This window comes from Variovorax sp. 22077 (assembly GCF_052044195.1).
GTDB lineage: Bacteria > Pseudomonadota > Gammaproteobacteria > Burkholderiales > Burkholderiaceae_C > Variovorax > Variovorax atrisoli.
The window spans coordinates 1-52,436 of sequence record NZ_JBQEQC010000036.1 but is presented as its reverse complement, the minus strand read 5'-3'; the positions used below and the strand labels follow the sequence as shown (position 1 = coordinate 52,436).

Annotated in this window: 51 protein-coding genes; 20 read left to right on the top strand and 31 right to left on the bottom strand. The window is 68.5% G+C overall.

What is annotated here, in order from left to right; all coding sequences use genetic code 11:
• On the top strand, window positions 1–180 hold a 180-nt coding region (locus ACTJLF_RS32675), incomplete at its 5' end, for a hypothetical protein (protein WP_440884722.1).
• A gap of 109 nt (window positions 181–289) precedes the next feature.
• On the opposite strand, the gene ACTJLF_RS32670 is transcribed toward ACTJLF_RS32675, so the two are convergent.
• The 4 genes from ACTJLF_RS32670 to ACTJLF_RS32655 all read right to left on the bottom strand — a co-directional run bounded on the left by ACTJLF_RS32670 (window position 290) and on the right by ACTJLF_RS32655 (window position 5,876).
• A complete protein-coding gene (locus ACTJLF_RS32670) occupies window positions 290–745 on the bottom strand; it encodes a DUF2846 domain-containing protein (RefSeq protein ID WP_240649979.1) in 456 nt (151 codons plus the stop codon).
• 171 nt (window positions 746–916) lie between these two features.
• Window positions 917–1,651, bottom strand: coding sequence for an amino acid ABC transporter ATP-binding protein (locus tag ACTJLF_RS32665; RefSeq protein ID WP_354324636.1), 735 nt, complete (start codon window positions 1,649–1,651; stop codon window positions 917–919).
• 23 nt (window positions 1,652–1,674) lie between these two features.
• A complete protein-coding gene (locus ACTJLF_RS32660) occupies window positions 1,675–2,922 on the bottom strand; it encodes a M20/M25/M40 family metallo-hydrolase (protein ID WP_440884721.1) in 1,248 nt (415 codons plus the stop codon).
• Window positions 2,923–2,927: 5 nt separating this feature from the next.
• Window positions 2,928–5,876 carry an FAD-dependent oxidoreductase gene (locus tag ACTJLF_RS32655; RefSeq protein WP_440884720.1) on the bottom strand — a complete coding sequence of 983 codons (2,949 nt, stop codon included), beginning with the start codon at window positions 5,874–5,876 and terminating at the stop codon, window positions 2,928–2,930.
• Between the two features lie 108 nt (window positions 5,877–5,984).
• Between ACTJLF_RS32655 and ACTJLF_RS32650 the strand changes: the two genes are divergently transcribed.
• The 5 genes from ACTJLF_RS32650 to ACTJLF_RS32630 all read left to right on the top strand — a co-directional run bounded on the left by ACTJLF_RS32650 (window position 5,985) and on the right by ACTJLF_RS32630 (window position 10,816).
• The gene (locus ACTJLF_RS32650) at window positions 5,985–6,881 is read left to right on the top strand and encodes a dihydrodipicolinate synthase family protein (RefSeq protein ID WP_019653660.1); all 897 of its coding nucleotides are present in this window, start codon (window positions 5,985–5,987) and stop codon (window positions 6,879–6,881) included.
• 76 nt (window positions 6,882–6,957) lie between these two features.
• The gene (locus ACTJLF_RS32645) at window positions 6,958–7,791 is read left to right on the top strand and encodes an ABC transporter substrate-binding protein (protein WP_019653659.1); all 834 of its coding nucleotides are present in this window, start codon (window positions 6,958–6,960) and stop codon (window positions 7,789–7,791) included.
• Between the two features lie 52 nt (window positions 7,792–7,843).
• Complete coding sequence (locus ACTJLF_RS32640) at window positions 7,844–8,566, top strand: amino acid ABC transporter permease (protein ID WP_440884719.1); 723 nt, start codon at window positions 7,844–7,846, stop codon at window positions 8,564–8,566.
• Window positions 8,567–8,602: 36 nt separating this feature from the next.
• Window positions 8,603–10,057, top strand: a complete 1,455-nt coding sequence (gene hydA / locus ACTJLF_RS32635) for a dihydropyrimidinase (protein WP_354414836.1) — start codon at window positions 8,603–8,605, stop codon at window positions 10,055–10,057.
• A gap of 72 nt (window positions 10,058–10,129) precedes the next feature.
• On the top strand, window positions 10,130–10,816 hold the full coding sequence (locus tag ACTJLF_RS32630; RefSeq protein ID WP_019653656.1) for a GntR family transcriptional regulator: 687 nt from the start codon (window positions 10,130–10,132) through the stop codon (window positions 10,814–10,816).
• 4 nt (window positions 10,817–10,820) lie between these two features.
• Here the strand turns inward: ACTJLF_RS32630 and ACTJLF_RS32625 are convergent, their stop codons facing one another.
• On the bottom strand, window positions 10,821–11,714 hold the full coding sequence (locus tag ACTJLF_RS32625; RefSeq protein WP_019653655.1) for a DMT family transporter: 894 nt from the start codon (window positions 11,712–11,714) through the stop codon (window positions 10,821–10,823).
• A gap of 190 nt (window positions 11,715–11,904) precedes the next feature.
• A complete protein-coding gene (locus ACTJLF_RS32620) occupies window positions 11,905–12,210 on the bottom strand; it encodes a hypothetical protein (RefSeq protein WP_184606008.1) in 306 nt (101 codons plus the stop codon).
• Between the two features lie 304 nt (window positions 12,211–12,514).
• Here ACTJLF_RS32620 and ACTJLF_RS32615 point away from each other — a divergent pair, with 304 nt between their 5' ends.
• From ACTJLF_RS32615 to ACTJLF_RS32605, 3 genes are all read left to right on the top strand, one after another.
• Window positions 12,515–13,036 (top strand): hypothetical protein, encoded by a 522-nt coding sequence (locus ACTJLF_RS32615; RefSeq protein WP_019653653.1) that lies wholly within the window; start codon window positions 12,515–12,517, stop codon window positions 13,034–13,036.
• Window positions 13,037–13,154: 118 nt separating this feature from the next.
• Window positions 13,155–13,649: a hypothetical protein gene (locus ACTJLF_RS32610; protein ID WP_184606007.1), complete on the top strand. Its 495-nt coding sequence runs from the start codon at window positions 13,155–13,157 to the stop codon at window positions 13,647–13,649.
• Window positions 13,650–13,783: 134 nt separating this feature from the next.
• Window positions 13,784–15,034, top strand: coding sequence for a metallophosphoesterase (locus tag ACTJLF_RS32605; RefSeq protein WP_440884718.1), 1,251 nt, complete (start codon window positions 13,784–13,786; stop codon window positions 15,032–15,034).
• 6 nt (window positions 15,035–15,040) lie between these two features.
• Here the strand turns inward: ACTJLF_RS32605 and ACTJLF_RS32600 are convergent, their stop codons facing one another.
• Window positions 15,041–15,619 carry a polyhydroxyalkanoate granule-associated phasin gene (locus tag ACTJLF_RS32600; protein ID WP_354324625.1) on the bottom strand — a complete coding sequence of 193 codons (579 nt, stop codon included), beginning with the start codon at window positions 15,617–15,619 and terminating at the stop codon, window positions 15,041–15,043.
• A gap of 135 nt (window positions 15,620–15,754) precedes the next feature.
• Here ACTJLF_RS32600 and ACTJLF_RS32595 point away from each other — a divergent pair, with 135 nt between their 5' ends.
• A complete protein-coding gene (locus tag ACTJLF_RS32595) occupies window positions 15,755–16,333 on the top strand; it encodes an acyloxyacyl hydrolase (RefSeq protein WP_184606005.1) in 579 nt (192 codons plus the stop codon).
• A 6-nt stretch (window positions 16,334–16,339) separates the two neighbouring features.
• On the opposite strand, the gene ACTJLF_RS32590 is transcribed toward ACTJLF_RS32595, so the two are convergent.
• The 3 genes from ACTJLF_RS32590 to ACTJLF_RS32580 are packed head-to-tail and all read right to left on the bottom strand — an operon-like array spanning window position 16,340 to window position 19,442.
• A complete protein-coding gene (locus ACTJLF_RS32590; RefSeq protein ID WP_132801639.1) occupies window positions 16,340–17,293 on the bottom strand; it encodes a lysylphosphatidylglycerol synthase domain-containing protein in 954 nt (317 codons plus the stop codon).
• A gap of 23 nt (window positions 17,294–17,316) precedes the next feature.
• On the bottom strand, window positions 17,317–18,600 hold the full coding sequence (gene clsB / locus ACTJLF_RS32585; RefSeq protein ID WP_019653647.1) for a cardiolipin synthase ClsB: 1,284 nt from the start codon (window positions 18,598–18,600) through the stop codon (window positions 17,317–17,319).
• An 11-nt stretch (window positions 18,601–18,611) separates the two neighbouring features.
• Window positions 18,612–19,442: an endonuclease/exonuclease/phosphatase family protein gene (locus tag ACTJLF_RS32580; RefSeq protein WP_416490826.1), complete on the bottom strand. Its 831-nt coding sequence runs from the start codon at window positions 19,440–19,442 to the stop codon at window positions 18,612–18,614.
• Between the two features lie 258 nt (window positions 19,443–19,700).
• Here ACTJLF_RS32580 and ACTJLF_RS32575 point away from each other — a divergent pair, with 258 nt between their 5' ends.
• Entirely contained in the window at window positions 19,701–20,135 is a 435-nt protein-coding gene (locus ACTJLF_RS32575; protein ID WP_019653645.1) for a hypothetical protein, read from the top strand.
• A 101-nt stretch (window positions 20,136–20,236) separates the two neighbouring features.
• On the opposite strand, the gene ACTJLF_RS32570 is transcribed toward ACTJLF_RS32575, so the two are convergent.
• The 8 genes from ACTJLF_RS32570 to ACTJLF_RS32535 all read right to left on the bottom strand — a co-directional run bounded on the left by ACTJLF_RS32570 (window position 20,237) and on the right by ACTJLF_RS32535 (window position 28,723).
• Window positions 20,237–20,803: a Spy/CpxP family protein refolding chaperone gene (locus tag ACTJLF_RS32570; RefSeq protein WP_126183580.1), complete on the bottom strand. Its 567-nt coding sequence runs from the start codon at window positions 20,801–20,803 to the stop codon at window positions 20,237–20,239.
• A gap of 165 nt (window positions 20,804–20,968) precedes the next feature.
• Window positions 20,969–22,042, bottom strand: coding sequence for a flavodoxin family protein (locus tag ACTJLF_RS32565; RefSeq protein WP_440884717.1), 1,074 nt, complete (start codon window positions 22,040–22,042; stop codon window positions 20,969–20,971).
• Window positions 22,043–22,138: 96 nt separating this feature from the next.
• A complete protein-coding gene (locus tag ACTJLF_RS32560; RefSeq protein ID WP_019653642.1) occupies window positions 22,139–23,035 on the bottom strand; it encodes a pirin family protein in 897 nt (298 codons plus the stop codon).
• A 75-nt stretch (window positions 23,036–23,110) separates the two neighbouring features.
• Entirely contained in the window at window positions 23,111–23,881 is a 771-nt protein-coding gene (locus ACTJLF_RS32555) for a GNAT family N-acetyltransferase (protein ID WP_440884716.1), read from the bottom strand.
• Entirely contained in the window at window positions 23,878–25,146 is a 1,269-nt protein-coding gene (locus tag ACTJLF_RS32550; RefSeq protein WP_440884715.1) for a biosynthetic peptidoglycan transglycosylase, read from the bottom strand. Before ACTJLF_RS32550 ends, ACTJLF_RS32555 begins: the two co-directional genes overlap by 4 nt.
• Before the next feature lie 11 nt (window positions 25,147–25,157).
• Entirely contained in the window at window positions 25,158–25,730 is a 573-nt protein-coding gene (locus tag ACTJLF_RS32545; RefSeq protein WP_354414850.1) for a hypothetical protein, read from the bottom strand.
• Window positions 25,711–26,640 carry an exosortase Q gene (gene xrtQ, locus ACTJLF_RS32540; RefSeq protein WP_440884714.1) on the bottom strand — a complete coding sequence of 310 codons (930 nt, stop codon included), beginning with the start codon at window positions 26,638–26,640 and terminating at the stop codon, window positions 25,711–25,713. Before xrtQ ends, ACTJLF_RS32545 begins: the two co-directional genes overlap by 20 nt.
• Window positions 26,641–26,662: 22 nt before the next feature.
• Window positions 26,663–28,723: a VIT and vWA domain-containing protein gene (locus tag ACTJLF_RS32535; protein WP_440884713.1), complete on the bottom strand. Its 2,061-nt coding sequence runs from the start codon at window positions 28,721–28,723 to the stop codon at window positions 26,663–26,665.
• Between the two features lie 205 nt (window positions 28,724–28,928).
• Here ACTJLF_RS32535 and creD point away from each other — a divergent pair, with 205 nt between their 5' ends.
• The 5 genes from creD (at window position 28,929) to ACTJLF_RS32510 (ending at window position 35,771) form a co-directional block, all read left to right on the top strand.
• On the top strand, window positions 28,929–30,428 hold the full coding sequence (gene creD / locus ACTJLF_RS32530; protein WP_440884712.1) for a cell envelope integrity protein CreD: 1,500 nt from the start codon (window positions 28,929–28,931) through the stop codon (window positions 30,426–30,428).
• Window positions 30,425–31,717, top strand: a complete 1,293-nt coding sequence (locus ACTJLF_RS32525) for a glycoside hydrolase family 3 N-terminal domain-containing protein (RefSeq protein WP_440884711.1) — start codon at window positions 30,425–30,427, stop codon at window positions 31,715–31,717. Before creD ends, ACTJLF_RS32525 begins: the two co-directional genes overlap by 4 nt.
• Before the next feature lie 17 nt (window positions 31,718–31,734).
• Window positions 31,735–34,140, top strand: a complete 2,406-nt coding sequence (locus ACTJLF_RS32520) for a penicillin-binding protein 1A (RefSeq protein ID WP_440884710.1) — start codon at window positions 31,735–31,737, stop codon at window positions 34,138–34,140.
• Between the two features lie 97 nt (window positions 34,141–34,237).
• Window positions 34,238–34,843, top strand: a complete 606-nt coding sequence (locus ACTJLF_RS32515) for a hypothetical protein (protein WP_440884709.1) — start codon at window positions 34,238–34,240, stop codon at window positions 34,841–34,843.
• Entirely contained in the window at window positions 34,812–35,771 is a 960-nt protein-coding gene (locus ACTJLF_RS32510; RefSeq protein ID WP_440884708.1) for an acyl-CoA desaturase, read from the top strand. Before ACTJLF_RS32515 ends, ACTJLF_RS32510 begins: the two co-directional genes overlap by 32 nt.
• Here the strand turns inward: ACTJLF_RS32510 and creC are convergent.
• The gene (gene creC / locus ACTJLF_RS32505) at window positions 35,765–37,204 is read right to left on the bottom strand and encodes a two-component system sensor histidine kinase CreC (protein ID WP_019653631.1); all 1,440 of its coding nucleotides are present in this window, start codon (window positions 37,202–37,204) and stop codon (window positions 35,765–35,767) included. The genes ACTJLF_RS32510 and creC overlap by 7 nt on opposite strands.
• A gap of 112 nt (window positions 37,205–37,316) precedes the next feature.
• The gene (gene creB, locus ACTJLF_RS32500) at window positions 37,317–38,108 is read right to left on the bottom strand and encodes a two-component system response regulator CreB (protein ID WP_440884707.1); all 792 of its coding nucleotides are present in this window, start codon (window positions 38,106–38,108) and stop codon (window positions 37,317–37,319) included.
• A 566-nt stretch (window positions 38,109–38,674) separates the two neighbouring features.
• Here creB and ACTJLF_RS32495 point away from each other — a divergent pair.
• On the top strand, window positions 38,675–39,622 hold the full coding sequence (locus ACTJLF_RS32495; RefSeq protein WP_440884706.1) for a YcjF family protein: 948 nt from the start codon (window positions 38,675–38,677) through the stop codon (window positions 39,620–39,622).
• A 300-nt stretch (window positions 39,623–39,922) separates the two neighbouring features.
• Here ACTJLF_RS32495 and cueR read toward each other — a convergent pair whose 3' ends face one another.
• Window positions 39,923–40,324: a Cu(I)-responsive transcriptional regulator gene (gene cueR, locus ACTJLF_RS32490; protein WP_019653628.1), complete on the bottom strand. Its 402-nt coding sequence runs from the start codon at window positions 40,322–40,324 to the stop codon at window positions 39,923–39,925.
• Entirely contained in the window at window positions 40,321–40,515 is a 195-nt protein-coding gene (locus tag ACTJLF_RS32485) for a heavy-metal-associated domain-containing protein (protein ID WP_019653627.1), read from the bottom strand. Before ACTJLF_RS32485 ends, cueR begins: the two co-directional genes overlap by 4 nt.
• Before the next feature lie 174 nt (window positions 40,516–40,689).
• Here ACTJLF_RS32485 and ACTJLF_RS32480 point away from each other — a divergent pair, with 174 nt between their 5' ends.
• Complete coding sequence (locus tag ACTJLF_RS32480) at window positions 40,690–42,942, top strand: heavy metal translocating P-type ATPase (RefSeq protein ID WP_145759456.1); 2,253 nt, start codon at window positions 40,690–40,692, stop codon at window positions 42,940–42,942.
• 24 nt (window positions 42,943–42,966) lie between these two features.
• Here ACTJLF_RS32480 and ACTJLF_RS32475 read toward each other — a convergent pair whose 3' ends face one another.
• Genes ACTJLF_RS32475 through ACTJLF_RS32455 form a run of 5 tightly spaced genes read right to left on the bottom strand, consistent with a single transcriptional unit; the run spans window position 42,967 to window position 47,144 of the window.
• On the bottom strand, window positions 42,967–43,485 hold the full coding sequence (locus tag ACTJLF_RS32475; protein WP_309936436.1) for a GNAT family N-acetyltransferase: 519 nt from the start codon (window positions 43,483–43,485) through the stop codon (window positions 42,967–42,969).
• Between the two features lie 23 nt (window positions 43,486–43,508).
• A complete protein-coding gene (locus ACTJLF_RS32470) occupies window positions 43,509–44,639 on the bottom strand; it encodes a sterol desaturase family protein (protein WP_145759455.1) in 1,131 nt (376 codons plus the stop codon).
• Window positions 44,640–44,672: 33 nt separating this feature from the next.
• Window positions 44,673–45,956 (bottom strand): beta-ketoacyl-[acyl-carrier-protein] synthase family protein, encoded by a 1,284-nt coding sequence (locus ACTJLF_RS32465; RefSeq protein WP_145759454.1) that lies wholly within the window; start codon window positions 45,954–45,956, stop codon window positions 44,673–44,675.
• On the bottom strand, window positions 45,953–46,249 hold the full coding sequence (locus ACTJLF_RS32460) for an acyl carrier protein (protein ID WP_019653622.1): 297 nt from the start codon (window positions 46,247–46,249) through the stop codon (window positions 45,953–45,955). The genes ACTJLF_RS32465 and ACTJLF_RS32460 overlap by 4 nt, the downstream gene beginning before the upstream one ends.
• 34 nt (window positions 46,250–46,283) lie before the next feature.
• Window positions 46,284–47,144, bottom strand: a complete 861-nt coding sequence (locus tag ACTJLF_RS32455) for an alpha/beta hydrolase (protein ID WP_145759453.1) — start codon at window positions 47,142–47,144, stop codon at window positions 46,284–46,286.
• A gap of 137 nt (window positions 47,145–47,281) precedes the next feature.
• Here ACTJLF_RS32455 and ACTJLF_RS32450 point away from each other — a divergent pair, with 137 nt between their 5' ends.
• Window positions 47,282–47,971: a response regulator transcription factor gene (locus ACTJLF_RS32450; protein ID WP_019653620.1), complete on the top strand. Its 690-nt coding sequence runs from the start codon at window positions 47,282–47,284 to the stop codon at window positions 47,969–47,971.
• Window positions 47,968–49,395, top strand: coding sequence for a sensor histidine kinase (locus ACTJLF_RS32445; RefSeq protein ID WP_240649976.1), 1,428 nt, complete (start codon window positions 47,968–47,970; stop codon window positions 49,393–49,395). Before ACTJLF_RS32450 ends, ACTJLF_RS32445 begins: the two co-directional genes overlap by 4 nt.
• A gap of 10 nt (window positions 49,396–49,405) precedes the next feature.
• On the opposite strand, the gene gloA2 is transcribed toward ACTJLF_RS32445, so the two are convergent.
• The 4 genes from gloA2 to ACTJLF_RS32425 all read right to left on the bottom strand — a co-directional run bounded on the left by gloA2 (window position 49,406) and on the right by ACTJLF_RS32425 (window position 52,290).
• Window positions 49,406–50,167, bottom strand: a complete 762-nt coding sequence (gene gloA2, locus ACTJLF_RS32440; protein WP_309936435.1) for an SMU1112c/YaeR family gloxylase I-like metalloprotein — start codon at window positions 50,165–50,167, stop codon at window positions 49,406–49,408.
• The gene (locus ACTJLF_RS32435; RefSeq protein WP_145759452.1) at window positions 50,164–50,631 is read right to left on the bottom strand and encodes a GNAT family N-acetyltransferase; all 468 of its coding nucleotides are present in this window, start codon (window positions 50,629–50,631) and stop codon (window positions 50,164–50,166) included. The genes gloA2 and ACTJLF_RS32435 overlap by 4 nt, the downstream gene beginning before the upstream one ends.
• Window positions 50,628–51,113 (bottom strand): RidA family protein, encoded by a 486-nt coding sequence (locus tag ACTJLF_RS32430; RefSeq protein WP_145759451.1) that lies wholly within the window; start codon window positions 51,111–51,113, stop codon window positions 50,628–50,630. The genes ACTJLF_RS32435 and ACTJLF_RS32430 overlap by 4 nt, the downstream gene beginning before the upstream one ends.
• Window positions 51,114–51,186: 73 nt before the next feature.
• Window positions 51,187–52,290, bottom strand: a complete 1,104-nt coding sequence (locus ACTJLF_RS32425) for an alkene reductase (RefSeq protein ID WP_126183561.1) — start codon at window positions 52,288–52,290, stop codon at window positions 51,187–51,189.
• Window positions 52,291–52,436 lie beyond the last annotated feature (146 nt).

Below are 52,436 nucleotides of genomic sequence, written 5' to 3'. Positions count from 1 at the left end.
AGGGTGGGTCAATACTCGATGGAAATCGCGGGTCAGGATTGCATGGAAATCAACACGCCCCTGACAATCGCTCGTGAGCTGCACGAATTTTCACTTTTCGTGACGAGACTGCGGGATTTTTTCAATAATGGTGGCGCGTTCCGAGAACGCTGCGACACGGAAACTGAAAAACGCGTTTGAAATCAACGCCGCTTTTTCACTTTTCGCGTCTTCCGGCATCCGTCGCACAAGCGCGCTGCCGGCAGCGCGCATCGACTTAGTTCTCGCCTGATAACGAGCTTCGGACGGACTACTTGCTGCAGGTTCCCGGCGTAGCAAGCCCCAGCGCCGTCACTGCCTTCTTGCCCTCGGCCTCGGGCATCACTTCAAGATTGGCGCCGCCCACGAACGCGCCCATCTTGATGTACTGGCGCACGAAGTAGTTCTTCCCCGTTTCGAACATCAGCTTGAGCGTATTTGGCGAGAACTCGGATTCCGTCGCGATCTCGTGCTCCTTGCCGCCCGCAACCTCCGTGCGGAAGAACACGTCCGGCGCCGATTCGCCGAGACACTTCCCATCGACCCAGATGTCCTTCTTGAGCGCCTTTCCGACAAAGCTGTCTCGATAGACATAGAGACCGGAATTGCCCGGCGACGGTGGCGAGAACTTCTTGGCCTGCGCCGAGGCCTCGGCACTTTCCATCTTCACGGACGCGCAACCCGTGAACAAAACAGACATCAAGGCAATAACTGCGATTTTTCTCAAGATCCCTCCGATTGAGTAGTTGAACTTTCTGCACGCCGAAAGCCGCGCGAAGGCGCAGCGGCGTACGAAATGTAACAGTCGAAGGGCTGACTGAAACAAGAAGTGTCAGGCGGACGACACGCAGCGCTCACCTTGAGCCCTTGGGTCAGCCTTCCATTCCAGCGCCCAGCCTCAGTGCTGCAGGATCTTCGAAAGAAACTGCCGCGCCCGATCCGACCGCCCCGCAGGATTGCCGAAGAACTCCTCCTTCGCGCAGTCTTCGACGATGCGGCCGCGGTCCATGAAGATCACGCGGTTCGCGACCTTGCGGGCGAAGCCCATCTCGTGGGTGACGCACATCATGGTCATGCCTTCGCGGGCGAGTTCGACCATCACGTCGAGCACCTCGTTGACCATCTCGGGGTCGAGCGCGGAGGTGGGCTCGTCGAACAGCATGGCGACCGGGTTCATCGCCAACGCGCGGGCGATGGCCACGCGCTGCTGCTGGCCTCCGGAGAGCTGGCTCGGAAACTTGTGCGCGTGGGCGCGCATGCCCACGCGCTGCAGCAGAGCCATCGACGCGGTGCGGGCTTCCGAAGCCGGGCGCTTGAGCACCTTGACCTGCGCGATCGACAGGTTGTCCTCGATCGAGAGGTGCGGAAACAGCTCGAAGTGCTGGAACACCATGCCCACGCGGGCGCGAAGCTTGTTGAGATCGGTCTTCGGCTCACCCACCGACACGCCGTCGACGGTGATGCGGCCGCGCTGGAAGGGCTCGAGCGCGTTGACGCACTTGATGAGCGTGGACTTGCCCGAGCCCGAGGGCCCGCAGACCACCACGACCTCGCCCTTGCGGACCTGGGTGGTGCAGTCGGTCAGCACCTGGAAGGTGCCGTAGCTCTTGTCGACGTGGCTGATTTCGATCATGTCGTGTCCCGGTGAGATGAGGTTCAGCGCGACAGCAGCCGGTGCAGCGTGTTGGCGACCACGCGCGTGGCCTTGCGCAACTCGTCCAGCGGCACGCGCTCGTCGGCGCGGTGGCCGTTGGCTTCGAGCAGCGACTCGGGGCCGGCGCCGTACATGACGGTGGGAATGCCGGCCTCGCTGTAGAGGCGCGCGTCGGTGTACAGCGGCACGCCGATCGGTGTGACCGGCTTGCCCATGACTTCGCTGGCCTCGCGGCACACGAGCGCCGCGAACTCGTCTGCGCCGGGCGCGGGTGCGAAGGGGCGGGCCAGCAGGATCTGGCGGATCTCGACCGAGATGCCGGGCAGCGGACGGCAGGCCGACTCGATCACCTCGCGCAGTTCGGCCTCGACGGCCTCGGGCGATTCCTCGGGAACGATGCGCCGGTCGATGCGCAGGGTCAGCACGTCGGACACCACGTTGGTGTTGATGCCGCCGTCGATCAGGCCCACAACCATCGTGGGGTGGGTGATGCCCGGCGTGAGCGACGGGCGATCGGTGAGGCTGTCGCGGTAGCGGTAGAGCGCGGGCAGCAGGGTGGCCGCGGCCTCGATCGCGTCGTGGCCGGTGTCGGGCCGTGCGGCATGCGCCGAGGTGCCGCGCACGACGACCTCGAGATGCAGGCAGCCGTTGTGCGCCACCACGACGTGGTGCGAGAACGCGGCGGAGAGCACGAAGTCGGGCTTGCTCAGGCCCTTGGAGAGGATCCAGTCGGGGCCCGTCATGCCGCCGGTTTCCTCGTCGTAGGTCAGGTGCAGCTCGACGCTGCCGGCCAGGGGCGTGCCCGAGGCCGCAAGGTGCTTGAGCGCGCGCATCGCGAAGGCGTAGGTGGTGAAGTCCGACTTCGACACGGCGGCGCCGCGCCCGTAGAGCCAGCCGTCGCGCACCTCGCCGCCGTAGGGTTCGACGCTCCAGCCCGCGCCGGGCGGCACCACGTCGCCGTGCGCATTGAGCGCCACCACCGGGCCGTCGCCGAATCGTTCGCGCACGATCAGGTTGGTCACGCTGCGCATGCCGTGCGCGGCCGCGAATTCGGCAGGCACTTCGTGGCGCTCGACCGTGAAGCCCATGGATTCGAGCAGCCGGGCGGTGAGTTCGGCGTGCGGGGCGCAGTCGCCCGGCGGGTTGTCGGAGGGGCAGCGCACGAGTTCGGTGAGCGTGCGGACCTGCTCGTCGAAGTGCGCGTCGATGTAGTCGCGCAGCGTGTCGCGCGGGGAGGCGTTTTCGGTCATGGCGGTCAGAGGAAGCGGTCGATTAGGAAGGGGCTGATGTCGATGTCGGCTCGGCCGCGCACGATGAGGTCGGTGACCAGCCGCGCGGTGACGGGGGCGAGCGTGTAGCCGTTGGAGGTCACGGCGTTGTAGAAGCCGGGGCGGCCGGGCACTTCGCCGAGGATGGGCGCGCCGTCGATGTTCACGTTCATGCCGGCCCAGCAGCGCACCATGTGCAGCCCGCGCACGGCCGGCAGCACATGGCCCGCCACCCAGAGGTTGCCTTCGATGCTCTCGCGCTCGGCGCGGTTGAGGCGCATGCCTTCGTTGAAGGCGGCGGTCCAGCCGCCGCCGATGATCAGGCCGCCGCTGGCCGCCTGCTTCAGGCTCAGGTGCCGGTCGGCATGCGCGACCAGGTGGTTGACCAGCGGCGGCGCGGGCTCGGTCACGATCATCTGCAGCGGCGCGCCCTTGACGGGGATGTTCACGCCCAGCATGCGGCCGACAGCGCTCGACCAGGCGCCGCTCGCGTTCACGACGCGCGCCGCGTGGATGGCGCCGCGAGAGGTGCGCACCATGAAGCCGGCGCCTTCGCCCGGCAGCGCCTCGATGGACTGCACGTCGCAGCCGCGCAGCATGCGCGCGCCCTGCTGCTGCGCGCGCCGGGCGACGGCGTAGGTGGCGCGCAGCGGGTTGATCTTGCCTTCCATGGGGCAGAGTTCCGCGCCCAGCAGCTCGTCGGACAGGGCAGGCGAGAGGCGGCGCAGTTCGGCGCCGTCGATCACCTGCGCGTCGATGCCGTGGCTGCGCTCCAGCGCGGCCTTGGCTTCTAGAAAACGCATGCCGGCCTCGCTGTCGGCCACCATGAGGCCGCCGGTGATCTTGATCTCGAGGTCTTCGCCGCAGTCGGCCTCGATCTCCTGCCACAGGCGCACCGACATCGGCCCGAGCGGCAGCGTGGCCGCGGCCGGCCCGCCGCCTTCCTGCGCCTTGGCGCCGAAGTCGAAGGACAGCAGCTGCACGTGCAGGCTGCCGGCATTGGCGCCCGAGGCCTGCAGGTTGATGTCGTCGCGGTCGACCACCGTCACGTCCTGGCCGGCCTTCGACAGGTAGTAGCCGAGGCAGGAGCCGAGCACGCCGGCGCCGATCACGAGCACGTCGGTGCGCAGCGTGCCCTCGAAGGGTGGCTGCTCCACCGGACGCGCAAGATTGGGCGTGATGGCGGGCTTGTGGCCGCCCCACTCGGGTTTCTCGAAGCCGAGCGCGCCGGCCGGCACCGGCTTGGCGGGCGGACGCGGTGCGAAGTACTGCTCGACCTGCGGCGGCCGGCCGGTCATCTCGGCCAGCAGCCGGCCGGCGGTGACACCGCAGTAGCGCGCCTGGCAGCGGCCCATGCCCAGGCGGGTGTTGCGCTTGAGCGCGGCCAGTGTGTCGCTGCCGGCGCGGATCTGCTCGCGCACCGAGCCGAAGGTGATTTCCTCGCAGCGGCACAGCAGGGTTTCGTCGGGCACCGCCGCGAGGGTGACGGGCGGCGGCGCGTAGATCGACCACAGCGCCTGCTGAAAGCATTCGGCGCGATGCAGCTTTTCAACGGCCTCGTCCGGCTCGGGGGCCTTCAGGCCGAGGTTGCGCGCGACTGCGGCACCCGCCAGCGTGCCGCGCGCGAGCGCGACGCGGGAGCCGCCCAGATCGGCGCCATCGCCCACGACATACACGCCGGGCAGGCTGGTGGCGCCGTCTTCCTGCGTGACGGTTGCCAGGTAGCCGAGATGGCGGGGCGCGAGGCGGTGCTCGCAGCCCAGCATGCGCGCGAGTTCGGTGGAGGGGATGAAGCCGTAGCCGAGGCAGAGGGTGTCGGCTTCGAGGCGGCGCAGCGTGGAGGGCACGGCATGGCCCTGGGCGTCGATCCGGGCGACCTGCACCGAGCTCAATCCGGTCGGGCCTTCCGCGGAAACGACGGCGTGTTCCCACAGCACGGGCACCTTGCGGGCGCGCAGCTTGCGCAGGTAACGCCAGCCGTCGAGCAGCAGGTCGGGGGCGGTGCGCGCCGCGCTCAGCAAGTGGCGCCATTGCCGCGGCGAAGGGCGCGGGGCCGACTCCAGCACGGCGACGACATCGGCGCCGCCCGCGAGAAGCTCCGCGGCGAGCTGCAGGTTCAGCGGCCCGTTGCCGGCGATCACCACGCGGCGTCCGGGCGCCACGCGGTAGGCGCGTGCGAGCGTCTGGCCGGCGCCGGTGGTCATCACGCCGGGGAGGGTCCAACCGGGAAAGGGCACCGGCCGCTCGTACGCGCCGGGTGCGATCACGAGCTGCCGGCAGCCGATCACGCAGGCTCGCCCGTCGATGAGTGCGGCGACTTCGTGTGCAGAGAAGGCCGCCCAGACCTGCGCGCCCTGGGCGATGGCGACGCCGGCGGCGCGGACTTCGCTTTCCAGCGCGAGGCCCTGCGCGAACTGGCGGTCCGCGGGGGAGGGCGCCGCATGCGAGGGCGCGAGCGGCTTGTAGAACTGGCCGCCGGACTGCGGGCGCTCGTCGAGCACGAGCACGTCGGCACCCGCACGGCGCGCGGCGAGCGCGGCCGAAAGGCCGGCCGGGCCCGCGCCGATGACGAGCACGTCGACCTGCCGGCGATCGGGTTCGGCGCCGGCCTGCGGAGTGAGCGGCTGCAGCGGGTCGTCGGGCGTGCCGGCGGGCTGGGTCGAACGCACCTGCTGGCCGTCCGCCACTTTCGTGAGGCAGGCGCGCTGGCTGGCCTGGCCGTCGACGGTGACGAGACAGTCGAAACACGCGCCCATGCCGCAATAGAGACCCCGGCGCTCGCCGCCGCGGGTATGGCGCATCGCCTTGATGCCGCCGGCCGCCAGCGCCGCGGCGATGGTCTCGCCCTCCAGGCCCTCGACGGGCTGCCCGTCGTACCAGAAGCGCACGGGGCGCCCGGCCGGGGTGATGAAAGGGTGGGTCAGTCTGGCGCTCATGGGCAGTGCGAAGGAAGAACGTCAACTTACGATTGACGCGCCGAATTGTATACGTATACTCAACGTATACATATACCGAACTGCCCGAATTCTTTCCAAGGACTGCCCATGACAGCGTTCCGCGGCACCTATACGGTGCTCATCACCCCCATGACCGCCGACGGCAAGCACGTGGACGTGCCTGCGCTGAAGAAGCTGGTCGATTGGCAAATCGAGGAAGGCATCCACGGGCTGATCCCGCTGGGAAGCACCGGTGAGTTCCTCTCGCTGACGCCCGACGAACGCCAGCTGGTGATCGAAACCTGTGTGAGCACCGCTGCAAAACGCGTGCCGGTGCTGATCGGCACCGGCGCGGAGTGGACCGACGAGTGCGTGCGGCTGAGCCGCGAGGCCGAGAGCATGGGCGCCGACGGCGTCATGATCATTCCGCCCTTCTACAGCACGCCCACCGACGACGAGCTGTTCGAGCACTACCGCAAGGTGGGCGAGGCGATCGGCATTCCGATCATGGTCTACAACAACCCGGCCACCGCCAACGTCGACCTCAAGCCCGAGCTGGTGGCGCGCCTCTCGCGCATCGACAACTGCAAGTACATCAAGGAGTCGACGCTCGAGGTCACCCGCGTGCGCGACATCATCGAGCTGTGCGGCGACCGCATGACGGTGTTCGCGGGCATCCTGGGCTACGAGTCGTTCTGGCTCGGCGCGCAGGGCTGGGTGGCCGTGTGCTCCAACCTCATCCCGAAGATGTCGGCGCGCCTGTTCGAGCTGGTGGCCGACGAGCGCGACATGCCCGCCGCGCTCGCGCTCTACAAGAAGATGCTGCCGATCGTGCGCTGGGTCGGCGGCCACCGCTACGTCGCGGCCTCCAAGGACGGCCTGTCGATGATGGGCCTGCCGGTCGGCAAGCCCCGCGCCCCGCGCCTGCCGCTGCCCGATGCCGATGCCGCCGATCTGCGCCGCGAGCTCGCGCGCCTCGAACTGCTGGACTCGATCCGCGCCTGAGGCAGCCGGCAACTCGTTTCCATCTCTCCCTGACTTCCCACCTCGTCGCCTCGATCCCTTCCTCAAGGACCACACCATGAAACTGCTTCCCGCTCTCGCGTCGGCAACGGCACTCCTCATCTCCTTCGCTGGCGCCGCGAACGCGCAGCAGGCCTGCAAGTCGCCGGTGCCCGATTCGGCGCTCGTCAAGAAGGGCACGCTGACCATGTCGGTCAACCCGACGCTGCCGCCGATGCAGTTCGTCGACCAGACCGGCGCTCTCAAGGGCATGCGCGTGGAGCTGGGCGAGCAGATCGCCAAGCGCCTGTGCCTCACGCCCGAATACGTGCGCATCGAGTTCTCGGCCATGATCCCCGGCCTGCAGGCAGGCCGCTGGGACGTCATCAACACCGGCATCTTCTTCACCGAGGAGCGCGCCAAGCTGATGCAGATGCTCGTCTACGAAGACCAGGCCATCAGCATCAGCGCCGCCAAGGGCAACCCGCTGAAGATCGCCAAGCCCGACGACCTCTCGGGCAAGAGCATCGGCGTGGAGATCGGCGGCTTCGAGGAGCGCAAGGCGCGCGAGCTCGACAAGCAGCTCACCGACAAGGGCATGAAGGGCATGACCATCCGCACCTTCGAGAACTTCGCGATGGCCTTCCAGGCGCTGCGCGCGGGCCAGGTCGAGGTGGCGCTGTCCATCGACTCGACCGGCGCCGAATACCAGAAGCGCGGCGACTTCGAGCGCGTGCTCAACGGCCTGTTCCCCACGCCGGTCGCGCTGGCCGCGCGCAACAAGGAGCTGGCCGCCGCGATGGCCAAGGTCATGAACGACATGAAGGCCGACGGCAGCTTCCAGAAGCTGTTCGACCAGTACGGCGTCAAGGCCGCCGACGGCGCCGTGACGGTCAAGGGCCCGGCGAGCTGAGGGCGCGCCGCCGTCCGCATCGCCATAGAGCAAGCAAGCCAAGGAAACTTCCATGGGACAAGGCTGGAGCTGGTCGGGCTTCTTCGACTACCTGTTCAATCCGTACATCCTCAGCGGCGCGGTGACCACGCTGTGGCTCACGCTCGCGGCGATCGCGGGCGGGCTGGTGGTGGGCTGCGCGCTGGCCCTGGCACGGCTGTCCAGCCACCGGTGGCTGGCGGCGCCGGCGCACTTCTACATCTGGGTGTTCCGCGGCACGCCGCTCCTGGTGCAGCTCATCATCATCTTCACGGGGCTGCCCCAGCTGGGGCTGAAGCTCTCGGTGATCGAGTCGGCGCTGCTGGGCCTCATCCTCAACGAGGCGGCCTACCTCGCCGAGATCGTGCGCGGCGGCATCCAGTCGATTCCCGCGTGGCAGACCAACGCCGCGCGCGCCGTGGGCTTCAGCAGCGCGCAGACCATGCGCTACATCGTGCTGCCGCAGGCCATGCGCCTGATCGTGCCCACGCTGGGCAACAGCATCAACGGACTGCTCAAGACCACCTCCATCACCTCGGTGATCTCGATGGAGGAGCTGCTGCGCCGCACGCAGGTGCTGATCCAGGAGAAGTTCATGGTGCTGGAGCTCTTCATCGTCGCGGCCATCTACTACCTGCTCATGACCACCGCCTGGGACTTCATCCAGCGACGCATCGAGCGCCACTACGGCCGCGCCTACGGCAATGCCTCCGCGGCGCCGGTGGTGCCTGCGGAACCCGCGCTCGAGCAACGCTAGGAAGAACCTGAAAGAAAGCGGAAGGAACGAAAGCCCATGAGCACCTACGACCTGATCCTGCGCAACGCGGACATCGCCACCGCCGGCGACCGCTACACCGCCGACATCGGCGTGCGCGACGGGCGCATCTGCGCCATCGCGCAGGGGCTCGACGCGAGCGCCGCGCGCGAGATCGACGCGCGAGGCCGGCTGGTCACGCCCGGCGGCGTCGACGGCCACTGCCACTTCGACCAGCCCACCAGCGACGGCTCGCGCTTCGCCGACGACTTCCTCTCCGGCACGCGCTCGGCCGCATGCGGCGGCACCACCACCGTGCTGCCCTTCGCCGCGCAGCAGAAGGGCCGCAGCGTGCAGGAGGCCGTGGACGACTACCACCGCCGCGCCGAGGGCAAGGCGGTGATCGACTACGCCTTCCACCTCATCGTGGCCGACGCCACGCGCGACGTGACGCAGCGCGAGCTGCCCGCCTTGATCGAGAAGGGCTACACCTCCTTCAAGATCTACATGACCTACGACGACCTGAAGCTGGACGACCGCCAGATCATCGAGGTGCTCGCCACCGCGCGCCGCCACGGCGCGATGACGATGATCCACGCCGAGAACAGCGACTGCATCGCCTGGCTCACCGAGCAGCTGCTCGACGCGGGCCTCACCGCGCCGCGCTACCACTCCAGCTCGCGGCCGATGGCGGTGGAGCGCGAGGCCACGCACCGCGCCATCGCGCTGGCGGAACTGGTCGACACGCCGATCCTGATCGTCCACGTCTCGGGCCGCGAGGCCGTCGAGCAGATCCACTGGGCGCGCGGGCGCGGGCTGCCGATCCACGCCGAGACCTGCCCGCAGTACCTGTTCCTGAGCGCCGAGGACCTGGGCATCGACCCCGACGACCCGATGCACGGCGCACGCTGCATCTGCAGCCCGCCGCCGCGCGACAAGGCGAACCAGCAGTTCATCTGGAACGGCCTGTCCAGCGGACTCTTCACCATCGTCTCGTCCGATCACGCCCCCTTCAACATGAACGGCAGCGACGGCAAGCGCGTGGCCGGCGACAACGCTTCCTTCGACCGCATCCCCAACGGCATTCCCGGCGTGGAGACCCGCCTGCCGCTGCTCATGAGCGAAGGCGTGCTCAAGGGGCGCATCGACATCCACCGCTTCGTCGAGCTCACCGCCACCAACCCGGCGCGCCTGTACGGCCTGTACCCGCGCAAGGGCACCATCGCCGTGGGCAGCGACGCCGACTTCGTGGTGTGGGACATGTTCCCCGAAGGGCAGGAGAAGCTGCTGTCCAACGACATGCTCCACCACGATGCCGACTACACGCCCTACGAGGGCATGCGGCTGCGCGCGTGGCCCGGCATGACCATCTCGCGCGGGCGCATCGTGTGGCAGGACGGCGTGTTCCAGGCCGAGCCCGGTTCCGGCCAGTTCCTGCCTTGCCTGCGGCCGCGCGCGCCCAACGACGGCAATCCGCTGGACAAATGGCTCTGAAAGAATGGCGCTGAGGCCGCCCGGCCGGCCCTGCTAAGCTCACCCGCCCTCGTGGCTTTCGCCCGTTCCCGCATGCCCAGCCTTCCCAGCCCCACGCAGCCCGCCACCATCACGATCGCCCCCCTGGAGGTGCGCTCCGCCAGCCTGGCCGAACAGGCCTACGACCGGCTGCGCACGCTGATCCTCGATCGGCAGATCTCGGCCGGCAGCCCGCTGCAGGAGGCACGGCTGGCAGAAGACCTGCGCATCTCCCGCACGCCCATGCGCGAGGCGCTGGTGCGGCTGGCGGGCGAGGGCCTGCTGGTGCGGCGCGACGCGCGCTCCTATGCCGTGCGCGCGCTCGGCACCAAGGAGTACTTCGACTGCATGCGCGCGCGCGAAGTCATCGAGTGCGAGGCGATCGCACTGGCAGTGGGCAAGATCACCGATGCGGAGATCGACGCGCTGGAGGCCGACATCGCCACGCTGGGCGGCGGCGAGCACAGCGAGACCGAGCACTGGCACTTCGACGACCGCTTCCACCTGCTGATCGCCACGGCCAGCGGCAATGTCGTGTTCCCGCGGCTGGTGGAGGAGCTTCGCGTCAACGCGCGGCTCTTCCGTCTGCACAGCCCGCTGCACAGGCATTCGGAGAACCACGACGAGCACGGAGAGATCGTCCGTGCGCTGCGCGAGCGTGACGCCGAGCGCGCACGCTCCGCCATGCGCGACCACCTGCGCAGCCTGCAGGAAGACGTGAAGCGCGCGCTGATCGAGTGACGGCTCAGGCAGCGCGCTCCTGCGGCTTCTTCGACCTCGGCGCCTCGCTTCGCGCCAGCCAAAGCCCGCTGGCGATGATCAGCGCACCGCCGCCCAGCGTCCATGCATCGGGCGCGGCGTTCCAGAACAGCCAGTCGATCAAGAGCCCCCAGGCCAGGGCGCTGTACTCGAACGGCGCGATGGCTGCGGCCTGCCCGTGGCGGAAAGCCTCCGCGATGGCGAGCTGGCCCAGGAAGCCGCTCAGGGCCAGGCCCGCGAGCACCCAGGCGTGCTGCGGCTGGATGGGCACCCATTGCGGCGCCGCCAGCAGGCTGCCGCCCAGGGCCATGCCGGCGGTGGTCCAGAAGACCAGCGCGGCGCTCGGCTCGGTGCGGCTGATGAGCCGGCCCAGCATGTTCGACAGCGCATAGCAGACAGCCGCCACCAGGATCGCCAGCGCGCCGGGCGAGAGAAAGGCGTCCTGCTCGGGCCGCAGCGCGATCACCACGCCTGCGAAGCCCAGCCCGATGGCCACCCAGTGCCGCGGCAGGATCGATTCGCCCAGCAACGGCACAGCGATGAGCACCATCAGCAGCGGCGCGATGAAGGTGAGCGTATAGGCCTCGGCCAGGCCCAGCGTCCTCAGGCCGTACACGAAAAGCACGAGCATCGCCATGTTGAGCGTGGCGCGCAGCAGGTGCAGGCGCCAGCGCAGCCGGCGGTTGAAGACGCCGCCCGCCTCGCGCCGCCAGGCGATATACAGGCACACCAGGGGCAGGGCGGTCAGGCCGCGCAGCGCCGTCACCTGCAGCGGCGGGTAATGGCCGGCCAGGGTCTTGAGCATGGCGTCCATGCAGGCGAAGAAGGCGCAGGCCAGCAGCATCGCCACGATGCCGCGCAGGGTTCCGGTCGGTTGCATGGATGGGATCGTCGCGCGGCAGCGGCCGGGACGGGGATTGTTGTTCTAGACCGCCGAGCATAGGGCCCCGCGAACATCCCTGCTGCCGTGCGGCGACGCGGCTCGTGGATGCGGAACACGCCCGCGCTTGTCGATGGGGCTGCGCATGGCAGCCGCCATAGGGAGGCGAGATCCGTCACATCACGTCAGATCACGTGGCGCCGGTGCCGTTGCCCTCACGGTTGCCGGTGCGGGCGCAGCCGAGGTTGAACTGCCTCTCCAGCACGCGCTGCATCTGCCGCGTCAGCCTGGCGATCCCGCCGGTGCCGCTCGCTGCGCGCCCGATCAGCGCGCCGCCGGCCGCGCCGGCAGCCAGCCGCGCCGCGAGCGAGCGGCTGCGCCCGGCCGCCAGCAGCAGCAGGACGCCCACGCCCAGCACCACCAGATGCTCGCCGGGGTAGTCCTCGCGCTGCGCGTCGACGCGCCTGAATTCGTTGATCGTGGATTCCAAAGACATGGCTGAAGCTCCTTCGTTGCAGTTTCCAGCCGTTGTTCTTAGCCCGGGGCGCCATGCACCGTTGTAGGCGTTCGCCATGCCCGCGTCGACGAACGCGCCGCAAAGGTGCCGATCAGGGTTTTCCTGATCGTGGCCCCGCGAATCGGGCCACGGCCACGTCACATGGCCGTCATCAGCTATGAAAACAATAGCATTCAGTTCCGATCCGCAGATCGTTCCTCGTAAACGCTATATCTAGCCCGACTCTTGCTAAGCAAAATCCCCGACGGATTTCACGTCACGCAAGATCGAGGACCACACAGCAATGAACCCTAAGCGTCTCCGCCGGCCGCTGGCCGCGCTGGTATTGGGCGGCACAGCAGCATTCCTCGGGGCCGTGAGCACGGCCCATGCGTTCACCAACCCGCCCATCCAGATGGCGCAGGGCATCGAATACATGTGCGGCGGCGCCGCCAGGGACGAGGCCGCGTTCATGGAAATGGTCTCGCCGCGCTGGGCCGCCACCATCGAGCTGGGCATCAGCGACGGCAAGGGCGCACTGCAGCCGGGCTTTCCGGCCAAGGCCTCGGTGGAGATCCGCCAGAAATACACCGGCCAGCCGGTGATGAGCGTGGAATCGCAGAGCCCCTACATGCTCGCGCGCCTGAATCCGGGCGCCTACGACGTGAACGTGACGCTCGGAGGCCTCACGCTGACGCAGACGATGGTCGTGATCGCGGGCGTGCCGGCGCGCGCCTCCTTCGCGTGGCCATCGAACTTCGACATGGCCTCGGTGACGCCGCCGCAGGCGCAGACGCTCGCGCAGTCCTCCGCCAGCGTCCGCTGAGCCCGGCCCGCCAAGGCGGGCGGGGGCAGGCCCCCAGGTCAGACTTTCCTAAGCCGTGCGCCGCACAGTGGCTTCGTGGCCTGTTGCCATGACGACCAAGGAAAGAAAGGACCTGAGCATGAACTCCCGTTTCCCATCCTCGCTGCGCGCGCTGCGGCCGCTGGCGGCCGCGATGTTCTGCGGCGCCGTCCTGTTCGGCGCGCTCTCGCCCGCGCAGGCCGCGATGAATCCGCCGATCTACATGTCGCACGGCGTCGAGTACATGAGCGGCGGCATCGGCAGCGACGAGGCCAGGCTGATGGAGACGGTTTCTCCACGCTGGCCCGCCACCTTCGAATTCGCGGTCAAGGACAGCAAGGGCGCCGACTTCGCCTCCAACGTGCACGTGACGGTGCGCGACAGCAGCGGCCAGGCGCTGCTCGACAACGTGGTCTCGGGCGGCCCCTTCATGGTGGCGCGGCTCGAGCCGGGCAGCTATGAAGTCGAGGCCCGGCTGGGCGGCCAGGTGCTGAAGCAGCAGCTTCGCGTGCCGGAGGGTGCGACGGCCAAGGCGACGTTCGTCTGGCCGGCCGGCACCGACATGGCCTCGGCCGGCACGCGCGCGGTGCAGTAGCACGAGGCTCCGGGGCGCCGGACGCGGCCCCGGATCTGGCGCACAATCACGGATTCGCCGGCCGCAAGGCTTGCTATCCGGGCATCGACAGCTATAGAAAAAATAGCGACCCAGGGCGCCTCGCGGTGTCTTGAATGCGCGGCATGCGCCTTGCAGATGGCCTGTCCCGGGCAGTGCCCGACCCCATTGCCCCGATGCCGATCCGTCCCCTGAGCGCGCTCACCGCGCTGTTGCACGTCTATATCGCGCTGCGCCTGCTGCCGGCGCTGGCCGTGCTCACTCCCGCCTGGCCGCTGGCGCTCGCCGCGCTGGTGGTGTCGGCGGTGACGATTCCCCTGCCTTTCGTCTCGCGCCGCGGCCGCCGCGAGGGTGCCGGCAACAGCGACCTGCTCAAGTGGACCGGCCTGATCAGCATGGGCTGGTTCTCCTCGATGTTCGTGCTGACGCTGGTGCGCGACGCCGGACTGCTGCTGGCCTGGCTCGCGGGCGCGGCGGGCGGCCTGCAGGTGCCGTGGAATGCGCTGCTGCCCTGGAGCGCACTCGCAGTGCTCGTGGTGGCCACCGCCACGTCGGTGGTCGGCTTCCTGAACGCGCGCCGCACGGCCGGCGTGAAGCGGGTGGAGGTGCCGATCCGCGGCCTGCCGCAGGCGCTCGAGGGCTTCACCATCGCGCAGCTCAGCGACATCCACGTGGGGCCGACGATCCGCAACAGCTACATCCAGCGCATCGTCGACGCGGTGAACCGCCTGGGCGCGGACGCCATCGCCATCACCGGCGACCTGGTCGACGGCAGCGTGCCCGAGCTGCGCGAGCACATCGCCCCGCTGGCCGGGCTGCGCGCACGGCACGGGACTTTCGTGGTCACCGGCAACCACGAGTACTACGCGGGCGCGCATGCCTGGATCGACGAACTGCGCCGCCTGGGCCTGAAGGTGCTGCTCAACGAGCACGTGGTGCTGCAGACGCGCAACGTGCGCGGCGCGCAGACCGACGAAGAGCTATTCGAAAGCGCGCTGGTGCTCGCGGGCGTGACCGACTTCACCGCCGGCCATTTCGACGCGGCACATGCCAGCGACCCGCACCTGGCGCTGCACGACGCGCCGCCGCTGGTGCACACGCGCGTGCTGCTCGCGCACCAGCCGCGCAGCGCGCCGCTGGCGGCCGCGGCCGGCTACCAGCTGCAGCTGTCGGGCCATACGCACGGCGGCCAGTTCTTTCCGTGGAACCTGTTCGTGCCGATGCAGCAGCCCTTCACGGCCGGCCTGCACCGGCTGCACGACATGTGGGTCTACGTGAGCCGGGGCACCGGCTACTGGGGCCCGCCCAAGCGCTTCGGCGCGCCTTCCGAGATCACGCTGCTGACGCTGGTGCCGGCGGAGGCCTGAAGAGGCTCAGGACTCTTCGAGCCCCGACAGCCGCCGCGCGTTGGAAGTGGCGGCGGCGTGGATCGGCGTGAGGCCCTGCCTTGCGATGTCCGCCGCGATCGCGGGCAGCTCGCTCGCCGCATCGACCGTGTCCGCCGCCGATTGCACGAAGGCGTCGCCGTGCGCGGCCGCCTGTGCCGGCGTGACGCTGCCTGCGAGCGAGAAGAAGGCCGTCGTGCTCTGCAGCCACTGCTGCAGCACCCGGTTGGCCAGCGAGAAATGGCTGCTGTGCCACTGCCGCGCCATTGCGATGCCCGACTCGCTCGCGGCCTCGAGCTTTTCCTGCCCCATGAGCTGGAACTCGGCGAGATCGTCCGCGCTGGGGGCGAGCCCCGCACGGGCCATGCGTCCGGTGCGCATGCCGATCACGAGGCCGGAGGACAGCAGCAGCTCGTGGGTCTTGAGCGCCAGGTCGAGCCACTGCTGCGTGAGCGGTGCCTGAAGGCGAGCGACTGGACTTGAAGAAGAAGACGACATGTTGTGGGAAGGGCCGTAGAGGAAGTCGAGGCCACTATAGGCGCGAGCCGGCGCAAGCGGTTGGTGCACAAGAACGGCGGTTGTGCATTTTTGTTGATCGAGTCCTACTTTCCGATGTGGAAATTACGTGCCGCTCGGGTGCGAACAGCAGCGGAGATTGAAGATGGCCTCTCGATTCCATCCGGTGCACTCGCCAGCCACATCATGAGATTCCACATCCGCCTGCCTGCCGCCGCAACCGCTCTGGTCGCGGGTCTTCTCGGTCTGGCGGGGCCCAGTGCCCATGCCTTCGAAGACAAGGAGCGCGGCTTCTACGTCGAAGGCGGCCGTGCGGCGCACGGTGAAAGGGGCAGCACCAATTCGGCGACGGTGGGCATGACCATTCCGTGGTCGCCGCGGCAGCCGGTGCAGGAGGGTGCGCTCACCACCTACTGGGATCTGTTCCTGAGCAACTGGCATGCGCCGGCGCTGGCCGACGGTCCGCACGACTACGCGCAGATCGGCGCGATCTACACCTGGCGCTACCGTTTCGACCACGGCAGCTCGCCCTGGTTCGCCGAAGGCGGCGTCGGTGCCACGGTGATGGACCACGTCTACCGCACGCCCGACCGCAGCTTCAGCACCGCCTTCCAGTTCACCGAGGCGATCGGCATCGGACGCAGCTTCGGCGAGCACGGCGCGCACGAACTTGCGCTGCGGCTGCAGCACTTCTCCAACGCCGGCATCAAGAAGCCCAACCCGGGCGAGAACTTCGTGCGGCTGCGCTACACGTATCACTTCTAGGTACGCCTAGCGCCTGCCGCGCAGCCGCCGGGCCCGCGCCTCGGTGAACAGGTAGGCCAGCGCGGCCACCGCCAGGGGCAGCAGGTAGTAGAGGCCCCTGTACGCCAGCAGCGCGCCGAGCAGCTGAGCCTGCGGCACCTTGTGGGACAGCAGCGCGACGAACACGGCCTCCAGCACGCCGAGGCCCGCCGGCACGTGAGTGACGACGCCGGCCACCGCCGCCACCAGCAGCACCGCGAGCACCTGCACGTACGCCACCTGTCCCTGCAGCAGGAACCAGATCACGCCCCCGATCAGCGACCAGTTGGCGCACGACATCGCCAGCTGCAGCGCCGCCATCGCAAGCCCCGGCACCTTGAGGCCATGGCCGCGCACCCGCAGCACACGCCCGCGCGCGAAGATGCACACCGCCACGTAGGCCAGCGCGACCGCCAGCAGCGCCGCACCGAGGATGCGCAGCCCCTCGCTGCCGATCTTCCACTCGGGCGGCAGCGCCATCGGCCAGAAGCAGAAGGCCGCGCCGGCCACCACGAGGTAGCCCAGCCAGTTCGTCAGCATGCTGAAGCCGAGCACGCGCGTGATCGTGTCGTTTGAAAGCCCCAGCCGCGAGTACAGCCGGTAGCGGAAGGCCACGCCGCCTACCAGCGAGCCGAGGTTGAGGTTGAAGGCGTAGCTGATGAAGGTCACGCCCATCACCGTGGGCGTGCCGAGCTTGTGCCGAGTGAGGTGCCGGCCCAGCAGGTCGTAGGTGCTGTAGAGGGCGAAGCTGCCGGCCGCCAGTGCGCCGGCCGCGAGCAGCGATGCGGCGGGCAGCGCGCGGATCGCGTCGAACACGTCCTCCCACTCGACGACGAGTGCCTGCCGCACGATCAGCCACGCGATCAGCGCGAAGAAGCCCCACACCGCCACGCGGCGCGCCCAGGGCCACCAGCTTTGGCGCGAGAGGGCCATGGTGCTCATGAGGGGGCGGCTCCTGCTTCGGCTCAGGCCGCTTCGGTCTGCGTGGCGCCGCCGGTCGGATTGCTGAGGCCGGTGTCGCGCCGGCTCGCCAGGTCGGTGGCCTCCGCCGGCGTCAGGCGCGGCACGTGGCGCGGCAGGCGGCCCAGCAGGGCGGGATACCAGCGCAGGATGTGGAAGACGAAGAAGCTGCGCACCAGCCGCCAGCCGCTCCATTCGCTGGCCAGGTCTGCGGCCTCCACCTGCTTGCAGCTGCACTGCATCAGCTTGTCGAGGCGCTCGGCCAGCACGCTGTTGAAGGCCTCGTCGCGCACGACCACGTTGGCCTCCAGGTTGAGCGAGAGGCTCAGCGGATCGAGGTTGCTCGAACCCACGGTGCTCCATTTGCCGTCCATGAGCGCGACCTTGCCGTGCAGCGGGCGGTCGCAGTACTCGTAGATGCGCACGCCCGCGTGAAGCAGGTGGTGGTAGAGCATGCTGGCGGCGGTCTTCACGATCGGCATGTCGGGCTCGCCCTGCAGGATGAGCCGCACGTCCACGCCGCGCCGCGCCGCGCGCCGCAGTTCCTTGATGAGCCGGTAGCCCGGAAAGAAATACGCATTGGCGATCACGATGCGCTCGCGCGCGGCGCGGATGGCCGCGCGGTACTGCCGCTCGATGTCGTTGGTGTGGCGCCGGTTGTCGCGCGTGACGAACATGGCGTCGGCAGTGCCTGCATGCGGCATGTGCGCGACACCCGGCGCCTGGCGCAGCCTGCGGCGGAACCAGCCCGCGCCCTTGCCGCCCAGCGCGATGGCGCGCAGCACGAACTGGTGGATCTCGCCCACGATCGGGCCCTGCAGCTCCACTGCGTAGTCCTGCTTGGCCATGGGGCCGTAGTCGAGCATGTGGTCGGCCGAATAGTTGATGCCGCCGACGAAGGCGCGCTCGCCGTCGACCACCACGATCTTGCGGTGCATGCGCCTGAACACGTTGAGCCGCTGTCCCATGAAGCGGCGGCCCGGATCGAACACGCGCACCTTCACGCCGGCCGAGGTCAGCCCCTCGATGAACTCGCGCGAGAGATCGGGCGAGCCGAAGCCGTCGATCATCAGGTCGACCTTCACCCCGCGCAGTGCCGCCTCGCGCATGGCGGCGTGCAGCTGCAGGCCGACCTTGTCCTCGAACAGGATGAAGGTCTCGACGATCACCTCCCGCCGTGCCTGGCGGATGACCTCGAACACGCGCGGGAAGAACTCCTCGCCGTTTTCCAGCAGCTCGATGCTGTTGCCCGGGATCCAGTGGTTGCTTGCGCCGTTGCCGTTGTTCATGTCGGGCCCGTTCACAGATCGATCTCCGCCACCAGCGGCGCGTGGTCCGACAGGTGCGACCACGGACGGCGCGGCAGCACCACGGGCGCGTGCGCGCCTGCATTGCGCACGTAGATGCGGTCGAGCGACAACACCGGGAATCGCGCAGGAAAGGTCCGCGCCGCTCGGCCGGTGGCATGCACGAAGACCTCGCGCAGCGAGGCGCCCTTTTCGAGGATGTCGTGCGCGCGGCCGCGCCAGTCGTTGAAGTCGCCCGCCACGATCAGCGGTGCGTCGGAGGGCACCTCGTCGCGCACGATGTGGCACAGCAGCTCCAGCTGCTGCTGCCGGTGCGCCTCGGCCAGGCCGAGGTGGGTGCAGATCACGTGCACGTCGACCACCCGGCCGGGCAGGCGCAGCACGCAGTGCAGCAGGCCGCGCTTCTCGGGCCCGCTCACCGACACGTCGTGGTTGCGGAAATGCACGATCGGGAATTTCGACAGCACCGCGTTGCCGTGATGCCCCTTGGGGTACACCGCGTTGCGGCCGTAGGCGAACTGCGGCCAGATGGTGTCGGCCAGGAATTCGTAGTGCGGCGCCTCGGGCCAGTTGCTCACGCGGCGCGAATGGCGCGAATGGGTGCCCAGCACCTCCTGCAGGAACACCACGTCGGCGCCCACGGTGCGCACGGCGTCGCGCAGCTCCGGCAGGATGAACTTGCGGTTGAGCGCGGTGAACCCCTTGTGGGTGTTCACCGTCATCACCTTCAGCGAGGTTGGCGCGACCTGCGCCGCAGCCCCTGCAGGCTGGGCTGTCTCGGCGTCGGGCGCGGTGGCGTCGGGAATGATGGGCGAGGAAGACATCGTCGTACAGGTTGTACGTGGCCCAGCCCTGGCCGACTGTAGGAACGCGCCAACTTCTTCCCGCCGCCATCCTGCCGCCGCCTTCGTACCCGGGCGGCCGGCTCCTACAGGCATGCATACCGCACCCCCACACGGGCGGAATTTCGAGGCTCCTACGGTGACTTCACGGTCCGCAAAGAAAGCAAGGAGTAGGAGTAAAGGCCCCGTTGCTCCTTCATGCGGAATGAACAAATGGATTCAGCCACAAGGAGATTACCCATGAGACATCAAGCAGCTTCCCTCCGCGCCACCGTCCTGGCCGCGTTGCTCGCCACCGCAGGCTTCGCCATGGCGCAGACGACTTCCATTCCAGCCCAGCCCGACCCGTCGGTGGGCGGCGAGGCCAGCACCATGACGCCGGCCGGCGTCGCCAACCCGCCGCAGCGCCCCGACAACTCGGCGCCGATGTCGCGCGATTCCGTGAAGGCAGAGGCGCGCGCCCACAACCGCAACAACGCCAACAACCCGGTGCCCAAGGGCGAGGTGACGACCACCGTCAACCACCAGCCCAATGCCATGCCGCAGCCGACCGGCGAGATGTCCCGCGCGGAGGTCAGCCAGACCGGCCGCAAGGTGACGCCGCGCTTCGGCGAGAAGGGCGAACGCCCGGACGTGGTGACGAACCCGACAGACAAGACCGGCACGCCGAAGTAGTCACGAAGGGCCATGCCGCGATGGCCTGATGGCCGATGAAAAAGCCCGCAGCGCTTTCGCGTTGCGGGCTTTTTCATTGGATGCCGCCGGGCGGCGCTCGATCAGCTCTTGGCGGGGGCCGCAGGCGCACCGTGGTTGGCGCCGTCATGGCCGCGGTGGCCGCGATGGCCGAAGTGCGCGGTCTCGGTGTCGAAGGTCTTCTGCTGCTCGGGCGTCAGCGCGGCGTAGAAGGTCTTCGTGGCTTCGGCGCGCTTGGCGAACATCGCGCTGCGCTCGGCCTGGCGGGCCTGCATGCGTTCCAGGCGTTCGGGCGTGGTCAGCTTGGCGAACTCGGCGCGGTCCATGTGCGGACGCGGACCGGCCGGCGGCTGCGTCGCGCTCGTGTAGGTGCTCCATGCGCCTTCCTGCGCCGAGGTGAGCTTGAGCTTTTCCTTCAGCGCTGCGAGGCGCTTGGCGCGGTGTTCCTTCATGCGCTCCATGCGCTGGGCCGGATCCATGCGCTTGTGCTGCGCCTTGGGCGCGGCGGCGTTGTCGGCCTGGGCCACCGCCGCGGTGGGCGCGGCTGCGGACGGAGCGGCTGCCGGCGCTTGAGCGAAGGCGCCCGAGGAGGCGAGGGCGGCCGAACCCAGCAGGCTGGCCCAGACGATGCGTTGGCGAAGAGAAATCATGAGAAGTGCTTCCTTTCGAAGAAGCCTGCCACCGATGGGCAGCAGGTGAGACGAAGTGTGGAAGCCCTCTGTATCGCATCCGTTAGCCCGGCGTGAGCTTGCGTAAAGAATGATGAACAGGGCATCGGACCCTGCGCAGGCTGCCCGCGGCGTGCGGGCTCTGCATCACTTGGGCCGCGGCCGCTTCAGCCCGCGGTCCGGCGGCTGAAGCCTTCCCGCACGCAGCTCGGCGACACCCCTGGCGACGGCGCGGGCCACCTGGCGCACCTCCTCCTGCACGTCGGCGTCGGCATCCAGCGTGTCGTGGCTGGTGGCGTACGGCTCGTAGTAGCCGATGTAGCGGTCCAATCGGGCCTGCGTGCCGGAGTCGATCAGGCCCATCCAGTCGAGCCAGTCGCAGAGGTTGCGGCGCAGGCCTTCCACGCCGGCCACGTCGCCGTGCACCACCACGCCGTAGACACGGCCGTCGAGGTGCTTGGGATAGCCCCAGCCTTCCAGCTCCAGCGCCTTGGCCTCCTCGGGTTTCTTGCCGTGCGTGCTCGTGGGATCGGGATTCCCACCGTCGGCGCAGACCAGCCGGTCGATCATCAGCTTCAGCGGGCTCGTGGCCTGGTACCAGTGCGTGGGCGTCAGCAGGATCACCCCGTGTGCGGACACCCAGCGCTCGTAGATCTCGTTCATCCAGTCGCCGGTCTGGCGCAGCGAATGGTTGGGGTAGCAGCTGCAGGGCCAGTGGCACAACGGCATGGCGGTGGAGACGCAGCCCTTGCAGGGATGGATCTGCCGGCCGTATTCGGAGGTGAGCAGGCTCAGGTCGAGCAGGTCGGTCTCGATGCCGCTGCCCTCCAGCACCTCGCGCGCGACCTGCGCGAGTCGCCAGGTCTTGGAGACTTCGCCGGGGCAGGTGCCGTCGTTGCGCGGCGAGCCGTTCACCAGCAGCACGCGCGAAGGTGTCTGCGGCTGGCTCCACGCTGCCTGCGCGGCGTCGAGGCGCGCCTTGGCCTCCAGCCAGTCGACAGAGAGTTCGTACCCGGGATCGGCATAGCCCGGCCCGGCCTTGCGGGTGACGGGCGCCTTGCGGCCCTCCTCGTATGCCTGCCATGCGATGAGCTCGATGCGCCGCAGCGAGTCGGCCTCGGCGCGGAAGGCCGGGTCTTGAAAAGGCTGCATGAAGCGTTCGTGGAACTCGGCGCGCTGCAGCGTCTCGGGCGCCTGTCCTTTCCGGATCGTGGGGGGCATGCGCGCAATCTAGGCTGCGCGGCGCGCAGCCGGTGCGTGTGCGCGATGCCGATTTCCGGTAGGCGGGCGACTACATGCCTTGCCCGCAACGAGCGTTCAGCCGAGCTTTCCGCTCTGGAAGTCGTGCACTGCCTGCCTGACCTGCTCGGGCGTGTTCATCACGAAGGGCCCGTACTGCGCGATGGGTTCGTTGAGCGGCTTGCCGGCGATGAGCAGGGCGCGCGCCGGGCTGTGGTTGGTCGCGCCGGCGCGCAGCACCACGCCGTCGCTGTGGGGCTCGTTGGCGAGGATGGCCATGCGCCGCGTGGGAATCTCGCTGCCGGCGATCCACAGCGATTCGCGGAACACATACACCAGCGCGTTGTGGTCGTGCGGCAGCGGCTGCGCGAATTCGGCGCCCGGCTGCAGCTCGATGTCGAGGTAGAGCGGCTCGGTGTGGGCGCGCCGCACGGCGCCTTCGATGCCGTGGCTCGCGCCAGCGATCACGCGCACGCGCACGCCGCCGGAGGTGGTGAATTCGGGAATCTCCTCGCTCTGGATGTCGCGATACCAGGGCTCGCGCATCTTGTCCTTTGCCGGCAGGTTGAGCCAGAGCTGGAAGCCTTCCATCAAGCCTTCCTCCTGCTCGGGAAGTTCGCTGTGCACGAGGCCGCGGCCTGCGGTCATCCACTGCACGCCGCCGTTCTCGAGCAGCCCTTCGTGGCCGGCACTGTCGCGGTGCCGCATGCGCCCCGCGATCATGTAGGTGACGGTCTCGAAGCCGCGGTGCGGATGGCTCGGGAAGCCGCCGATGTAGTCGCCCGGGTTGTCGCTGCCGAAGGCATCGAGCATGAGGTACGGGTCGAGCCGCTTCTGCAGTGGCTGCTGCAGCACGCGGGTGAGCTTCACGCCGTCACCATCGCTGGTGGAGACACCGGCCACGATGTGGTCGATGCCGCGCGGCGTGGCGACGGGATCGGTGGGGTGGTTGGCGTGGTGGTTGGCGTTCGTCATGCGCCCATGGTGGCACTAACTCCCCCTCCGCGCCACCCGTGCGCTGTCAGCCGGCAGCGCGTACGGGCTGTCGCGTCAGGGCCACTGCTGGCGCAGCCAGTAGCTGTATTTCCAGTGCGTCTCGAAACCGGCGCGCCGATACAGGGAGCGCGCCGCCTGGTTGCCCGCATCGACCTGCAGGAACACCCGCTCGAAGCCGCGCTCCGAGGCGGCCTGCGCCAGCCCGGCCAGCACGCGGCCCGCCAGGCCGCGGCCGCGCTGCGCCTGGTCGGTCCGCATGCCGTGCACGCTGGCCCAGCCGTGGCCGAAGGCCATGGCGCCGGCGGCCAGCGTCCGCCCGTTCTCGCGCACGCTGGCGTAGAGGGTGCCCTCGGCGCGCGAGAGCATCCGCACGCGATGGGCGCCGTCCACCGGGTCGAAGCCCTCGCCGAGGAACAGCGCCGACCACGCGCCGTCTGGTGCGCCGTCGACGTCGGCCAATGCCGCGCCCGGCCCCGCCACCTGCCGCATGCGCCGGACCGAGGCGATCTGCACGCAGGTGGGACTGTCGGCGACGTAGTGCCTGCGTTCCAGCTCGGCACGCAGGCTGTCGAAACACGGTGCGTCGGCCAGCCGCAGCGCGGGCGCCGCCTGGTGGCTGTCGTAGCGGTCCTCGATGCGGTCGAGCGTCGCGGCCTCGACCGCATCGCGGTGCAGCGGTACGGCCGACTTCGCGCGCTTGACGGTGCCGCTCGTGAAGGGCAGGAGCCAGCCGTCGATTTCTTCCGCCACGTCGGGCGAAACCGCCGCGATGGTGGCCCGCTCGATGGCTTCGATCTCGGCCGCGGACAGTTGGAGCGTGCTCATTGCGTGACGGCCTCCGGCGCCGTGAACTTCGCCGCGGCCACGCTCTTGAGCAGGGCTTCGCGCTGGTTGCGGCTGATCCCGCGGATGCCTTCGGCGATCCACTTGATGCGCTCCGGGTCGACCTGGCCGTCGCGCCGCCATTGCTCGAGCACGGCCTGCGGCTTGTGCAGCATGGCAGCGAGCCACACGGCCTGCGCCGGCTCGAGCGTGCGCGCGCTGCGCTTGAAGTAGCGCTTCGCCGCCGCCTCGGCGCCGCAGATGTTGCCGCCCCATGGCGCGTTGTCCAGGTACAGCTGCAGGATGCGGGCCTTGCCCAGCGTCTGCTCCATCTCGACTGCGTAGAGCAGCTCGCGCAGCTTGCGCTCGGCGGTTCGGTCGCTGCCGGTTACCAGCAGCTTGGCGAGCTGCTGCGTGAGCGTGCTGCCGCCGCGCCGCGTCTGGCCAGGCTTCTGGTTGTTGTCGATGGAAGCGAGGATCTCGGTCAGGTCGTAGCCGCCGTGGGTGAAGAAACGCTGGTCTTCGGCAGCGATGACGGCGCGCGCCAGCCAGCTGTCGTTGGCCAGCTTCGCCGACGGGCCGCAGCTGGTGCGCGCGCCCAGCATGGCCTCGGTGCCCAGCCCTTCCACGGTGAACTGGCTGATGGTGGGCTGCACCGCGAAGGTGGCCTCGGGCAGCACCAGCTGGCCGCGCAGCGCGAGCGTGCCGCCGATGCGGGCGCGCTGGAGTTCGGGCAGCGCGGGCACAAGCACGGCGTACCAGCGGGCGATGGGCGCGTCCTGCACGCTGGCGTTGAGGTGGATGTTCCTGGGCATGAGCCTGCCGTCCCAGTTGCCATGCAGCTGGCTCGTGTCGTTGCTCTGCGGCGTGGCCTCGAAGGTGCCGGCGAGCGTGTTGCCGTCGCGCCTGACGGTGGCGACCAGGCGTTCGACGCGGATCGGCTGGGTGCCCAGCGCCGGCACGTCGGCGCTGCACGGCGCGCACTGCATTTCCAGCATCTCGCCGGCCGGCTTCCAGGCGAAGCGCACGGTGCCGAAGCGGGTGTCGAACGAACGGCCGTCGAGGTAAGGCGCGAACCATGTCGAGGTGGCCACGCGCACCGCCGTCGGCACGCCGATCTCGAAATTCAGCGGCCCCGCCTTCACCGTCGTGCTCCATTCGCCGGCAGCCGGTGCGAGCGCCAGCCTTACTATCAAAAAGATAGCTACACAGGCCGTAATGACCAGGGCCAGCAGGCCATAGAGCACAAATCGCAGGGTCTTCTTCACAGGCAGGTTTCTCAGATCGGTCTCGCTACGGTGACAGCTTGCCACGGCCCATGCGATTGGCCGCTGGCGGCTGCCCAGTACCAGCTTGAAGTGTCTGTGAAAGCCGTGCCTTGGGCGTCGACGATGCGCTCGCAGACGCGGATTTTTTGCGCTCCGTGCCGTTGCGCAACAAAACAGCGCCACATGCGCTCCTGGGCGTCGCGCTCCAGCCGCGCCTGCTCGATGCGGTAGCCCAGCGCGCGGTAGCAGTCCGCGGCCGGGTGCAGCATGCGCGTGGGCTGGCTGACCTCGCGCATCACCAGCGTCCGGGTGCCGTCGGTCATGCGGCCGATGGCGCCGGGGAAGCGGTCGGCAAAACGCTGCTCCACGTCGCTCAGCGCCAGCGGGCGCAGCGCGGCGCCGTCCCACTCGCTCGGCCACTCGTGCGAGGCGACGGCAGGCGCCATCGGTTCGGCCGGGGTGCGCAGGGCGGCCGTGGCCGACCACAGCATGCACATCAGCATCGCCAGCGCGAAAGCCGTCTTGTGGCCGATGCGGTTGATGAAATGGTTCGCGAACCAGCGTTCAAAGAACGGTGTCGACATGGCGGGCTCCCTGGGTGGTGATCAGGCCCGGAATGGGCAGTTCGGCAGCTTCGGGCGCGGGGCGGGCCGGCACCATCAGCCGGGCGATGGCGCCGCACACCGCGGCCAGCAGCACCAGGCCCAGCGCGTTGTGCGCCCACGGCGCGAGCGGATTGCCGGCGCCCTCGAAGGCGATCAGCACGCTGTTGCGCACGATGTTCCCGGCAAGTACCAGCAGGCCGACCATCGGCAGCCGCGCCATGAAGTCGCGGCCGCTGCGCGAAGCCCACAGCGCGACCGCGCAGGCCGTGAAATAGCCCAACCACACCATCTGCACGCCGGAGCAGGGCGCATCGACGATGACCAGCCGGCCGTCGACCGCCAGGGTGGCGCCTTCGCGCGCCACCTCGAAGCCGGGCGACAGCAGCCAGCGGCTGACCTCGGCCGTCACCACGCGCAGCGGATAGCCGGCATAGAACTGCAGCGACGAGAGCAGCGGCAGCGCGAGCACCGCGAGGCCTGCCACCGGCAGCGCCGCCACCTTGCGCGGCAGGAAGGCCAGCAGCCCGCAGGCCAGCGCCAGCACCGCGACCAACCCGGCCGCGAGCGGCGGCAGCGCGGGCACGAAGCCGAGCCCCGTGCGCATCAGCGTCGCGAGCACCGTGCCCGCACCGGCCAGCGCCAGCCAGCCCAGGCGCGGCGATGCGCGCAGCTCGCGCCGGCGGCTCCAGGCCAGCGCCGCGAGCGCGACCAGCGCCAGCAGGCCCAGCGGATCGTCGGAGCCGTCGCGCATGCGCTGGGCCATCCACACCCAGGTGGGCATCAGCGCGACGAACTGCAGGCCGATCCAGCCGGCGGCCGGCGTGCGGTCGATGTGGATGCCCCAGTCCACGATGCGCGGATGGCGGTGGGCAAGCATTGCCAGTGACATTCTTTTCTTTCTTACGGACGGGTCAGGCGGTGAAGCGGCGCGCGTCGTTGCGGCGCGCGCGGCGGCGCAGCATGGCGAGCATCGACAGCACGACGGCGATGGCGCCCAGCGACTCGGGCTCGGGCGTACTCGGCACCTCCGCGCCGAGCGCCAGCTCGCTCACGCCTTGCGGCAGGGGCAGCGGCTGGTCCACACCCACGCTGTCCTGCGGCGCGACGTTGCGCACCACCTTGTCGACGGCGATGAAGCTCGTGTATTGCGTGAGCAGGCTGTACTTCAGGCCGAGCTCGGTGATGCGGTCCTTCAGGGCCGTGCCGCCTTCCAGCGTCTCCTGGTCGCTCAGGCTCTGGATGCGGTGGCGCGCCCACAGCGTGCGCAGCGCGGCCGTGTCCTGGCGGGTGCTGCCGTCGATGCGCACTTCCTGGCGATAGGGGCCGCTCGCGCCCTGGCCTTCGATGATCACGCGGCCCCTGGCCTCGCCGCGCCACTTGCCGAACACGATCACCGGTCTTTCGCCCAGCACGTCGGGCAGCGCCTGCGGTTCCACGTCGTACACGTCGAGGCCGCCGAAGGTGGCCTTCACGTTCGTGAGCACCGGCGACTCCACCATGCGGCGAAAGCGCGCGGCCTGCTCGGGGGCCTGGATCGGGTCGGTGATGATGAAAGGCTCGCCCATGCCGGCGCGTGCGATGCCTTCCATCAGGCTGCGGTTGACCGAGGAACCGATGCCGAAAGCGAACACGTTGGCCTTCGACAGGTTGTTGCGCACCAGCTCGAAGGCCTCGCGCTCCACCGTCACGTAGCCGTCGGTCACCACCACCACGGTGCGCGACACGTTCTCTTCCTTCGGCTCTGCATATACGCGCTTGAGCGCCGGGATGAGCTCGGTACTGCCGCTGCCGCTGTAGTTCTTGATGGTGGCCAGCGCCTGCTCGATGTTGGCGCGCGTGGCCGGCACCGACTTGGGCGAAAGCATCTTGTTGCTGCCCGAGAACAGCAGCACGTTGAAGGTGTCGCTCGGGCGCAGCCCGCCGATCAGGCGCTCCAGCACCGTCTTCGCGGTATCGAGCGGAAAGCCGTGCATCGAGCCCGAGATGTCGACCACGAAGATGTAGTCGCGCGGCGAGATCGCGCTGGCGGCCACGGCCTTGGGCGGCTCGACCATGGCGAGGAAGAAGTTCTCCGCGTTGTTGCCCTGGCCCTTGTAGAGCATCAGGCCCGATTCGATCTTCTCGCCCGCAAGGCGGTAGTCGAGCACGAAGTCGCGGTTGTCGGCGGGGCGGCCGTCGGCTGCGAGCACGACGTCGGCGTGCTGGTCCTCGTCGCTCTTCTTCACGTCGATGGCGTGCGTGGCCGAGCGGATCTCCTTGATGCCCATCGGCGTGTCAATGGTGGCCTTGAGCCTGAAGCTTGTTGCGGCGGCAGCGCCGGCGGCCAGCGTGGGCTGCGCGACCCACTTGGCCTGCGCGTTCTCGGACTGCGGAGAGTTGTAGCGCGGGCCGACCACGGTCGGGAACACGAACTGGTAGTTGCCCGACTGCGGCACCAGAAGTTCGGTGTAGCGAAGCTCCACCTTCACATCGTCGCCCGGCAGGATGTTGGCGACGTTCATCTGGAACACGTTGGGCAGCTGCTGCTCCAGCAGCGCGGCGGTCTTGCCCTCCTTCTTGGCCGTGTCGTACTCGATCTGCGCCTGCTGCTTCTCGCGGATCTGCGCGGTGATGAGCCGGTCGGCCAGCCGCACGTTGAGGCCGCTCACCGCAGCCTTGGTCGAGCCGGGGAAAACGTACTTCGCCTCGATGGCGCGCTGGCCTTCGTTGCGGTAGGTCTGCGTGACCGTCACGTCGGCGATCACGCCCGATATCTTCACCGAAACCTCCGTGCCCTTCAGCGGCAGGCGGTCGACCGAGGGATCGTCGCTCTTCACGAAGAAATAGGGGCTCTCGGTCTTCTGGCGCGGGCCGGCGGGCGCTTCCTGCGCGTGCACCGGGCGCACGCCCATGGCGATGAAGCCCGCGGTCGCCAGGCTCACGGTGGCGAGCCAGAGCCAGCGGCCGGGACGTGGGGTGGTTTGGGCATCCATGGCGGGGGTCCTTGTCCGTGCGAACTTGCACGGCCGCAACTTTCTCCACCGCGCGAGAAGCCAGTTGGAAGGCCTCTTGAAGTCGACGGCCACCCGCATCCGCTGTGTGAAGTCTGTGTGAAGCGAGACGGCCCGGGCTCTTCACACGGCCTTCGGCTCGCGCGGCGAGCATCGCGGCCATCGCTACAGACGAGGAGAGAAAAACATGCTTCAACTGCTCAGGGTCGTGATGAGTTCCATGCTGGCCAAGGTCGCCGGCCTGCTCTTCCTGCTGCTGCTCCTTTGCATTCCGCTGGGGGAGATCGATTCGATCAACCGCGCACGCGGCGAGAGCCAGCGAGAGGCGGCCAGCGAGCTCGCCGCCACCTACGCCGGGCGCCAGACCATGGTGGGGCCGCTGCTGCTGGTGCCGTACGTGGAACGCTGGATGGAGCCGCTGCGCAACGCGCAGGGCAAGGTGATCGGCCAGGAGCCGCGCAGCAAGGAGATGGCCCACGTGGTGTTCCCCGACAAGCTGCACATCGAGGGCACGATGGCACCGCAGGAACGCTATCGCGGCATCTTCAAGATTCCCTTCTACACGCTCGACGCCACGCTCACCGGCGGCTTTACGGCCTTCGATTCCAAGGCCGTGACGCACAGCGAGGCCGATTCGAAGATCGAGTTCAAGGCTCCGCTGATCGCCTTCAACGTGAGCGACCTGCGCGGCCTCGATGGCTCGCCGGGCATGACCATGGGCGGCGAGGCCCTGCGCTTCAAGCAGCGTGTGCCGGGCCTGGACGACGACGCCTGGTTCGCCAACGGCATCCATGCACCGGTCACCGGCGCGGCGCTCGCGGCCTGGCAGGCCGGCACGCCGATCCCCTTCGAGATGAAACTGGGCCTGGTCGGGCAGGACACGCTCGCCATCGCGCCCATCGCCGAGGAAACCACCGCGCACCTGAGCTCGCCCTGGGCGCATCCCAGCTTCGGCGGCCGCTTCCTTGCGGTAGAACGCAGCGTGACGGCACAGGGCTTCGACGCCCGCTGGCGCGTGTCCTCGCTCGTGACCTCGGCACGCGAACAGGTGCGCGCAGGCCTTTCGGGCCGCGGCGGCGCAGTGGACGTGGCCAGCAGTGCCGACGTGGCGGCTTCGGCTGCCCCAGCCGTCGCGCCGCGCCGCAACCTGGGCCCTTTGCAGACCTTCGACGTGTCGCTCGCCCAGCCCATCAACGTCTATTCGATGAGCACGCGCGCCGGCAAGTACGGCGTGCTCTTCATCGGCCTGGTGCTGATGGCGGCCTTCATGTTCGAGCTGTTCCGCAAGCTGCGCCTGCATCCGATCCAGTACGGGCTGGTGGGCTTGTCGATCGCGCTCTTTTTCCTTCTGCTGCTGGCGCTGTCGGAGAAGTTCGCCTTCCGGTGGGCCTATGCCGGCGCGGCTTCGGCAAGCGTCGCGCTGCTGGCGGTGTACTTCAGCGCCGTGCTCGGCGGCTGGCGGCGCGGCATGTCGTTCGGCGCGTTCGTGGCGCTGCTGTACGGCGCACTCTATGGCCTGCTGGCTTCTGAAAGCAACGCGCTGCTGCTGGGTGCGCTGCTGATCTTCGGCATGCTGGCCACGCTGATGCTGGTGACGCGCAAGGTCGACTGGTATGCGCTCTCGCGCCGCGGCGAAGCGACGCCCGTGGCCCCCATGGCGGTACCTGGAACGCAGACCGCCGCATGAAGCTGCTGCGGATCGTCGCGGGTGCATCGGGCTGGCTGGCGCTGGCCGTGCTGTGGTTCTGGGCCTGGCACCTGAAGGATCCGCACCTGCGCTTCATGCGCGCGTGGGAACTGCCGCTTTTGTCGGCGTTGCTGCTCGGGGGCATCGCGATCGCGTGGCGTTTTGCACGAGGCACGCTGCGGCCCGTGGCGCTGGGACTGGCATTCGCAGCGCTGCTCACGGCGATCTGCCAGGAAGCGATGTCGCGCCAGCACCGCGCCGAGGTGAACGCCATGGAAGGCCCGCTCGCGCAGGCCGTGGGCGCGCATTTCATCGTCGGCTACGACGACGCCAGGGAACTGCGCGACCTGGCCCGCAAGGGATTGATCGGCGGCATCTTCGTCACCAGCCGCAACGTCCAGGGCCGAACAGCCGAGGAGCTGCGCGACGAGATCGCGGGCCTGCAGGCCTTGCGCAGTTCGGCCGGTCTTGCGCCGCTGATCGTCGCCACCGACCAGGAAGGCGGCGCCGTCTCCCGCCTGTCGCCGCTGGTCGAGCGCCAGCCCTCGCTCGCCTCGCTGCTCGAAGCCGACCTGCCCGACGATGAACTCGCCCGGCGCGCCCACGCCTACGGCTCGCAGCAGGGCAGGGCGCTCGCCGCGCTGGGCATCACGCTCAACTTCAGCCCCGTGGTCGACCTGCGCACCGGCCGCGCGCCAGGCCGGTGGGACTTCCATACCCGCATCGACGAACGCGCCATCTCGGCCGACCCGGCGGTCACTGCGCAGGTGGCGCTCACTTACGAGCTGGGCCTCGAATCGGCTGGGGTGCGAGGCACGCTCAAGCACTTTCCCGGCCTGGCGGACGTGGCCGAGGACACCCACCATTTCGCCGCCGAACTGCGCACGCCGGTCGCCCGGCTCTCGGCCCGCGACTGGAAGCCGTTTCAAGACGTATCGAAACATTCGGATGCGGCCATCATGCTCGGCCATGTCATCCTCGCGGAACTTGACGCCGCTTATCCGGTCTCTTTCTCGCGCAAAATCGTGCAACGGGTGATCCGCGGCGAGTGGGGCTACCAGGGCCTGCTCGTCACGGACGATCTCACGATGGGCGCGGCCTACAACCGCGGTCTCTGCGACGCCACTGTCCGTGCGCTCGACGGCGGGGTGGATCTTCTGCTTATCGCCTTCGACCACGACAAGTACTTCGATGCCATGCATTGCGCGCAGCGTGCTGCGCAGCAAGGCACGCTCGAGCTCCGGACGCCGGAACGCGGCAGCGTGCGGCGGCTCCAATCCTTTCGCTAGCCAAACAGGCATTTCCCATGTTCAAACGCTCAAACTCCAAGGCCCCCGGCGACGACGGCGCGGCGCCGCCCGGCTCCCGCTTCGACTGGAAGCGCATCGCCGGCTGGGGCGCCATCGGTGTCGGCTCCGGCGCGCTGGTGGTGCTGGTCGCGGCCATCGTCGCGGTGGTGACCATCTATCCGAAACTGCCCGACGTCTCGGAGCTTTCCGACTACCGCCCCAAGCTGCCGCTGCGCGTGTATTCGACGGAAGGCCAGCTGATCGGCGAGTTCGGTGAAGAGCGCCGCAACCTCACGCCCTTCGCCAACATTCCCAAGGTGATGAAGGACGCGGTGCTGGCCGTGGAGGACGCCCGCTTCTACGACCACGGCGGCGTCGACTACAAGGGCTTCGTGCGTGCCGCCGTGGCCAGCCTGAAGGGCGGACGCAAGCAGGGCGCGTCGACCATCACGATGCAGGTGGCGCGCAACGTGTACCTGAGCTCCGAGCGGACCATGAGCCGCAAGACCTACGAGATCCTGCTGGCGATGCGGCTCGAACAGCAGCTCACGAAGGACCAGATCCTCGAGATCTACCTGAACCAGATCTACCTCGGAAACCGCGCCTACGGTTTCGCCGCCGCGGCCGAGACCTACTTCGGCAAGCCGCTGCAGAACATCACCATCGCCGAGGCCGCGATGCTCGCGGGCCTGCCGAAGGCACCGGGCGCGAACAACCCGGTGGCCAACCCGCGCCGCGCGCGTGCGCGCCAGCTGTACGTGATCGACCGCATGCAGGAAACGGGGTTCATCACCGCCGAGCAGGCGGCCGCCGCGAAGAAGGAGGAACTGCACCTGCGCGATGCGGCCGACCCCAACCGCCTGCATGCCGAATACGTCGCCGAGACGGTGCGCCAGATGATGTACGCGCAGTACGGCGACAGCATCTACACCAGCGGCATGAAGGTCTACACCTCGATCGTGGCGGCCGACCAGGCGGCTGCCTACAGGTCGCTGCGCAAGGGCATCATGGACTACGAACGCCGCCAGCCCTACCGCGGCCCCGAGAAGTTCGTCGACCTGCCGACCGAGCAGAAGGAGATCGACGAAGCGGTGGACGACGCACTGGCCGAGCATCCCGACAACGGCGACGTGATCGCGGCCGTGGTGCTCGAAGCGAGCGCGAAGGAAATCAGCGCGGTGCGCGCGAACGGCGAAACCATCCAGGTCACCGGCGAGGGCCTCAAGCCCGCGCAGTCGGGCCTTGCCGCAAAGGCGCCGCCCAACATCAAGATCCGCCGCGGCGCGGTCATCCGCGTGGCGAGAACGCCGAAGAACACCTGGGAGATCACCCAGCTGCCCGAGGTGGAGGGCGCCTTCATCGGCATGGACCCGCGCAGCGGCGCCATCAAGGCGCTGGTGGGCGGCTTCGACTACGGCAAGAACAAGTTCAACCACGTGACGCAGGCCTGGCGCCAGCCGGGTTCGAGCTTCAAGCCCTTCATCTACTCGGCCGCGCTCGAGAAGGGCTTCACGCCCGCCACCGTGGTGAACGACGCGCCGCTGTACTTCGACGCCAGCGCCAACGGCGGCCAGCCCTGGGAGCCGAAGAACTTCGAGGGCACCTACGAGGGCCCGATGCCGCTGCGCACCGCGCTGATGAAGTCGAAGAACCTGGTCACGCTGCGCGTGCTGCAGTCGATCGGCGCGCCCTATGCGCAGGACTGGATCACGAAGTTCGGCTTCGACAAGGACAAGCATCCCGCCAACCTGCCGATGGGCCTGGGCGCCGGCTCGGTCACGCCGATGCAGATGGCGGTGGGCTACTCGGTGTTCGCCAACGGCGGCTACCGCGTCAATCCGTACCTGGTCACGCGCGTCACCGACCTGCGCGACAAGGTCATCATGGAAACCGAGCCGCCGGTGCTCGACGAGACGCGCCGCGCGATCCCGCAGCGCAACGCCTTCATCATGGATTCGCTGCTGCAGAGCGTGGTGCGCAACGGCACCGGTTTCAAGGCCTACCAGACGCTCAAGCGCGACGACCTCTTCGGCAAGACCGGCACCACCAACGATTCCTTCGACACCTGGTTTGCCGGCTTCCAGCCGACCATGGTGGGCATCGCGTGGGTCGGCTACGACACGCCGCGCCAGCTCGGCGTGCGCGGCGAGACCGGCGGCAGCCTGAGCCTGCCGATCTGGACCGGCTACATGCAGACCGCGCTGCAGGGCGTGCCGGTGACGCATCCGGCCCAGCCCGAGGGCGTGGTGAGCATCGACGGCGAGTGGTACTTCGACGACTTCACGCCGGGCCACAACGTGGCGAGCCTGGGCCTGGAGATCAGCGACACGCCGCCGCCGCCGGTCGAGCAGCTCACCGGCGCTCCCGTCGGTGCGCCGCCCCCGCCGGAGGAACGCAACCGGATCCTCGATTTCTTCCGGTAGCCGGGCTTCTTCGGGGAGCCGGAAGCGAAGGCGGGTTCGCGGTGCCTACACTCGGTACCGCCTCCCGCCTTTTCCTTTTTCTCCTTCTCCCGCATCCATGGAAATCCTCACCCTGGTGGCACTCGTCGCCGCCGGCTTCTACATCCTCAAGTCCAGGGAACAACGCCTGCGCATCGCCCTGCTGGCCAGCCACCTCGGCCGCTATCAGATCGAGAAGCTGATGGAAAGCCTCACCTCCGGCTACATGCGCTGCCTCGGCGAGGACGACGCCGAGCGCCGCCGCCAGATCTGGCAGATCCTGGGCAGCACCGAGGAAAAACTCTCCGGCCAGATCGACGGCTTCGCAGCCGAGTTCTCGCGCATGCCCGAACCCGTCACCCGCGTGAGCAAGCTGCCGGTGGCCGTTCCCCTCTTCACCCAGTTCTTTCCGTCGGCGACCTTCGACATGCGCCAGGCGTTGCTCATCCATGCACGCGGCATCGCCGGCGTGATGCGCAACGAAGAAGGCCGTACACCGAAGTCGAAGGCCTACATGATGTCGGCCGAGCTGTTCCTGCTGCAGCACACCTGCCACTGGTATTGCCGCTCGAAGACGGTGGCCTCGGCCCGCATGATCGGCCAGCACCAGACGCAGTATCTGCAGGCGCTGGGCGCGGCGAGCCCGCAGACGCGTGAAGCCTATCGCGCGCTGGTCGGGCGCTGAGCCTTTCGCGATGCTGCCCACGGGTCTCGATCACCATCGGGTTCACGCAGGGCAGGCCGATTTCGCCTGCGAAGGCGAGGTTCTGTATTCGCCAGTCAAGTCGCTCTGGTTCTCCGGCATGGCAGCCTCCGCGGCGGTGGGCGGCTTTTTCTGTTTCCGGTGGGATGCATTCGCGCTTTTCGTCGCCAGCACCGCGTTCGTGCTGCTGTTCGGCCATTCGCTCGGAAGCCATCGCCAGCTGATTCACCACAGCTTCCAATGTCCGCGATGGCTGCGCTGCGCCTTGATCTATTGCGGCGTCCTCGTCGGCCTGGCCGGTCCGCTGGGCATCCTTCGCCAACATGAGTTGCGCGACTATGCGCAACGTCTGCCAGACTGTCACGACTACCTGAGACACGGCCGCGGTTTCTGGACAGATGCGTGGTGGCAGCTTCACTGCGACCTCCATCTCGCGCATCCGCCCGGCATCCGGATCGAGCCGTTTGTCGCCAATGACCGGTTCCTGTACTGGCTGGAAAGAACCTGGATGCTGCAGCAACTGCCCATCGCGGTGCTCTTCCATCTCTGGGGCGGATGGGCTTTCGTCTTCTGGGGTGTGTGCGCGCGCGTCACCGCCGGTGTGCTGGGCCATTGGCTGATCGGCTGGTTCGCCCACAACCATGGCGAGATGAACTACGAAGTGCGCGGCGCCGCCGTGCAGGGACGCAACATTCCATGGACCTCGCTGCTGACCATGGGTGAAAGCTGGCACAACAACCACCATGCCTATCCGGGCTCGGCCCGGCTGGGACTTGCGCCCGGCGAATGGGACCCGGGCTGGTGGATGCTCCGGCTGTTCGAACGCTGTGGGCTCGCCTGGGAACTGCGTCAGCCGGAGTCGCTGCCGCCGCGCCCCGAGCTCGTCGAAATCCGATCGGTGGCTCAGTGATGCGATGACAGCGGCAGCGTCAGCGTTGCCACTGCTCCGCCGCGCGACGCATTGCCCAGGTCGATGCGGCCGTGGTGCAGGGCCGCGATCTCCTTGACGAACGCCAGGCCCAGGCCCGTGCTCTTCTTCTGGCTGTGCGGCCTCGCGAGCGAATAGAACTTCTGGAAGACCTTTTCCTGCGCGTAGTCCGGAATGCCGGGGCCGTGGTCGCGCACGCTCACGCGGGCGAGCTTGGAAGTGGTTTCCAGGGTGAGCAGCACCTCGCTGTCCGGCGGCGAGAAATCGATGGCGTTGTCGAGCAGGTTGCTGATGGCGCGACGCAGCAGGAACGGGTCGCCTTCGGTGCGGGCTTCGTTGCGGATGTTCACGAGCAGCCTGATGTTGCGCTTCGCAGCCGCGGGCTGCGCGCTCGCGGCGATGTCTTCGATCAGCGCGGCCAGCGACACGGCTTCGGTGCGGTCGAGCGCGCGCCGGGTTTCCAGCGCGGTGAGCTCCATCATGCGATCGACGATTTCCTGGATGCGCTGTGTCTCCCGCTCGATGTTCTTGAGGAAGCGTTCGCGCTCGGGGTGCGGCATCGACGGCTCCTGCAGCAGCTCGGCCGCGCCGCGGATGGCCGAGAGCGGGCTCTTCACCTCGTGCGTGAAGGTCTGCACGTAGTCGGCGACGTAGTTGCGCCCGGTGAGCGCGTCGCGCATCTCGCTGAAGCCGGTGCGCACGCCGTCGACCGCGCGGCGCGCCATGCGCGAGAGGCTCAGGGTGCGCTGGGCGCGCACCCAGGTCCAGTAGTCGCGGATCAGGCCGAAGGGCCGCACCAGCCAGACCGAGACGATCAAGGTGAGCAGCAGCAGCGCCAGCGCCGAACCCACGCCGACCCAGATGGTGCGCCCGCGCGCGTCTTCGACGAACTGGCCGAAGCTCTGCACCGGCTTGCCGACGCTGACCATGCCGACGATCTCGTTGTTCCAGCGGATCGGCGCACCCACGTACATGACCGAGGTGCGCGGGTCGCCGTCGACGTCGCGCGTGGTACGTGCGCCGTACACGCCGGCCAGCGTGCGGCTCACGTCGCTCCATTTCGAATAGTCGGCGCCGAGGTGCCTGCCTAGCGAATCGAACATCACGCGGCCGTTGCGGTCGGTGACGTACACGCGCAGTTCGACGCGGCTCTTGTGCAGGTTGTAGATCTGCGCCGAGAACTCGCGCGCATAGAGCGTGCGGAACAGGGGCTCGAGCCGCGCGGTGTTGATGGCACCGGCGATCACGTCCTGCTCGACCAGGCTGGCCACCAGCTGCGAAGTTTCGACAAGCGATTCCTCGGCCGATTCGCGGTAGCGCGGGTCGATGTCGGAGACGACGCGATAGAGAAGGAAGGCGATGCCTGCCGTGTAGATCAGCAGGATGCCGATGAATATCCGGGTGCGCCGTGTCAAGGCCTGGCTCTCCCCCAGGCTTGGGCCGCCCACCCCCTTGCGGGGGGCGACACCTGCGGCCCGGCAAAGCCGGTTCCGCGGGATTCCGCGAAAAGGCGGGCCAGGGCCGGCGTCATGCCCTTGATGGCAGTTCTTCGTTCAGCGCATAGCCGGTGCCGCGCAGCGTGCGGATCGGCTCCACGTCCGGCGCGATCGCCTTGAGCTTGGCGCGCAGGGTCTTGATGTGCGCGTCGACGGTGCGGTCGAAGCTGTCGCTGGCGTCGTCCCAGACCAGTTCGAGCAGTTCGTCGCGCGTGAAGACGCGGCCCGGGCGCTGCACGAGCAGCCGCAGCAGGCCGTATTCGTAGCGCGAGAGTTCGAGCAGCTTGCCGTAGTAGCGGATCTGCATGCGCTCGGTGTCCAGCGCGAAGGGCGATGCGGGGGTCTGGGAGGCCGCAGGAGCGCCGTTTGCCTGATTTTGCTGCCCCCCCACGTGGTTCGGGGCTGCGGCGCCCTGGGAGGCTCCTGAGCCGTTTCTGGCGCTGCGGCGCAGGATGGTCCGCACACGGGCGACCAGCTCTCTGGGGGAAAAGGGCTTGGCGATGTAGTCGTCGGCGCCCAGTTCGAGGCCGACCACGCGGTCTATCTCGTCGCTGCGGGCCGTCAGGAACACCATGGGTACCTCGGGGCCCCCCATGGACTGATTCAGCGCCTGCAGGCGCTTGAAGAGCTCGAAACCGTTGAGATCGGGCAGTCCGATGTCCAGGATGGCCAAGGCGGGTGGTTCCTGCGCGAACTGGGCGATGGCTTCCTCGGCGGTGGCGCACCACACGGGGACGAATCCGTCGCTCTTCAGGACGTATTGCAGCGTGTCGGCGATGCCCGACTCGTCTTCGGCGATCAGGATCCGGGGTTTGAAGCTCATCCGCGAATGTTAGCGAGGGGAGGAACGCCGGGAGGACCGGTTCCGGCCCCTGCATGCGGGACCGGCGCGGCCTTTCGCGGCTTTTTTTTCGGGCGCAGCTTTTCCTGTCCCCTATCTCTTGTTCTTCTTATTCAAATTAGTAGTAGTAGATAAGGGTCGCACCCTGCTGTGGACATGCCGTTTTTTTCGTTATGCGACAAGCACTTGTCATACCGCCGTCACTGTGCGCAGCCGCGCTTCCGGTTTGTACCCGCCACATGGACAACATTGGGTAACCCTTCGGGCCTGTGGATAAACCAGGCCTTGTTCCAGAAATGTCCCCAGACTTGTCCTTTGACGGCCCTTCCGAAATCTGCGAAAGGCGGTTTTCGTCCGGAGAAATTCATTGCTGAAAATTTGGGCAAACCAAGGATTCCTTAATGAAATCAATGGTTTGCGAGACCCCTACACAGAAGTGCCGACGTTATCCACAGAGTTGCCCAAGTTTTGTGGGGAGAAAGGCCGAAGGAACCTTCGGGCCGCGGCTCCGACCCCACCGAATCGTCGAAATCGAGGAAATATCGAACATGTCACCTTCTGAAACAAAGTCGATCGTTACCCTGAGCCTGCTGGCCGCCTTCGTCGACGGCGAGAAGCACGAGCGCGAGCGCGCCGAGATCAAGCGCATCGCGGAAGGGCTGTCGCAGGCCGACGGGTTGAACCTGCCCACGCTCTACCAGGATGTGCTGATGAAGCGGGTGTCGCTGGCCTCGGTGGCGGGCGAGCTCAGGAGCACGGAAGCGAGGCAGCTCGCCTACGAGATGGCGGTGTGCGTCTGCGATGCGGACGGCACGCAGTCGGAGGCGGAGCGGATGTTCCTGGCGGACGTGCGCACCTCGCTGGGCCTGGACGCTTCGGCGGCCGCTTTCTCGCAGAAGGCCGAGGAGATCGCCGCCGTGCCCGTGGCGGCCACCGCAGCGGCAGCCGCGGCGTCGGTGCCCGTTGCACCGAAGAACCCCGACACGGCGGAACTGGACAAGTCGATCCTCAACGCCTCCATCCTCAACGGAGCGCTCGAGCTGCTGCCCGAGACGCTCTCGACGATGGCGATCATTCCGCTGCAGATGAAGCTGGTCTACCGCATCGGCAAGTCGTATGGATACGAGCTCGACAGCGGCCACATCAAGGATTTCCTGGCGACGGTCGGCGTGGGCCTGACCTCGCAGTACCTGGAGCAGGCCGGGCGCAAGCTGCTCGGCAGCCTGCTAGGCAAGGTCGGCGGCGGACTGCTGCGCGGGCTGGGCAACCAGGCCGTGAGTTCGGGCATGAGCTTCGCATCGACCTACGCCCTGGGCCACGTGGCCAAGCGCTACTACGCCGGCGGCCGCACGCTCTCGGCGCAGACGCTGAAGGACGCCTTCTCGGGCGTGGTGAAGGAAGGCCAGAACCTGCAGACGCAGTACCTGCCCGCCATCCAGGAGAAGGCCCGCACGCTGGATGCGGGCAAGGTGCTCTCGCTAGTCCGCGGCGCTTGAAGTACTTATTCCAGGAACACCGCGGAACCGGCTTCGCCGGGCCGCAGGTGTTGCCCCCGGCGAGGGGGTAGGCGAAGCGACACGAAGTGCGCGAAGCCTGGGGGAGTACTGAGGGCCTGCTCACACTGTTTCCGGGGTCGCGTTGGTGCCCCTTGGGGCACCAACCCTGCGGGAAGGGCAGCCAGGTCGCGCCACTCGGCGTTGTACTCCTAGCGCGTGCGCATGCACACGCGTCGTCGCGCGCCTTGATTGGCACGCCCTGGCTGCCCTTCGCGACCCCGGAAACAGTGTGAGCAGGCCCTAGTTCGCCAGGTCGTCCAGGATCGGGCATTCGGGCCGCGAGTCGCCGTGGCAGCAGTGCACCAGGTGCGCCAGCGTGCTGCGCATGGACTGCATGTCGGCGATGCGCTGCTCCAGTTCGCCCAGGTGCTTCTCGGCGATGCGCTTCACGCTCGAGCTGGCCCGGCGCCGGTTGTTCCACAGGCCGACCAGCTCGGCGATCTCTTCCATCGAGAAGCCCAGGTCGCGCGAGCGCTTGATGAAGCGCAGCGTGTGGATGTCGGCTTCTCCGTACTGGCGGTAGCCGCTCTCGGTGCGCGCCACCGCCGGCAGCAGGCCCAGGCTCTCGTAGTGGCGGACCATGCGGGCCGACACGCCCGATCGCTGCGCCGCTTCGCCGATGCTGACCGGGCCCGTCGTCATTGAACCGCGTACCCTGCGTTCTCGATGGCGGCCACGATGTCCTTGCGCGGCTGTTCGCTCAGCACGTCGACATGGCCCGTTTCCAGATCGACCGTGACCTGCGCCTCGGGATCCACCGTCTGTACCGCGTTCTGCACTGCGTTCACGCAGTGGCCGCAGCTCATGCCCGTGACCTGGAATTTCTGGCTCATCGTGTTGCTCCTTTGAGGGTGATTGATGATGATGACGAAGGAAAGCGGCCATCCGACCGATCAGGCGACCGCACGACCCGAAGTTTGAACCTTCCCACGATGTCAATGTCCAGGGAATGGGTTCTGGAACTCCACCCTTGACCTTGACATGGTGTGAGGCCTTAGCCTCGGGCCATGGAAAAAGTTCAGCATCTCCCGCAGATCCCCACCGCCACCCTCGACCTGTCCGTCGGCGGCATGACCTGCGCCTCGTGCGTGATGCGCGTCGAGCGTGCACTGAAGAACGTGCCCGGCGTGCAGGACGTGAGCGTGAATCTGGCGACCGAATCCGCCCGCGTGGTGACTGGCGGCGGGGAGGGCATCGAGGGCATGGACGCCCGACTGCGCCGCGCAGTGCGTGCCGCCGGTTATGAGCCCCGTACCCCGGACAGTGCTGCCGACGAGGCGACGCTTTCCCCCTGGGCCGGCTTCGCGCCCGTGGCGATCGGACTCGCGCTGTCGATTCCGCTGATGGCGCCGATGCTGGGCGATCTCTTCGGGCTCGACTGGATGCTGCCGCCGTGGCTCCAGTTGCTGCTCGCCGCGCCAGTGCAGTTCTGGCTGGGTGCGCGGTTCTACCGCGCGGGCTGGCATGCGCTGAAGGCGCGCACCGGCAACATGGACCTGCTGGTGGCGCTCGGTACCAGCGCGGCCTTCGGGCTCTCGCTGTGGCTCTGGTGGCGCGCCGTCGGCGGCGAGCATGCCGGCCACGGCATGGTGCCGCACCTGTACTTCGAGGCCTCGGCGGTGGTGATCACGCTGGTGCTGCTGGGCAAGTGGCTGGAGGCGCGCGCCAAGCGCCAGGCCACGTCGGCGATCCGCGCGCTGCAGCAGTTGCGGCCCGAGGTGGCGCATCTGCTCGACGCCCGCGGCAAGGAAAGCGATGTGCCGCTGGCCGAGGTGATGGTGGGCGACCGCCTCGCGGTACGGCCCGGCGAGCGCGTACCTGCCGATGCGAAGGTGGTCGAGGGGCATTCCGAAGTCGACGAATCGATGCTCACAGGCGAACCGCTGCCGGTGGCCAAGGGCCCGGGCGATGGGCTCACCGGCGGCGCGGTGAACGGCGATGGCCGCATGGTCGTCGAGGTGCGCGCGGTCGGCGCCGAAAGCGTGCTGGCGCGCATCATCCGCCTGGTGGAAGACGCGCAGGCCGCGAAGGCGCCGATCCAGCGGCTGGTGGACAAGGTCGCCGCCGTGTTCGTGCCGGTGGTCCTGCTGATCGCGCTGGCCACCTTCGCGGGCTGGATGGTGTCGGGCGCGGGCATCGAGACCGCGCTGATCCATGCGGTGGCCGTGCTCGTCATCGCCTGCCCGTGTGCGCTGGGCCTCGCGACGCCGGTTGCGGTGATGGCGGGTACCGGCGTGGCGGCACGGCATGGCGTGCTCATCAAGGATGCGCGCGCGCTCGAGATCGCGCACCGCGTCGACACTGTCGCCTTCGACAAGACCGGCACGCTGACCATCGGCCGCCCCGTGCTCACCGCGCTGGTTCCCGTGGCCGGCGCTGCGGCCTCGCAAGACAGGCTGCTGGCCACCGCCGCGAGCCTGCAAGGCGGCAGCGAGCATCCGCTGGCGAAGGCCGTTCTTTCAGCAGCAGCGCAGCGCAACCTGCAGGTGCCCGCGCTGGGCGCGATGCAGGCATCGCCGGGACGCGGCGTGCGCGGCGAGGTCGAGGGCGTCCAATGGGCCATCGCCAGCCTGCGCTGGTGCCGCGAGCTCGACGCGATGCCAGACGGCGCGGAAGTCGAGCGCCTGCAGTCCCAGGGCGCGACCGTCTCCGCACTGCTGCGCTTCGACGAAGCCGGCGCCGCGCATGTGCAGGCCCTGCTTGCATTCGCCGACGAACCCAAGCCGCAGGCGGCCGAAGCCATTCGCACGCTGCGTGCGCGCGGGCTGCGCGTGGTGATGATTTCCGGCGACAACCTGCGTGCGGCGCAGGCGATGGCGGCAAGGCTGGGCATTGCGGCGGAAGACGTCCGCGCCGACGTGCTGCCGGCCGACAAGGCCGCGCAGGTCAGCGCTCTTCGAAGCAACGGACACGTGGTCGCGATGGTCGGCGACGGTGCCAACGACGCGCCCGCGCTCGCGGCGGCCGACGTCGGTATCGCGATGGCGCCTTCGGGCGGCGGTACCGACGTGGCGATGGAAGCCGCGGGCATCACGCTGATGCGCGGCGATCTCGCGCTGGTCGCGCAGGCCTTCGAGCTCTCGGGCCGCACGGTGGCGAAGATTCGCCAGAACCTGTTCTGGGCCTTCGCCTACAACGTGGCCGGCATTCCGCTCGCCGCCTTCGGGCTGCTGAGCCCGGTGGTGGCCGGTGCGGCGATGGCGCTGTCGAGCGTCAGCGTGATGGCCAATGCGCTGCTGCTGCGGCGCTGGAAGCCCTGAGCTTGTCGCGCCCGGCGCTCACGCTCAGTCGAACAGCAGCGCCATGATGTGGTCGTCGATGGCCTGCGCATCCGAGGCGCGCTTGTAGAAACTGCGCAGCGTGCCCTCGCGTTCGAAGCCGAGTTTTTCGTAGAAGCGCAGCGCAGGTGCGTTGTCGCTCTCCACGATGAGCTCGATGCGCTTGACGCCCTCCGACTTGAGCCGCTCGATCGCGTCCGTGACCATCGCCATCGCGATGCCCTGGCCATGCAGCGCGGGGTCGACCGCGAGCGTGCCGAGTCCGGCCACGTGCCGCACGCGGCCCGTGTAGCGCGATGCGCGGTAGAAGCCGGCGATGCGACCGTCGCGTTCGTAGATGAAGAAGTCGCCGCCGTCGAGCAGCTGCCTGTAGATCGGCCTGAAGTCTTCCAGCGGCATCGGGTCGTAGCCCAGGTAGGGCACGACCTTCTCGTGCATGTAGAGGGCGAAGACGGTGTCGATGTCTTCGGGAGTGGCCGGCCTGCGCATGATGGGATGCCCCGCAACGATGAAGGCGCCGAGCATAGCGGGCGCCGCCGCGATGCCGTTCAGCCGGCGAGCAGCACCGCCGACACCGCCAGAAGCATCGCCTGCGCGCACCAGGCCCATCGCAGGCGAAGCCGCGAATCGAGCACCGCGCCGATGGACCAGAAGCCGCCGACCGAGAGCGCGAGAAGCGTCAGCCCGGTGTGGAATGCGAGATCGTCCGCGCGCCAGAGAAAGGCCAGCGTCACGCCGACCCAGCATGCGAAGTGGAGGGCGGCCGAGGCGACCTGCGCGCGCGTGAGCGCGGGAGCGTGGATGTGCATCGCTTCTTCCAACGAGAACGCGGCTTCAGGGAAGCGTGCCGCCACGTCGGCCGGCCGCCAGCCCGGCGGCTTGAACCACACGGCGATCTTGTCCCGCCAGCGTTTCGTGTGCCAGGCATCGCGCAGCAGCGGCACGTAGGGACCGAGGATCGCGCGCATCGGGTCGAAGCTCGCGAGCGCCTTGCGCGTGCCGTAGATGCAGCGTTCGGTCTCTTCGGCGAAGGTGCCGAACATGCGATCCCACACCACCAGCATGCCGCCGTAGTTGCGGTCGATGTAGCGGTCGTTCACCGCGTGGTGCACGCGATGGTTCGAGGGCGAGGAGAACACGCGGTCGAACCAGCCCAGCTTGCCGATGTGCTCGGTGTGGATCCAGAACTGGTAGACCAGCACGATCAGCCCCGCGAGGCCGAACTGCTCCGGCGGCACGCCGATGACGGCCATCGGCAGGTAGAAGGCCCAGCCTAGGAATGCGACCGTGCTCTCCTGCCGCAGCGCGGTGGAGAAGTTGAAGTGCTGGCTCTGGTGGTGCACCGAGTGCGCGGCCCAGAACACGGCCGACCTGTGACCTGCGCGATGCAGCCAGTAGTCGAAGAAGTCGAACAGCAGCACCGCGGCGATCCAGCCCATGGCGCTGTCCCAGAAGGCGGGCCGCGTCCAGATCGCGACCATCGGATAGGCCATGGCGTACAGGCCGATCTGGAACAGCTGCGTGCACACCGCGAGCGCCTGGCTCAGCAGGCCCTGGCTCAGGCTGCCGATGGTGTCGCCGAAGCGGTAGGTGTTGCGCCGCTTCAGCCAGCCCCAGGCGAACTCGCACGCCATGAGCAGCGCGAACACCGGCACCACGAAAACGACCAGCCGATGCACCGCGCGATTTTTCAGGAAGCGTTCAGCGAGTCTTCAGTGATCGGCCGCGCGGCCGGCCACGATGACTGCGTTGGTGCCGCCAAAGGCGAACGAATTCGACAGCGCATAGCGCATGCCCTTGGCTTCACGGGCCTCGCCCTGCACGAAGTCGAGATCGAACGCCGCATCGGGCGTCTGCAGGTTGGCGATGGGCGGCAGCGTCTCGCGCGCCAGCGCGCGCAGCGCCGCGACAAGCTCGATCGCACCGCCGCCGCCGAGCACGTGGCCGTGGATGGCCTTGGTGGCGCTCACCGGCACGGTGTTGCCGAACACCTCGCGGATCGATGCGGCCTCGGCTGCATCGCCGGCCGAGGTGGCCGTGCCGTGTGCGTTGATGTGGCCGATCTCGGAAGCCTCGATGCCCGCGTCGCGCAGCGCGGCGCGCATCACGCGCACCTGGCCTGCGGTGTCGGGGTTGGTGATGTGCGTGCCGTCGCAGTTGGTGGCGTAGCCCGCGAGCACGAAGGGCGCGGCTTCTGCGCCGCGCGCAGCGGCGTGCGCTTCCGATTCGAGCACAAGTGCGGCCGCGCCCTCGCCGATGGCGAAGCCCGCGCGGTCGCCCGAGAAGGGGCGGCAGGCGGTCGACGGCGCATCGGCCGGCGGCGGCGCCATCACGCGCATGGCGTGCCAGCTGGCCATCACGCCGGGCGTGAGCATGGCGTCGTGGCCGCCGACGATGGCGACGTCGATCCAGCCGCCGCGGATGGCGCGCATCGCCTCGCCGATGGCCACCGCCGAGGAGGCGCAGGCACAGGCGTAGGCGATGGCCGAGCCGCGCGCGCCGAAGTGCAGCGCGAGCTCCGCCACGGCGGCGTTGGGCATCACGGTGAGCACGGTGGTCGGGCGCATGCGGCGCTGCTCGCCGTAGAGCGCGCTGGTGGTGTTGTCGAAGCTGCCGGCTCCCGCGAGGCCGCAGCCCCAGAAGATGCCGAGGCGGTCGCGGTCGATGGATTCGAGGTCGAGCTTCGCTTCGGCGGCGGCGTCCTGGGCGGCGGTGAGCGCCATCGCGGTGCCGCGGTCCAGCGGCAGGCGAGAGGTGCTGCGAATGCCGTTCGAGTCGAAGTCGCAGGCCGCGACGGCCAGCGACATCGGGTCCATGCCCTTGATCTCCAGCGTCTGCGCGCGCACGGCAGAGCGGCCCGCGAAGAGCGCTTCGTCGAAGGCCTCCACGGTGCGGCCGATGGGCGTGACGAAGCCGATGCCGCTCACGCGCACGGGGGCCGATGCGGCGCGCGCGGCCGAGGCCGCGAGCACGGAATGCGCTGCGCCGCTGCTCATGCCGTTGCTTCGGCGGGCTGCGCCGCGACGTCGCCCGCGCTCTCCGCGTCGATCACTTCGCACAGGCGCTGCAGCGTGATGCCGGCTTCGCGCGGATCGAGGCGCTCCTCGGGAATGCGCAGGTGGAAGGCGTCCTCGACCGCGAAGACGAACTCCATCAGCGCGAGCGAGTCGAGGCCGAGGTCGGTCAGCGCGGTGGCCGGCGAGACGGCCGCGGGGTCGACGCGGAAGTCGTCACGCAGGATCGCGGCGATGGTGTTGAAGGTGGGCGAGAAGAGATCGGAAGAAGACATGGAGATGCTTTCCTTTCGGGCGTGATCGGGGTTGTCAGGCGTACAGCGGATGCTCGGGCATCGTGCCATGCGCCACCGCTTCGACGAATGACACTGTTTCGCTCACGACCTGTTGACGATCGTTGTCGATCGTGATCATGTGGTAGCTGTTGGCCACCACGACGGCACGGAATGCGCGGCAGCGAAGGCCGCGCGCGAGGATGCCCAGGTTGGCCACGCTGGCCACCTCGTCCTGCTGGGCATGCAGCGCGAGCACGTTGTGGCACTGCACGCGCTCGAGGTTGCGGCGCACGTGACGGATGAGCCGGTCGTGCTCGCGCAGGTGGCCCACCCCGATGACCGAGCTGCCAGCGCGCGAGATCTTGCGGTGGCGCAACTCGCGCTCGATCCAGGCGCGCACGCGTTCGTTCTTGACGCCGTAGGGCGGGCGCTCGCGGTATTGCCAGAGCCGGCCCAGCGGCGTGTAGAAGGCCAGCGGCAGCAGGAACTGCGTGCGCGGAATGGCCCAGCCGTCGAACCGCAGCGTGGTCGACATGAGCACCAGCGCGTCGACGTCGCTGCCGCAGCGGATGGCTGCGCCCAGGGCCAGCGAGGAACCGGCCGAGATGCCGATGAGCATCACGCGGTCGTGGCGCTCGCGCAGCGACTTCACCTGCGCCTGGATCGCGTCGAGCCAGCGTTCGTAGGGCGCCGCGTGCTGCAGCGGTGCGCTGGGGTCGAACGAGTAGCCCTCGATCGAAAGCGGATAGACCGGATAGCCCCGGCTGCGCAGCGCCGACTGCACGGTCAGCAACTCGTCAGGCGTGCTGCATAAACCATGCAGCAGGACCACCGCGGTGCCTTGCACCTCGGGAGGAACCAGGCTCAGCAGATCGGAGGGTTCGCGCGCACTCATCGTGTGGTTCGGGCCATGAAAATGGCCCGTGATTCATCGTGCTGTCGTATGCTCATGCTGCGTTTATCGCTTGGAGCGACTGACCGGCCGCTGACCCGTCGTTCGCAAGGCAGATTACCCCCAACCATTCAGAGACCATGCGAATTCTGCTTGTCGAAGACGACACCGTTCTGCGCGATGTGATGGTGCGCAGCCTTGCCGATGCAGGCCATCGCGTCGACGTTTCCACCAACGTCGAAGACGCCGATCACCTGTGGCGCGTGCAGCCCTTCGACGCAGTGCTGCTCGATCTCAACCTGCCCGCCACAGCGAGCCCTACCAGCGGCCTTGCAAGCGGCCTCACGGCGCTGCGGCAGGCGCGTGCGCGCGGCGACCGCACACCGGTGCTCGTGCTCACGGCGCGCGGGCGAACCGAGGAACGCATCGCCGGCCTCGACGCAGGTGCCGACGACTACCTCGGCAAGCCCTTCGACCTGGCCGAGGTCGAAGCCCGCCTGCGCGCGCTGGTGCGCCGCGCCAAGGGCACGGAAGACATCGTGCTGCTGGGCCAGCTCAAGCTCGACCGCAAGGCACGCCGCTTCTCCACTGCGAACGGCCCGCTCGACCTGCCCGCGCGCGAGTTCGAGGTGCTGTGGGAGCTCATGAGCCCGCCGGGGCGCACGGTGAGCAAGCGTGCGCTGTCCGACAAGCTCTCGAGCTTCGACGAATCGCTCGGCGACAACGCGCTGGAGGCCTTCATCTCCCGCCTGCGCAAGAAACTGCAGGGCACGGGCGCGAGCATCCGCACGCTGCGCGGCATCGGCTACCTGCTCGAAGCCGAGGTGTGATCGACGCCGGTCCGCGCGTGAACGGGCAGCAGCAACAGACCATCGCCGAATCGCAGACGGCTGCGGTGCGCGCGCCGTCGCTCACGCAGCGCGTGCTGCGCAACGTGCTGGTGCCGCTGGCGCTCACGTGGATGGTCGGCGCGGTCATCGCGCTGGTCATCGCCAACTACTTCTCCGAACAGGCCTTCGACCGCGGCATGCTCGACGACGCCTATGCGCTGTCGGCCAACGTGCAGGCCGGCGAGCGCGGCATCGAGCTGATGCTCTCTCCGCGCGAGGTGGCCACCGTGCTCTTCGACCAGGTCGACAAGGTGTACTTCGCGGTGCAGCGGCTCGACGGCTCGCTGATCTCGGGCCAGGCGGGCCTGCAGGCGCCGCTGCCGGTGGACGGCTCGCGCTACCGCTTCTCCGACGTGAACTACGAAGGCAGCACGCTGCGTGCGGTGGTGCTCGAGCACGACGCCGAGCCCGACATCAGCATGCCCTACCGCGTGATCATCGCGCAGACCACGCTGAGCCGAACCGCGCTGGTGCGGCAGCTGCTGGGCTATGCGCTCGCGCCGCAGATCGTGCTGCTGATCCTGCTCGCGGTATGGCTCTGGCATGGCATCCGCAGCGACCTGCGGCCCCTGGGCGACCTGCAGCGCGCGCTCGACCGGCGCGACGTGCGCGATCTTTCCCCGGTGCCGGTGGTGCAGACCTCGCGCGAGATCCAGCGCCTGGGCAATGCGGTCAATTCGCTGTTCGAGCGGCTGGGCAACAGCGTGCAGGCGCAGCGCGAGTTCGTGGGCAACGTGGCGCATGAGCTGCGCACGCCGCTGGCGGGCATCCGCGCGCTGGCCGAATACGGCCTGGCCCAGCACGACACCAAGGTATGGCGCGAGCAGCTCGAGCGCGTTTCGGAGCGCCAGGCGCGCGCCAGCCACCTCATCGACCAGCTGCTGGCGCTCGCACTGGCCGAGGAGGCGCGCACAGAGCTCAAGCGCGTGCCGGTGCGCCTCGACGTGCTGGCCGAGCAGACGGTGCTGCGGCACCTGGCGCGTGCGGATGCGCGCGGTGTCGACCTGGGCGCGCGCGGCCTCGACGACGGCGTGATCGTGAACGCCAACGAGGCGCTGGTCGAAGGCATCCTCGACAACCTGATCGACAACGCGCTGCGCTACGGCGGGCGCACCATCACCGTCGAGCTCGCTGGCCATACGCTGAGCGTGATCGACGACGGCCCGGGCATTCCACTGGAAGCACAGCGCGACCTGATGCAGCGGTGGGCGCAAGGCCCGGCGGGAGAGAAGCTGGGGCAGGGCTCCGGGCTTGGCCTGTCGATCGTCTCGCGCTACGCCGAACTGCTGGGCGCGGAGCTGCGGCTCGAGGCCGCCGAGCCCACGGGGCTGCGTGTCAGCGTGGCGTTCGGCGAAGTGGCCTGAACTGCGGCGCTCAGGCCAGCGGCGTGCCCTGGTGGAAGGCCATGCGCCAGCGGCCGGCGCGCAGTTTCCACAGCGAGCTGCGAAGCGAGTCCGCAGCAGGACGCTCGGGAATGGCTTCGCGATGCGCGCGGTAGGTGACCAGCGCCACGTCGGGTGCCAGGCGCTTCACGCGGAAGTCCGAGATCGTGCGTTCGGAAAACGCCTCGTCGCGCAGCGCCTCCACGATGGCGGCACGCGTCCACACCGTGCCTGAGACGCCGAGCTCGTGGAAGTCGTCGTCGAGCAGTTCCTCAAGCCGGGCGGCGCTCGCACGCACCTCGCGCAGGAGCAGCGCGCTCTCTAGCTCCAGCAGCAGCGCTTCGAGGTCCTTGCCTGGTGCGGCTTCGTAGAGTTCGAGCGGCAGGCCGTCGGGGTCGGCGAAGAAGGTGAAGCGCCGGCCCGTGTATTCGTCGATGCGCAAGGGCTCCACGGCGATGCCCTGCGCCGCGAGTTCGGCGGCGGCGGCCTGCACGTCGTGCACTTCGAAGGACAGGTGCCGCAGGCCCTGTGCTTCGGGGCGGGTCGGCCGCGCGGGTGCGTCGGGGAAGGAGAAGAGTTCGATCTGCGAGCCATCGGGCAGGGCGAGGTCGAGCTTGTAGGAATCGCGGGCTGTACGGTAGTTTTCCGCGATCACTCGCAGCCCGAGCACCTCGGTGTAGAAGCGCTTCGATATCGCGTAGTTTGAACAGATGACGGCGACGTGATGGATGCGTTCGAGCTGCATCGTGGTCATCGCTTTCTCAGTTGCTTGCGGAGAAAGACGCGCGTGCGCTCGGCGAAGGCGAGTCGCTTGTACTCGACGTAGCCGATGCGTTCGTACAGTGCGCGGTTCTCGGTCATCTTCTCGTTGGTGAAGAGGTAGACCGAGTCGTGGCCCTGCCGCAGCGCTTCGTGCTCCGCGAGCTCGAGCAATGCGCGGCCCACGCCGGTGCCCTGCTGCGCGGGGCGCACCGCGATCACGTCGATCAGGAAGCCTTCGTCGGTGACGTCGAGCACCAGTGCGGCGACGATTCGCTCCTGCTGCTGCGCGACCCAGACCTGCGCGTTGGCGATCGCCGCGCCGTAGTCCTTCGTCATCGGAATAGGCGTGAGGCCGAGGCGCGGAATGTAGTGGCGAAAGGCTTCCACAGCGCATTCGCCGACGGCCGGGGCATCGGCGATGTCCGCGCGCCGCAGGGTCCATGGCGCGGCGCTCATGCGTTGAACTCCACCTCGCCTTCGATCTCCACGGGGATGTTGAAAGGCAGCTCCGCCATGCCCACCGCGCTGCGCGAATGCGCGCCGACGTCGGGCCCGAAGATTTCGAGGATGAGATCGGAGAAGCCGTTGATGACGGCCGGCTGCCTGTCGAAGCCCGGAGCGCTCGCGACCATGCCGAACACCCGCGTCCACGCGGTGATGCGGTCGAGGTCGCCGAGCGCGCGCTGCAGGCTGCCGAGCATCGCAAGCGCGGTGAGACGCGCGGCGGTGTAGCCCTGTTCCACGCTCAACTCGCGGCCCAGCTTGCCCAGCGGCGCGGCGATGGTGCCGTCGGCGTTGAGCGGGCCGTGGCCCGAGATGAGTGCGCGCCTGCCGACGACGCGCACGAACTGGAAGGGCAGCACGACGCCGGGAGGCGGCGTTACTGCGGGCGGAAGAACGAGGCCGAGCGCGGCCAGTCGTTGCTCGATGCGGGCCATGGCATTTCTCTCCTTGGGATGGCGGACACGAAGCGTCCGCCATCTTGCCATGGCCCTCGCTGCTGCTTCGGGCTCAGGCCAGCGTCGGATAGTCCGTGTAGCCCTTGGCGCCGCCGCCGTACATCGTGGCCTTGTCGAGCGGGTTCAGCGGTGCGTTCTCGCGCAGGCGGCGCACGAGGTCGGGGTTGGAGATGAAGGGCTTGCCGAAGGCCACGAGGTCGTCGCCTTCCTTCAGTGCCTCTTCGGCGAGCGGACGGTCGTAGCCGTTGTTGACCATCCAAGCGGCCTTGCCGCCGGCCTCGCGGTATGCGGCCTTGAGGGCTTCGTAGTCGAAGGGGCGGTCCTCGATCTCACGCGGGCCGCCGGTGGCGCCTTCGATGATGTGGATGTAGGCCAGATTGAGCGTCGCGAGCTGCTTCACCACGTAGGTGAAGAGGGGCTGCGGGTCGCTGTCGTAGGCGTCGTTGGCGGGCGTGACGGGCGACAGGCGGATGCCGGTCTTGCCGCCGCCCACGGCGTCGACCACGGCACGCGTGACTTCGAGCAGCAGGCGGGCGCGGTTCTCGATGCTGCCGCCGTAGTCGTCGGTGCGCTTGTTGCTGCCGTCCTTCAGGAACTGGTCGAGCAGGTAGCCGTTGGCGCCGTGGATCTCCACGCCGTCGAAGCCGGCCGTCTCCACCGCGCTGCGGGCGGCCACGGCGTAGGAATGGACGATGCCCGGCAGTTCGCCGGCATCGAGCGCGCGCGGCTCGGAGGTGTCGACGAAGGTGGGCACGCCGTCCTTGATGAGCACGGTCTTCGTCTTGGCGGTGATGGCCGAGGGGGCGACGGGCTTTCCGCCATCGGGTTGCAGTTCGTTGTGCGAGACGCGGCCCACATGCCACAGCTGCACCACGATCTTGCCGCCCTTGGCGTGCACGGCTTCGGTGACGCGCTTCCAGCTGTCGAGCTGCTCGGTGCCGTAGAGGCCGGGCACGTCGGAGTAGCCCTGGCCCTGGTGGCTGATGGCGGTGGCTTCGGTGATGAGCAGGCCGGCGCTGGCGCGCTGGGCGTAGTAGGTGGCGGCGATGTCGGGCGGAATGGCGTTCGGCGAGCGGTTGCGCGTGAGCGGCGCCATGACGATGCGGTTGGCGAGCTTCAGGTCGCCGGCCTGTACGGGATCGAAAAGAGTGGACATCGTGCGATCGAAAGCAGAGTTGATACGGGGCGCAAGGCTAAGCGCGCAGCCTCAACCCTGCTGTCGCACGGTTGACGGATTGGTGCTAGGGCCTGTCCCGTTTATTCGACGGCAGAGGCGAGATAGTTTTTCGAGGATTGAGTCGG

What these genes read in the sequence shown, in the direction of transcription:
- ACTJLF_RS32660 (WP_440884721.1), bottom strand. Translation starts at nt 2,922, where the DNA reads ATGACCGAAAACGCCTCCCCGCGCGACACGCTGCGCGACTACATCGAC.
- ACTJLF_RS32465 (WP_145759454.1), bottom strand. Translation starts at nt 45,956, where the DNA reads ATGAGCAGCGGCGCAGCGCATTCCGTGCTCGCGGCCTCGGCCGCGCGC.
- ACTJLF_RS32565 (WP_440884717.1), bottom strand. Translation starts at nt 22,042, where the DNA reads ATGCCCCCCACGATCCGGAAAGGACAGGCGCCCGAGACGCTGCAGCGC.
- ACTJLF_RS32655 (WP_440884720.1), bottom strand. Translation starts at nt 5,876, where the DNA reads ATGAGCGCCAGACTGACCCACCCTTTCATCACCCCGGCCGGGCGCCCC.
- xrtQ (WP_440884714.1), bottom strand. Translation starts at nt 26,640, where the DNA reads ATGTCACTGGCAATGCTTGCCCACCGCCATCCGCGCATCGTGGACTGG.
- gloA2 (WP_309936435.1), bottom strand. Translation starts at nt 50,167, where the DNA reads ATGACCACGATGCAGCTCGAACGCATCCATCACGTCGCCGTCATCTGT.
- cueR (WP_019653628.1), bottom strand. Translation starts at nt 40,324, where the DNA reads ATGACGACGGGCCCGGTCAGCATCGGCGAAGCGGCGCAGCGATCGGGC.
- ACTJLF_RS32570 (WP_126183580.1), bottom strand. Translation starts at nt 20,803, where the DNA reads ATGATTTCTCTTCGCCAACGCATCGTCTGGGCCAGCCTGCTGGGTTCG.
- ACTJLF_RS32535 (WP_440884713.1), bottom strand. Translation starts at nt 28,723, where the DNA reads ATGGATGCCCAAACCACCCCACGTCCCGGCCGCTGGCTCTGGCTCGCC.
- ACTJLF_RS32475 (WP_309936436.1), bottom strand. Translation starts at nt 43,485, where the DNA reads ATGCTCGGCGCCTTCATCGTTGCGGGGCATCCCATCATGCGCAGGCCG.
- creB (WP_440884707.1), bottom strand. Translation starts at nt 38,108, where the DNA reads ATGAGCTTCAAACCCCGGATCCTGATCGCCGAAGACGAGTCGGGCATC.
- ACTJLF_RS32545 (WP_354414850.1), bottom strand. Translation starts at nt 25,730, where the DNA reads ATGTCGACACCGTTCTTTGAACGCTGGTTCGCGAACCATTTCATCAAC.
- ACTJLF_RS32525 (WP_440884711.1), top strand. Translation starts at nt 30,425, where the DNA reads ATGAAGCTGCTGCGGATCGTCGCGGGTGCATCGGGCTGGCTGGCGCTG.
- ACTJLF_RS32665 (WP_354324636.1), bottom strand. Translation starts at nt 1,651, where the DNA reads ATGATCGAAATCAGCCACGTCGACAAGAGCTACGGCACCTTCCAGGTG.
- ACTJLF_RS32450 (WP_019653620.1), top strand. Translation starts at nt 47,282, where the DNA reads ATGCGAATTCTGCTTGTCGAAGACGACACCGTTCTGCGCGATGTGATG.
- ACTJLF_RS32520 (WP_440884710.1), top strand. Translation starts at nt 31,735, where the DNA reads ATGTTCAAACGCTCAAACTCCAAGGCCCCCGGCGACGACGGCGCGGCG.
- ACTJLF_RS32555 (WP_440884716.1), bottom strand. Translation starts at nt 23,881, where the DNA reads ATGAGCACGCTCCAACTGTCCGCGGCCGAGATCGAAGCCATCGAGCGG.
- ACTJLF_RS32575 (WP_019653645.1), top strand. Translation starts at nt 19,701, where the DNA reads ATGAGACATCAAGCAGCTTCCCTCCGCGCCACCGTCCTGGCCGCGTTG.
- ACTJLF_RS32610 (WP_184606007.1), top strand. Translation starts at nt 13,155, where the DNA reads ATGAACTCCCGTTTCCCATCCTCGCTGCGCGCGCTGCGGCCGCTGGCG.
- ACTJLF_RS32605 (WP_440884718.1), top strand. Translation starts at nt 13,784, where the DNA reads ATGCGCGGCATGCGCCTTGCAGATGGCCTGTCCCGGGCAGTGCCCGAC.
- ACTJLF_RS32560 (WP_019653642.1), bottom strand. Translation starts at nt 23,035, where the DNA reads ATGACGAACGCCAACCACCACGCCAACCACCCCACCGATCCCGTCGCC.
- clsB (WP_019653647.1), bottom strand. Translation starts at nt 18,600, where the DNA reads ATGAACAACGGCAACGGCGCAAGCAACCACTGGATCCCGGGCAACAGC.
- ACTJLF_RS32455 (WP_145759453.1), bottom strand. Translation starts at nt 47,144, where the DNA reads ATGAGTGCGCGCGAACCCTCCGATCTGCTGAGCCTGGTTCCTCCCGAG.
- ACTJLF_RS32495 (WP_440884706.1), top strand. Translation starts at nt 38,675, where the DNA reads ATGTCACCTTCTGAAACAAAGTCGATCGTTACCCTGAGCCTGCTGGCC.
- ACTJLF_RS32430 (WP_145759451.1), bottom strand. Translation starts at nt 51,113, where the DNA reads ATGGCCCGCATCGAGCAACGACTGGCCGCGCTCGGCCTCGTTCTTCCG.
- ACTJLF_RS32425 (WP_126183561.1), bottom strand. Translation starts at nt 52,290, where the DNA reads ATGTCCACTCTTTTCGATCCCGTACAGGCCGGCGACCTGAAGCTCGCC.
- hydA (WP_354414836.1), top strand. Translation starts at nt 8,603, where the DNA reads ATGAGCACCTACGACCTGATCCTGCGCAACGCGGACATCGCCACCGCC.
- ACTJLF_RS32595 (WP_184606005.1), top strand. Translation starts at nt 15,755, where the DNA reads ATGAGATTCCACATCCGCCTGCCTGCCGCCGCAACCGCTCTGGTCGCG.
- ACTJLF_RS32480 (WP_145759456.1), top strand. Translation starts at nt 40,690, where the DNA reads ATGGAAAAAGTTCAGCATCTCCCGCAGATCCCCACCGCCACCCTCGAC.
- ACTJLF_RS32590 (WP_132801639.1), bottom strand. Translation starts at nt 17,293, where the DNA reads ATGAGCACCATGGCCCTCTCGCGCCAAAGCTGGTGGCCCTGGGCGCGC.
- ACTJLF_RS32650 (WP_019653660.1), top strand. Translation starts at nt 5,985, where the DNA reads ATGACAGCGTTCCGCGGCACCTATACGGTGCTCATCACCCCCATGACC.
- ACTJLF_RS32640 (WP_440884719.1), top strand. Translation starts at nt 7,844, where the DNA reads ATGGGACAAGGCTGGAGCTGGTCGGGCTTCTTCGACTACCTGTTCAAT.
- ACTJLF_RS32580 (WP_416490826.1), bottom strand. Translation starts at nt 19,442, where the DNA reads ATGTCTTCCTCGCCCATCATTCCCGACGCCACCGCGCCCGACGCCGAG.
- ACTJLF_RS32645 (WP_019653659.1), top strand. Translation starts at nt 6,958, where the DNA reads ATGAAACTGCTTCCCGCTCTCGCGTCGGCAACGGCACTCCTCATCTCC.
- ACTJLF_RS32515 (WP_440884709.1), top strand. Translation starts at nt 34,238, where the DNA reads ATGGAAATCCTCACCCTGGTGGCACTCGTCGCCGCCGGCTTCTACATC.
- ACTJLF_RS32630 (WP_019653656.1), top strand. Translation starts at nt 10,130, where the DNA reads ATGCCCAGCCTTCCCAGCCCCACGCAGCCCGCCACCATCACGATCGCC.
- ACTJLF_RS32460 (WP_019653622.1), bottom strand. Translation starts at nt 46,249, where the DNA reads ATGTCTTCTTCCGATCTCTTCTCGCCCACCTTCAACACCATCGCCGCG.
- ACTJLF_RS32620 (WP_184606008.1), bottom strand. Translation starts at nt 12,210, where the DNA reads ATGTCTTTGGAATCCACGATCAACGAATTCAGGCGCGTCGACGCGCAG.
- creD (WP_440884712.1), top strand. Translation starts at nt 28,929, where the DNA reads ATGCTTCAACTGCTCAGGGTCGTGATGAGTTCCATGCTGGCCAAGGTC.
- ACTJLF_RS32435 (WP_145759452.1), bottom strand. Translation starts at nt 50,631, where the DNA reads ATGAGCGCCGCGCCATGGACCCTGCGGCGCGCGGACATCGCCGATGCC.
- ACTJLF_RS32485 (WP_019653627.1), bottom strand. Translation starts at nt 40,515, where the DNA reads ATGAGCCAGAAATTCCAGGTCACGGGCATGAGCTGCGGCCACTGCGTG.
- ACTJLF_RS32615 (WP_019653653.1), top strand. Translation starts at nt 12,515, where the DNA reads ATGAACCCTAAGCGTCTCCGCCGGCCGCTGGCCGCGCTGGTATTGGGC.
- ACTJLF_RS32625 (WP_019653655.1), bottom strand. Translation starts at nt 11,714, where the DNA reads ATGCAACCGACCGGAACCCTGCGCGGCATCGTGGCGATGCTGCTGGCC.